The sequence below is a fragment of the Rhodococcus sp. 05-2256-B1 genome (genome assembly GCF_002258465.1).
Lineage (GTDB): Bacteria > Actinomycetota > Actinomycetes > Mycobacteriales > Mycobacteriaceae > Rhodococcoides > Rhodococcoides fascians.
Map to the genome: position 1 here is coordinate 55,913 of NZ_NOZA01000017.1, position 56,788 is coordinate 112,700.

At 60.8% G+C, this 56,788-nt stretch carries 55 protein-coding genes (2 of these 55 cut by a window edge); 31 read left to right on the forward strand and 24 right to left on the reverse strand.

The window, feature by feature from the left end; translation table 11 throughout:
- Window positions 1-22: the end of a hypothetical protein gene (locus tag CH285_RS08505; RefSeq protein ID WP_052057446.1), read on the forward strand. 386 nt of this gene lie to the left of the window's left edge; the window shows 22 of its 408 coding nt (coding positions 387-408); its start codon lies off the left edge, out of view; it ends in the stop codon at window positions 20-22.
- On the opposite strand, the gene CH285_RS08510 is transcribed toward CH285_RS08505, so the two are convergent.
- Window positions 23-817 carry a hypothetical protein gene (locus tag CH285_RS08510; protein ID WP_141214917.1) on the reverse strand — a complete coding sequence of 265 codons (795 nt, stop codon included), beginning with the start codon at window positions 815-817 and terminating at the stop codon, window positions 23-25.
- A 139-nt stretch (window positions 818-956) separates the two neighbouring features.
- Between CH285_RS08510 and CH285_RS08515 the strand changes: the two genes are divergently transcribed.
- The 4 genes from CH285_RS08515 to CH285_RS08525 are packed head-to-tail and all read left to right on the forward strand — an operon-like array spanning window position 957 to window position 4,735.
- Window positions 957-2,840 (forward strand): hypothetical protein, encoded by a 1,884-nt coding sequence (locus CH285_RS08515; protein WP_094643325.1) that lies wholly within the window; start codon window positions 957-959, stop codon window positions 2,838-2,840.
- Window positions 2,837-3,001: a hypothetical protein gene (locus CH285_RS27855; RefSeq protein WP_167326471.1), complete on the forward strand. Its 165-nt coding sequence runs from the start codon at window positions 2,837-2,839 to the stop codon at window positions 2,999-3,001. Before CH285_RS08515 ends, CH285_RS27855 begins: the two co-directional genes overlap by 4 nt.
- Window position 3,002: 1 nt before the next feature.
- On the forward strand, window positions 3,003-3,422 hold the full coding sequence (locus CH285_RS08520; protein WP_094643326.1) for a hypothetical protein: 420 nt from the start codon (window positions 3,003-3,005) through the stop codon (window positions 3,420-3,422).
- Entirely contained in the window at window positions 3,419-4,735 is a 1,317-nt protein-coding gene (locus tag CH285_RS08525; protein ID WP_094643327.1) for a hypothetical protein, read from the forward strand. The genes CH285_RS08520 and CH285_RS08525 overlap by 4 nt, the downstream gene beginning before the upstream one ends.
- On the opposite strand, the gene CH285_RS08530 is transcribed toward CH285_RS08525, so the two are convergent.
- Both CH285_RS08530 and CH285_RS08535 read right to left on the reverse strand, forming a co-directional pair.
- Window positions 4,696-5,004 (reverse strand): hypothetical protein, encoded by a 309-nt coding sequence (locus tag CH285_RS08530; protein WP_027495481.1) that lies wholly within the window; start codon window positions 5,002-5,004, stop codon window positions 4,696-4,698. The two genes, CH285_RS08525 and CH285_RS08530, sit on opposite strands and share 40 nt — an antisense overlap.
- A 45-nt stretch (window positions 5,005-5,049) precedes the next feature.
- Complete coding sequence (locus CH285_RS08535) at window positions 5,050-5,742, reverse strand: hypothetical protein (protein ID WP_141214918.1); 693 nt, start codon at window positions 5,740-5,742, stop codon at window positions 5,050-5,052.
- A 257-nt stretch (window positions 5,743-5,999) separates the two neighbouring features.
- Between CH285_RS08535 and CH285_RS08540 the strand changes: the two genes are divergently transcribed.
- The 3 genes from CH285_RS08540 (at window position 6,000) to CH285_RS08550 (ending at window position 8,421) form a co-directional block, all read left to right on the forward strand.
- Window positions 6,000-6,329: an ArsR/SmtB family transcription factor gene (locus CH285_RS08540; protein ID WP_230591702.1), complete on the forward strand. Its 330-nt coding sequence runs from the start codon at window positions 6,000-6,002 to the stop codon at window positions 6,327-6,329.
- On the forward strand, window positions 6,329-7,021 hold the full coding sequence (locus CH285_RS08545; RefSeq protein WP_032367404.1) for a cation diffusion facilitator family transporter: 693 nt from the start codon (window positions 6,329-6,331) through the stop codon (window positions 7,019-7,021). Before CH285_RS08540 ends, CH285_RS08545 begins: the two co-directional genes overlap by 1 nt.
- A 116-nt stretch (window positions 7,022-7,137) precedes the next feature.
- Window positions 7,138-8,421 carry an MFS transporter gene (locus tag CH285_RS08550; protein ID WP_255032506.1) on the forward strand — a complete coding sequence of 428 codons (1,284 nt, stop codon included), beginning with the start codon at window positions 7,138-7,140 and terminating at the stop codon, window positions 8,419-8,421.
- Here the strand turns inward: CH285_RS08550 and CH285_RS08555 are convergent.
- A complete protein-coding gene (locus tag CH285_RS08555) occupies window positions 8,396-9,418 on the reverse strand; it encodes an ABC transporter substrate-binding protein (protein WP_094643329.1) in 1,023 nt (340 codons plus the stop codon). The genes CH285_RS08550 and CH285_RS08555 overlap by 26 nt on opposite strands.
- A gap of 96 nt (window positions 9,419-9,514) precedes the next feature.
- Window positions 9,515-9,937: a hypothetical protein gene (locus CH285_RS08560; RefSeq protein WP_255032507.1), complete on the reverse strand. Its 423-nt coding sequence runs from the start codon at window positions 9,935-9,937 to the stop codon at window positions 9,515-9,517.
- Between the two features lie 133 nt (window positions 9,938-10,070).
- Here CH285_RS08560 and CH285_RS08565 point away from each other — a divergent pair, with 133 nt between their 5' ends.
- Together CH285_RS08565 and CH285_RS08570 are read left to right on the forward strand one after the other, a co-directional pair.
- Window positions 10,071-10,547, forward strand: a complete 477-nt coding sequence (locus tag CH285_RS08565) for a DinB family protein (protein WP_094643515.1) — start codon at window positions 10,071-10,073, stop codon at window positions 10,545-10,547.
- A 161-nt stretch (window positions 10,548-10,708) separates the two neighbouring features.
- Window positions 10,709-11,170, forward strand: a complete 462-nt coding sequence (locus tag CH285_RS08570; protein ID WP_094643330.1) for a hypothetical protein — start codon at window positions 10,709-10,711, stop codon at window positions 11,168-11,170.
- Window positions 11,171-11,237: 67 nt separating this feature from the next.
- Here CH285_RS08570 and CH285_RS08575 read toward each other — a convergent pair whose 3' ends face one another.
- Complete coding sequence (locus tag CH285_RS08575) at window positions 11,238-12,017, reverse strand: NAD(P)H-dependent oxidoreductase (RefSeq protein WP_094643331.1); 780 nt, start codon at window positions 12,015-12,017, stop codon at window positions 11,238-11,240.
- A 150-nt stretch (window positions 12,018-12,167) separates the two neighbouring features.
- Here CH285_RS08575 and CH285_RS08580 point away from each other — a divergent pair, with 150 nt between their 5' ends.
- Entirely contained in the window at window positions 12,168-13,022 is an 855-nt protein-coding gene (locus CH285_RS08580; RefSeq protein WP_094643332.1) for a helix-turn-helix transcriptional regulator, read from the forward strand.
- On the opposite strand, the gene CH285_RS08585 is transcribed toward CH285_RS08580, so the two are convergent.
- Window positions 12,994-14,148 (reverse strand): FAD-dependent oxidoreductase, encoded by a 1,155-nt coding sequence (locus CH285_RS08585; RefSeq protein WP_094643333.1) that lies wholly within the window; start codon window positions 14,146-14,148, stop codon window positions 12,994-12,996. The two genes, CH285_RS08580 and CH285_RS08585, sit on opposite strands and share 29 nt — an antisense overlap.
- A gap of 136 nt (window positions 14,149-14,284) precedes the next feature.
- Here CH285_RS08585 and CH285_RS08590 point away from each other — a divergent pair, with 136 nt between their 5' ends.
- Complete coding sequence (locus CH285_RS08590; protein WP_217900708.1) at window positions 14,285-15,301, forward strand: redoxin family protein; 1,017 nt, start codon at window positions 14,285-14,287, stop codon at window positions 15,299-15,301.
- Window positions 15,298-15,912, forward strand: coding sequence for a LysE family translocator (locus CH285_RS08595; protein WP_176458430.1), 615 nt, complete (start codon window positions 15,298-15,300; stop codon window positions 15,910-15,912). The genes CH285_RS08590 and CH285_RS08595 overlap by 4 nt, the downstream gene beginning before the upstream one ends.
- Here the strand turns inward: CH285_RS08595 and CH285_RS08600 are convergent.
- Window positions 15,896-16,570 (reverse strand): TetR/AcrR family transcriptional regulator, encoded by a 675-nt coding sequence (locus tag CH285_RS08600; RefSeq protein ID WP_094643335.1) that lies wholly within the window; start codon window positions 16,568-16,570, stop codon window positions 15,896-15,898. The two genes, CH285_RS08595 and CH285_RS08600, sit on opposite strands and share 17 nt — an antisense overlap.
- Window positions 16,571-16,647: 77 nt before the next feature.
- On the opposite strand from CH285_RS08600, the gene CH285_RS08605 reads away from it, so the two are divergent.
- Window positions 16,648-17,046 (forward strand): GNAT family N-acetyltransferase, encoded by a 399-nt coding sequence (locus tag CH285_RS08605; RefSeq protein WP_094643517.1) that lies wholly within the window; start codon window positions 16,648-16,650, stop codon window positions 17,044-17,046.
- Window positions 17,047-17,466: 420 nt separating this feature from the next.
- Window positions 17,467-18,918 carry an MFS transporter gene (locus CH285_RS08610; RefSeq protein ID WP_217900709.1) on the forward strand — a complete coding sequence of 484 codons (1,452 nt, stop codon included), beginning with the start codon at window positions 17,467-17,469 and terminating at the stop codon, window positions 18,916-18,918.
- 113 nt (window positions 18,919-19,031) lie between these two features.
- Here the strand turns inward: CH285_RS08610 and CH285_RS08615 are convergent, their stop codons facing one another.
- A complete protein-coding gene (locus CH285_RS08615) occupies window positions 19,032-19,349 on the reverse strand; it encodes a hypothetical protein (protein ID WP_141214919.1) in 318 nt (105 codons plus the stop codon).
- A 3-nt stretch (window positions 19,350-19,352) separates the two neighbouring features.
- On the opposite strand from CH285_RS08615, the gene CH285_RS27860 reads away from it, so the two are divergent.
- On the forward strand, window positions 19,353-19,529 hold the full coding sequence (locus tag CH285_RS27860; RefSeq protein ID WP_176458431.1) for a hypothetical protein: 177 nt from the start codon (window positions 19,353-19,355) through the stop codon (window positions 19,527-19,529).
- Window positions 19,530-19,534: 5 nt separating this feature from the next.
- On the opposite strand, the gene CH285_RS08620 is transcribed toward CH285_RS27860, so the two are convergent.
- Genes CH285_RS08620 through CH285_RS28290 form a run of 3 tightly spaced genes read right to left on the reverse strand, consistent with a single transcriptional unit; the run spans window position 19,535 to window position 21,701 of the window.
- Window positions 19,535-19,855, reverse strand: a complete 321-nt coding sequence (locus CH285_RS08620) for a hypothetical protein (RefSeq protein WP_255032508.1) — start codon at window positions 19,853-19,855, stop codon at window positions 19,535-19,537.
- 41 nt (window positions 19,856-19,896) lie between these two features.
- Entirely contained in the window at window positions 19,897-21,111 is a 1,215-nt protein-coding gene (locus CH285_RS08625) for a hypothetical protein (RefSeq protein WP_094643338.1), read from the reverse strand.
- 8 nt (window positions 21,112-21,119) lie between these two features.
- On the reverse strand, window positions 21,120-21,701 hold the full coding sequence (locus CH285_RS28290) for a hypothetical protein (protein ID WP_255032509.1): 582 nt from the start codon (window positions 21,699-21,701) through the stop codon (window positions 21,120-21,122).
- On the opposite strand from CH285_RS28290, the gene CH285_RS08635 reads away from it, so the two are divergent.
- The 12 genes from CH285_RS08635 to CH285_RS28660 all read left to right on the forward strand — a co-directional run bounded on the left by CH285_RS08635 (window position 21,700) and on the right by CH285_RS28660 (window position 36,016).
- Window positions 21,700-21,837, forward strand: coding sequence for a hypothetical protein (locus tag CH285_RS08635; RefSeq protein ID WP_176458426.1), 138 nt, complete (start codon window positions 21,700-21,702; stop codon window positions 21,835-21,837). The genes CH285_RS28290 and CH285_RS08635 overlap by 2 nt on opposite strands.
- 409 nt (window positions 21,838-22,246) lie before the next feature.
- Window positions 22,247-23,713: a sugar transferase gene (locus tag CH285_RS08640; RefSeq protein ID WP_255032510.1), complete on the forward strand. Its 1,467-nt coding sequence runs from the start codon at window positions 22,247-22,249 to the stop codon at window positions 23,711-23,713.
- A 201-nt stretch (window positions 23,714-23,914) separates the two neighbouring features.
- Window positions 23,915-25,234 (forward strand): UDP-glucose dehydrogenase family protein, encoded by a 1,320-nt coding sequence (locus CH285_RS08645; protein ID WP_094643340.1) that lies wholly within the window; start codon window positions 23,915-23,917, stop codon window positions 25,232-25,234.
- A 492-nt stretch (window positions 25,235-25,726) separates the two neighbouring features.
- On the forward strand, window positions 25,727-27,235 hold the full coding sequence (locus CH285_RS08650; RefSeq protein ID WP_094643341.1) for a sugar transferase: 1,509 nt from the start codon (window positions 25,727-25,729) through the stop codon (window positions 27,233-27,235).
- A gap of 53 nt (window positions 27,236-27,288) precedes the next feature.
- Window positions 27,289-28,311 carry a GDP-mannose 4,6-dehydratase gene (gene gmd / locus CH285_RS08655; protein WP_094643342.1) on the forward strand — a complete coding sequence of 341 codons (1,023 nt, stop codon included), beginning with the start codon at window positions 27,289-27,291 and terminating at the stop codon, window positions 28,309-28,311.
- Window positions 28,308-29,303 (forward strand): GDP-L-fucose synthase family protein, encoded by a 996-nt coding sequence (locus CH285_RS08660; RefSeq protein ID WP_094643343.1) that lies wholly within the window; start codon window positions 28,308-28,310, stop codon window positions 29,301-29,303. The genes gmd and CH285_RS08660 overlap by 4 nt, the downstream gene beginning before the upstream one ends.
- Window positions 29,304-29,397: 94 nt before the next feature.
- Complete coding sequence (locus tag CH285_RS08665; RefSeq protein ID WP_176458432.1) at window positions 29,398-30,540, forward strand: glycosyltransferase; 1,143 nt, start codon at window positions 29,398-29,400, stop codon at window positions 30,538-30,540.
- Window positions 30,533-31,507, forward strand: coding sequence for a glycosyltransferase family 2 protein (locus CH285_RS08670; RefSeq protein WP_255032521.1), 975 nt, complete (start codon window positions 30,533-30,535; stop codon window positions 31,505-31,507). The genes CH285_RS08665 and CH285_RS08670 overlap by 8 nt, the downstream gene beginning before the upstream one ends.
- A complete protein-coding gene (locus tag CH285_RS08675; protein ID WP_094643345.1) occupies window positions 31,504-32,856 on the forward strand; it encodes a lipopolysaccharide biosynthesis protein in 1,353 nt (450 codons plus the stop codon). Before CH285_RS08670 ends, CH285_RS08675 begins: the two co-directional genes overlap by 4 nt.
- Before the next feature lie 73 nt (window positions 32,857-32,929).
- Entirely contained in the window at window positions 32,930-33,364 is a 435-nt protein-coding gene (locus CH285_RS28655; protein ID WP_369597614.1) for a serine acetyltransferase, read from the forward strand.
- Between the two features lie 68 nt (window positions 33,365-33,432).
- Complete coding sequence (locus tag CH285_RS27470; protein ID WP_141214920.1) at window positions 33,433-34,830, forward strand: hypothetical protein; 1,398 nt, start codon at window positions 33,433-33,435, stop codon at window positions 34,828-34,830.
- A gap of 4 nt (window positions 34,831-34,834) precedes the next feature.
- On the forward strand, window positions 34,835-36,016 hold the full coding sequence (locus CH285_RS28660; protein ID WP_369597615.1) for a glycosyltransferase family 4 protein: 1,182 nt from the start codon (window positions 34,835-34,837) through the stop codon (window positions 36,014-36,016).
- On the opposite strand, the gene CH285_RS08695 is transcribed toward CH285_RS28660, so the two are convergent.
- The 9 genes from CH285_RS08695 to CH285_RS08735 all read right to left on the reverse strand — a co-directional run bounded on the left by CH285_RS08695 (window position 35,954) and on the right by CH285_RS08735 (window position 47,953).
- Window positions 35,954-37,267 carry a glycosyltransferase family 4 protein gene (locus CH285_RS08695; protein ID WP_094643349.1) on the reverse strand — a complete coding sequence of 438 codons (1,314 nt, stop codon included), beginning with the start codon at window positions 37,265-37,267 and terminating at the stop codon, window positions 35,954-35,956. The genes CH285_RS28660 and CH285_RS08695 overlap by 63 nt on opposite strands.
- 476 nt (window positions 37,268-37,743) lie before the next feature.
- Window positions 37,744-38,433, reverse strand: coding sequence for an SGNH/GDSL hydrolase family protein (locus CH285_RS08700; protein ID WP_094643350.1), 690 nt, complete (start codon window positions 38,431-38,433; stop codon window positions 37,744-37,746).
- 22 nt (window positions 38,434-38,455) lie between these two features.
- Window positions 38,456-39,550, reverse strand: coding sequence for a glycosyltransferase family 4 protein (locus CH285_RS08705; RefSeq protein ID WP_094643351.1), 1,095 nt, complete (start codon window positions 39,548-39,550; stop codon window positions 38,456-38,458).
- Window positions 39,547-40,779, reverse strand: coding sequence for a hypothetical protein (locus CH285_RS08710; RefSeq protein WP_094643352.1), 1,233 nt, complete (start codon window positions 40,777-40,779; stop codon window positions 39,547-39,549). Before CH285_RS08710 ends, CH285_RS08705 begins: the two co-directional genes overlap by 4 nt.
- Entirely contained in the window at window positions 40,776-41,972 is a 1,197-nt protein-coding gene (locus tag CH285_RS08715) for a glycosyltransferase family 4 protein (protein WP_176458433.1), read from the reverse strand. Before CH285_RS08715 ends, CH285_RS08710 begins: the two co-directional genes overlap by 4 nt.
- A gap of 65 nt (window positions 41,973-42,037) precedes the next feature.
- Window positions 42,038-43,369 (reverse strand): O-antigen ligase family protein, encoded by a 1,332-nt coding sequence (locus tag CH285_RS08720; protein ID WP_176458434.1) that lies wholly within the window; start codon window positions 43,367-43,369, stop codon window positions 42,038-42,040.
- A gap of 55 nt (window positions 43,370-43,424) precedes the next feature.
- Window positions 43,425-44,825 (reverse strand): polysaccharide biosynthesis tyrosine autokinase, encoded by a 1,401-nt coding sequence (locus tag CH285_RS08725; RefSeq protein ID WP_176458435.1) that lies wholly within the window; start codon window positions 44,823-44,825, stop codon window positions 43,425-43,427.
- 56 nt (window positions 44,826-44,881) lie between these two features.
- Complete coding sequence (locus tag CH285_RS08730) at window positions 44,882-45,745, reverse strand: TylF/MycF/NovP-related O-methyltransferase (RefSeq protein WP_094643356.1); 864 nt, start codon at window positions 45,743-45,745, stop codon at window positions 44,882-44,884.
- 66 nt (window positions 45,746-45,811) lie between these two features.
- On the reverse strand, window positions 45,812-47,953 hold the full coding sequence (locus tag CH285_RS08735) for an acyltransferase family protein (protein WP_176458436.1): 2,142 nt from the start codon (window positions 47,951-47,953) through the stop codon (window positions 45,812-45,814).
- Between the two features lie 324 nt (window positions 47,954-48,277).
- On the opposite strand from CH285_RS08735, the gene CH285_RS08740 reads away from it, so the two are divergent.
- The gene (locus CH285_RS08740; RefSeq protein WP_141214921.1) at window positions 48,278-48,982 is read left to right on the forward strand and encodes an acyltransferase; all 705 of its coding nucleotides are present in this window, start codon (window positions 48,278-48,280) and stop codon (window positions 48,980-48,982) included.
- Window positions 48,979-49,959: a glycosyltransferase family 2 protein gene (locus CH285_RS08745; protein WP_094643359.1), complete on the forward strand. Its 981-nt coding sequence runs from the start codon at window positions 48,979-48,981 to the stop codon at window positions 49,957-49,959. Before CH285_RS08740 ends, CH285_RS08745 begins: the two co-directional genes overlap by 4 nt.
- On the opposite strand, the gene CH285_RS08750 is transcribed toward CH285_RS08745, so the two are convergent.
- Window positions 49,887-51,023, reverse strand: a complete 1,137-nt coding sequence (locus tag CH285_RS08750; RefSeq protein ID WP_094643360.1) for a glycosyltransferase — start codon at window positions 51,021-51,023, stop codon at window positions 49,887-49,889. The genes CH285_RS08745 and CH285_RS08750 overlap by 73 nt on opposite strands.
- Before the next feature lie 781 nt (window positions 51,024-51,804).
- Here CH285_RS08750 and CH285_RS08755 point away from each other — a divergent pair.
- Complete coding sequence (locus CH285_RS08755) at window positions 51,805-53,430, forward strand: polysaccharide biosynthesis tyrosine autokinase (RefSeq protein WP_094643361.1); 1,626 nt, start codon at window positions 51,805-51,807, stop codon at window positions 53,428-53,430.
- A 189-nt stretch (window positions 53,431-53,619) separates the two neighbouring features.
- Here CH285_RS08755 and CH285_RS08760 read toward each other — a convergent pair whose 3' ends face one another.
- On the reverse strand, window positions 53,620-54,612 hold the full coding sequence (locus CH285_RS08760) for an acyltransferase family protein (protein WP_094643362.1): 993 nt from the start codon (window positions 54,610-54,612) through the stop codon (window positions 53,620-53,622).
- Between the two features lie 658 nt (window positions 54,613-55,270).
- Window positions 55,271-56,788, reverse strand: the 3' portion of a protein-coding gene (locus CH285_RS08765) for a DUF4012 domain-containing protein (protein ID WP_094643363.1). 258 nt of this gene lie beyond the right edge of the window; the window shows 1,518 of its 1,776 coding nt (coding positions 259-1,776); its start codon lies off the right edge, out of view; it ends in the stop codon at window positions 55,271-55,273.

A 56,788-nucleotide genomic window follows, 5' to 3' on the forward strand; every position in this document is an offset into this window, starting at 1 on the left:
CCGCGACCGCAGCCGGCAGTAGTTACACGCCGACTGATCCGAGGAGCGCGTCTCCCGGATCGACGACCGCCACGACGGCAGCGACGAAGAGCAGCGCCATCCCGATCGTCATCACCGCGCCGAGTGAACCGAGGGTGACGAACATTCGACGGCGAGCAGCGGCTGTCGTGTCCGTCGCCGCGTACCGACGGAACGCGATCACGGTTCCGGCACCGACAACGGCGATCACCACACCCGTCGCGACGATCACCGCCCAGTTGTAGTGCTCGACCTGCGTGAGCAGCTCGAGCATAGGCGGCCTCGTATCTCCGCTCTGCACACCGTTGTCGATCAGTGACTGCGCCGCCTTGCCGTCCGCGTTGTCGTCGGAGAGCATCGGAAGCAGCGCGACGACGGGAGCGACCGTCGACTGGATGTTGATGACGGCCACGAACACCGAAAACAGCGACAGCACGGTCGAAGTACTCGCAGCGATCACGTAACCCATGCCGGCAGCCAGGGATCGCCTCCACAGCGTCGCCGCCAGCAGGCCCAGAACGGCGGTCAGCAGTACCGAGATGACGATCTTGATGGCGTGCCACGCGAACCAGTAGTCCACCATCTCCGCCAGCCCGGGAGGAAAGGTGCGAACACCGCTGCCCCAGTACTCGACCAATCCACGGCCGAGCAGCTCGCTCATGGCGGACTGATCCTGGAACTGGGGATAACTTCCGCGCAGCAGAGCAGCCGGTCGGAGAATGAACGCGGCTACCAATAATGCCCCTGCACATGCCAACAGAACGATCGACCAGCGGCCGCGTGGGATGGACTTACTCATCGGATGGCTCCTTTCCGCACGAGAGTCAATCACCGAGAGCTCGGGCGCACATCCCTCTGTAGGACTAGATCGAGGAGCAGTGAGCCACCGATTGTCCCGAACTTCACCGAAACGGCGGCCTGTGGTCCATACTCTCGCTATGGTCAATGTAAGTGTGACGACGGGTTACGTCATTGCTCAGTCGGAAAGCGGAGGCGCGGCGCTGGACCAGGTCTTCGGTATGACGGCAGCCGCGGCCGTCGTGTCGTTGTTTCTGCTGTACCTGGCATTCATGCACCGCACTCGCCGCATCACGTGGTTGGCGAGGCTGGCGGACTACGCGGGATCGAAACTGAACTTGCCCGGCTGGGCTGCGTTGCCTCTGGTCCTGTTCGTTTCGACGATCCTGACGGCATTCTTCGGGTTCATCTGGGACGTCAGCCTGCACATCGGACGAGGGCGCGATGAGGGACCACTGGCCAACCCGGCCCACTACTTCATCCTGGTCGGCTTGTTCTTCCTGTTCATCGCGGGCGCGCTGGCGATCATTCTGCCGCTCGACGAGAAGCCCGGTCGCGCGGCCGTCAAGATCACCCGCACCTGGTACGCGCCCACGGGCGGTCTGCTGATCGCGGGCAGTGGACTGTATGCGCTCATCGGTTTTCCGTTGGACGACATCTGGCACCGCATCTTCGGCCAGGACGTCACGCTGTGGGGGCCGACGCACCTGATGCTGATCGGCGGTGCCGGTCTGTCTCTGATCGGCGTCCTGCTGCTCGAGCACGAAGGCAGACTGGCGCTCGCCGCAGCACGGCAGACCTCCCCCGACGAGGTGGACGAAACTGCGCAGGGCCCCAGGCGCTCGGTGTTGTCCTGGATTCTCAAGGCCAGCGCCTTCGGTGGCCTCCTCATCGGACTGTCGGTGTTCCAGATCGAATTCGACTTCGGAGTCGAGCAGTTCCGGTTGGTGTTCCAACCGATGCTCATCGTCGGTGCCGGCGCGTTCGCACTCGTCGCCGCACGACTTGTCGTGGGACGGGGCGCGACTCTGTTCGTCGTCGCATTTGCCGCGGTCATTCGCGAGCTGACGGCATTCGTCGTCGGTCCAGTTCTGGGTGAACCGCACAACGTCTTCGCGCTGTTCCTCGGGATCGCGGTGGTGGTCGAACTCGTCGGTCTCACTCCGCTCGTGGTGCACAGACTTCGATTCGGAATGCTCGCAGGATTCGCTGCCGCAACCGTGGGCCTGTGGCTCGAATTATTGTGGATCGACGCGGTATTCGTCTACCCGTGGCCGACGTCGATGTGGGTCGAGGCGCTTGCGATGGCAGTACCCGTCGGCGTCATGTGTGGGCTGACGGCGGGACTGTTCGCGCAACTGCTCAGCGGTGACGGGCTGCCGGCACCTGCCGTCCGGCGCACGATCGTCGTCGCGTTGGTACTCGTACTCGGCGGCGCGACAGCCAACGGTTTGATGATTGATGTACCGGAAAACGCAACGGCGACGGTCACTCTCGCCGATGCCGCGCCGCAGGACGGTGGCCGGATGGTGACGGCGACGGTCCGTCTCGATCCAGCCGATCTGGTGTCCGACGACCCCGAGTGGGTGGCGATCCTGGCATGGCAGGGAGCCGGCGATACTCTGCGTGGTCTGGTCGTCGATCGTCTCGAACGGACCGGGCCCGGGATGTATCAGTCGACCCGTCCGGTTCCGGCGCACGGAACGTGGAAGACGTTCCTGCGTATCCAGGACGGTCGAACGTTGACCGGAACGCCGATCTTCATGGCGGCCGATCCCGGCATCGGCGCATCCGAGGTCTCGGCCGACGCCCAGTTCACACGGCAGCTGCAGAGCGAGACCGCTCTGCTGCAGCGTGAGCGGAGCTTCGATCACCCGGCGTGGCTGTTCGGTGCCGCATCACTGGTTGTGCTCGTCTGCACTCTGGCATTGATCTGGGCTCTGTCGTGGGGCGCAGTGCGCATCAGTACCGAGACCCCGGGAGCATCGGTGTCCCGCAGGACGCTGGATTCGAGCTCCGTATGACGGCAGCATCAGACGTCGTCTATCTCGCCGATCACTCTGTGGTTCTGGCCATTCCGGCAGTCGCGCCTGCGTTGATCATCGTGGCCGCGGTGCTGTACGTCGTCAGGAAGGACCGCCGGGCGGAGCGCGCAGAGAAACTCGAACAAGAAGGAGAGCACTGACATGGGACCGTCGCCAGTGCGGGCAGCGATCATCGGATGTGCAGCGGTGGCGTTGGTGGCCGGCTGCGGATCGTCGTCCGGCGGTACCTCGCCCAGTACAGCAGAACCGGTGCCCAGCACCGACTCCGCCGCGTCGGTGTCCGCGCAGCCCGATACCCTGCAGATGAATCTGTCGATCGACGGCGGGACGGTCGAACCGACCAATCAACGCCTCGACGCGTCTGTGGGGCAGACGATTTCGATGTTGATCACCAGTGATATCACCGACGAACTACACGTGCATTCGGTTCCCGAGCACACCTTCGAGATCGAGCCGGGCAAAGATCAGCTGTTCACGTTCACCGTCGATGTGCCCGGACAGGTGGATATCGAACTGCACCACAGCGACCGCACTGTCGCCACGCTCGTCGTTCGTCCGTGATTCTCGCCCACGGCCTCGGCGGATCGACCGATCTGCCGATCCCGGTCACCTACGCCCTGATCGGAGGGGCGTGGGCGCTGGCGGCGTCGTTCGTGCTGCTGCTGTTCGCGTGGCGTCGCCCCAGACTCGACCCCACGCGTGTCGTCGTGGCGTTGCCGCGCACGACGGTGGTGGCCGATTCGGCGCTCGTCCGGGGACTCATCGGGACGTTGTCGGTGCTGCTGGCGGGCACTGCCGCCGCAGCATCGGTGTGGGGGCCACAGGATTCCAGCAACGCGTTGCTCGGCACCTTCTACGTTCTGGTGTGGGTGGGCATCGTTCCGGCGTCACTATTGTTCGGGCCGTTCTGGCGAATCGTGTCTCCGATGCGGGCACTACACCGGGTCGTGTGCGGACTGTTGCGTCGTTCGACGTCGGCGGCAATCGTCCCGTATCGACGCGAATGGGGCTGCGTACCAGCAGTTGTCGGTCTCTTCGCGTTCGTCTGGCTCGAACTGGCCTCACCCGACTCGGGCTCGGTACCGGCTGTTCGTCTGTGGTGCGCGGTGTACGTCGTGTCGATGGCGGTCGGTGCGGCGATCTTCGGCAACGAATGGTTCTCTCGTGCAGACCCTTTCGAGGTATACAGCGACACGGTATCTCGGTTGTCTCCACTCACCCGAGATGCCGCGTCCGGCGTGCTGGCGCTGCGGTCTCCGCTCGACGGTGCGGTGAGCCTGCCGGTGCAGCGGGGATCAGTGGCCGTGCTTGCCGTTCTGCTCGGGTCCACCGCCTTCGACAGCATCGGGCAGATACCGGCATGGCGTTCGTTGGTCGACGAATCCGCTCTCGGATCGGTGCCGACCAGAACTCTCGGGTTGATTGCCGTCATCTGCGTTGTCGGAGCGGCGTTCTGGTCTGCGGCCCGTGCCACCGGGGGAGTGTCGCGTGTTCGCCGTACCGCGCTTCCAGGGCTCCTGGCCCATTCCCTGATTCCGATCGTGGTGGGTTACATGACGGCTCACTACCTCACGTACTTCGTCGAAAAGGGCCAGCAGACAATCATTTCGCTATCGGATCCATTGGGCAACGGAGCGAATGTACTCGGGCTGCAGGATGCATCGGTCTCCTACGTCCTGTCCAACCACCCGTCGGTCGTCGCCGGCATCGCCGTCCTGGCGGTCGTGGTGGGGCACCTGGTGGGCATCACCCTCGCCCACGACGCGTCGCTGCGAACACTGCCGAAAGAGCACGCGGCTACCGGACAGCTCGCCATGATGGTCGTGATGGTGCTCTACACGTTCGGTGGATTGTTCCTGCTGTTCGGTGCGTGATCGGGCCGTCCGCGCCGGACCCTGACAATCGTCACTGCGGCCAGCACCAGCCCAGCGAGTGTGAGGAAGTCGGACTCGGTGAGACCTCTCTCTGCGTCGACCACGTACAAAGTTCTGCCTTCGATGGGGGCGTTGAAGAACAGCCACAGCACCGAGACGACGCCCAGTGATATCGCCGCGGGCCAGGACGGCCTGGCCAGAGACCATGCTGCTGAGGCGAATACGGCGTTCATCAGAACGAGGGCATGGAACGGATCGATAGATGGCACCGGTACATCATGACGGAGTGCGTGCCAGACGACGACACCCCGAGCTCAGCGTTCACCGCGACAGAAAACCCGCGCTTCGGGATCTGCCGAGGGGTCTGGCACGAAGTCGGCACAATCTTTCATGACGGGCAGACCCTGGTAGTCGGCCAGTTGCGGACATACATATGCCAGTGCCGAATAGACAAGAAGATCGAACTGGGCTGCCTGATCACCAGCAATCGACGGGGCCGCCCGATCGGTGGGATGCAGTTGCTCCCACATCTGGCGGACTCCGGAACCGGCGACCGAGTTGCACGCTGCGCGTCCATACTGTGCAACCTGGCCTCGGAGGGCGCGGAACTCGACCCCCGAGTGCAGCTGCCCGTCGTTGATGGGCAGACCGCACACTGCACGTGAGAAGGCTGCATCTCCGCCGCTCGGAACTTCGTCGTTCGGCCCTAGCTGCCACTCCGTGCGCTTGTCCTCGGCGAGTTCTGCAGGTGATGGGAACGATTGATCCGGGTAGGCGGCACGCTGGTCGTCGAACACCGTCTGCCAATAGGTGACGTAATCGTCCTCGGTGATGTTCGGCTGGTCGGAGTCGGTGCATACAGCGGTTTGGTCGACGGGGGCGTTGGTAGGAGCGGTCGTGTAATAACGCTCAGCGGTCGGTGGCGTTGTGCTGGGTGGGGCCTCAGCAGGGACACCGCAAGCGGATGCGGCTACTGCTGCCGCAATCGCGATTATCGACCGCCTCATGTCGGCAAACCCTAACAGCGGTGATCAGTTCGCTCTTGACACCCAGTAGTCCCGCACGCGCACCTGAGATTTCGCACGGTCATCGACCTGTCTGGAGGACATCATCGACGGTGTGACCGTTCCAGCGTTCCTATCGGTCGGCGGGGCCAGTTTCGGAAAGAATTCTCCGCGTTGTCGGCGGGTCCGGTTTCGACGATCGCGGATGATCGGGGCAGTTCACTCTTCCCTGAATACAGAATCGAATGTACCGTCGCGGCATGGACCTTCTGACCCACGTTTCGGTGCTGTCACGATTCGGCCACGCGCTGTCCGACGAAACCCGCACGCAAGTTCTGCTAGCGCTGAAAGATGCGCCGAGGTACCCGGCCGAACTTGCCGACGAATTGGGTGTGACGCGACAGAGGTTGTCGAATCACCTTGCATGCCTACGTGGCTGCGGCTTGGTCGTTGCCGTACCGGACGGACGCAGAACCCGATACGAGCTGGCCGACAACAGAATCGGTTTGGCGCTGGAAGACTTGCTGAAAGTTGTTCTTGCGGTCGACCCGACCTGCAGCTCGGCCTCGACCACCGAAGAGTGCTGCTGATGCCCGCCGAGCTGGGCATGTCGTCTCCACCGAATGTGCTCTCGGTCGAGCGGCGCGCCATTCTGTCCACGCGCATTCGTTGGTTCGTCGCGGTGACGATTGTCTACAACGTGATCGAAGCGGTCATCGCAATCGCAGAGGGTGCTCGGGTCTCGTCCACCGCGTTGGTCGGGTTCGGCCTGGATTCGATCATCGAGGTTTCCTCGGCAGCGGCTGTGGCATGGCAGTTCTCGGCCAAGGATCCCGAAACGAGAGAGAAGGTCGCTCTCCGGATCATCGCGTTCTCGTTCTTCGGGCTGGCAGCGTACGTCACTATCGACGCCGTGCGTGCGCTGTTCGGGTTCACAGCCGCCGAGCACACCGCAGTCGGAATTGCCCTCGCTGCATTCAGTCTGGTGATCATGCCCGCGCTCTCGTGGGCTCAGCGCCGGGCCGGGCGCGAGCTGGGTTCGGCCACCGCCGTCGCCGACTCCAAACAGACCTTGCTGTGCACCTACCTCTCCGCAGTTCTTTTGATCGGATTGATCCTTAACAGTCTCTCCGGTTTTTCGTGGGCCGACCCAGTAGCAGCCCTCGTCATTGCCGGCCTTGCCACGAAGGAGGGGATGAACGCGTGGAGGGGAGACACCTGCTGCGCGCCGATACCCGTCCGTACCGAATCGGGCGAGCACCGCTGCGATTGCTGCGAGTGACACCTGCCGACCGCGCCCCGAACAGTCTGCGCCTCTGGGCCCGCTGATCCCGGGATCAACTTTGTCTCCTAACTGAGGAGACCGCACCGGCCCTCGCGCCAGTAGTGTCGACGCTCGTGACGATCAACCCTGGAGTCGGTGGTGCGTCGGCGCGAGGTCGACTGCGTGACCTTCCGTCGGTGGTCAAGCTCGTGTTGGCATCGATGGTCTTGTTCAATGTCGGCTTCTATCTGGTGGTTCCGTTTCTCGCGGTGCATCTGTCCGAGGAACTCGGATTCGCGAGTTGGATCGTCGGGCTCGTCTTGGGTCTGCGCACGTTCAGTCAGCAGGGCATGTTCTTTCTCGGCGGCAGCATCGCCGATCGGTTCGGTCGTCGACCGGTCATTTTGTGGGGCATAGCAATACGCATCGTCGGGTTCGTTGTATTGGCGCTTGCGAGCAGCCTCCCCGCAGTAATCGTCGGGATTCTGCTGATCGGTTTCGCCGCAGCACTGTTCGCGCCCGCGGTGGAATCGGCCAACGCGGATATCGGGCGACAGCTCGAAGACTCGGGCGTCATCAAACGCACCGAACTGTTCGGCTACGAACAGATGAGCAGTCGGCTCGGCACCGTGCTCGGGCCGGCGTTGGGGACGGTGCTCCTGATCTTTCCGTTCTCGGCATCGGCTGCCGTGGCCGCAATCTTGTTCGCCGGCATGTGGATCGGGTTCTACTTCCTGTTCCCCAGGACAATCGAAACCGGCAGTGTCGTCGGCACTTCCATCACGCGGGTCTGGCGTGTGGTGTTGGGCAATCGACACTACGTCGTCCTGGCCACGCTGTGCAGCGCACAGTTCGTCGCGCTCGCTCAGCTGTATCTGATGCTGCCTGAGCAACTCTCACTACGCATAGGCTCGCAGGATCTGCTCGGCTGGTTCTACGTCGGGGCAGCGGTATTGGTGATCGTCGGGCAGCGGCCGATGGTGGCAGTCGCCGCGCGGATGGGATCGCGGGCCGCAACAACCATCGGCTTGGCCGTCATGGCGGCGTCGTTCGTGATTCCGGCGGTAGGACCAGGCACCATCACCGACTTGGTGTGGCCGTACGTGCAGATTGCAGCGTGGATTGCGCTACTGCATCTGGGGCAGATGTTGATGGTGCCTTCGATGCGAGACACCCTCGCTCGAATTGCCGGAGAGCGTTATCTGGGAGCACATTTCGGACTGCTCAACACCATCGGTGGATGTCTGTCGTTGATCGGCACGATCGGCGTCGGGTATCTCTACGATCGACTCGACGACGGCAGCGTTGCAGCGGCGACCCCATGGTTGGTGGTCGCCGGCTGCATCGCTGCGCCTGCCGTCGTGCTCGGTGTGTGGTCCTCGATGTCCGACGCTATCTGGCCGCGTCGACAGCCTTGATGTCGTCGATGAACGCAGACAGCACGAACGGGATGGTCAGCGGATTCGGCATCGACACTGCGTCGGAGACAATCGGATCCAGCGCGATCAATCCACCGTTGCGCACGACGCCCAGATTGGTGAACGTCTCCTGAGATTCCATGGACTCGCGGTGCAGTTCGTAATTGTCGAAGAAGAGGTAGTCGCAGTCGAGCAAGCTGTAGCTTTCCGCCGACAGTTCGGTGTTCAGCTTGCCTTCGAATTGGGACGCCAATGCGGCGGGTGCCTCGAAGCCGAGTGCGGTCAACAGCTGGGCCCGCGCCGAGTCGGGACTGAACGCCCGTAGCTTGCCGTCACTCCACCTGATGACCAATGCAGCCGTCTTGCCGACGAACTGCGGATTGTCGGTTCGAGCCTGCGCCACAAGGGTTTCGACACGATCTACCTCGGCCTGAGCGGCACGCGGCAAACCCACCGCACGCCCAATTCTGGTGGTCACCTCCTGCCAGGGAAGCACCCAATCGGTCTGACCCGCAGCGTGCAGCACCGTCGGCGCGATCGCACTGAGCTGCGCGTAGACGTCCTCGTCGATGGCGTTGTTGACGGCGATGATCAGATCGGGGGCAGCGGCGGCGATCGTCTCCACATCGAACTCGGTCGTCGCATTCGCCAGCGCGACCGGTTCGTCTCCCTTGACTGTCGGTTCGGCCCAGATGCCGATGCCGTCGTCGGTCGAGCCCTTCCATACCGGCACCACCACAGGCGTCAAACCCAACGAGAGCAGCACGTCGGAGTCGCCGATGCCCACCGCGGCGATACGGGTGGGAGCGGAGTCGATGGTCGTCGAACCGAGCTTGTGCTCGATCGTCACAGGGAACGCGCCGCTCTCGACGTTCGCCGTCGAGCTCGAACCATCCGAACGTTCCGCCGAGCCGTTGGCGCAGCCGGCAACAACGAGACCGGCGACCGACACGAACGTCATCGATAACGCAGTCCGCCGATTCACCACGGGATTCATCGAGTCTCCTTCGAGCGTAGTTTGGATGCCCTAATCTAGTCCACGCTCGCCCGATTGTGCTGTCCTACGTTCTGCGGTCGATACCTTCTCGAATGGTTACGGAACGAAGAACGTCGCGAACCCCGGCACGGTAGTTGCAGAAGTCGGTAGTCCGATGAGTGCCACTTGCCCTGGCCCGCTGTACACAATTGCCTCGTGCGGGGATCCGAAGAGGGCGTCGGACAATCGGGCGTTGCCACTGGCCCCGGTAGTCAAGTTCACCCAGCGCACGTCGGAAATGAGGTAGCAGCCGGTGTTCGCGTTCGGGACGTCGGTGACTCTGGCGATCCCGGGTTGCTCGCCGACCACCACGGCACAATTGCTCGGGGGTGAATCGACACTGCCCCTGGGGTTTCCGTAGGGCGCTGGGTTGAATTGAAACGGGATAATCACCTCCGCGGACGCCACTGCAGTTGACGCGAACGCCGCACCGACCATCACCGCACCGCACACTGCAAGCCGCTGAACGAGTCTTGCCATAACAACCTCCACTGGTTTCGGAATCCGGCGATGGCCCCATCCTCTCTTCTATTCGAGGCGAGATGGTGGCAAACGAGCTATCGAGACGCCATCGACACTGGGTACGGGAGGGGGTCAGGTGTACGGTCCGGTGATGCAGGACGACATCGAAAGACGCGTAGCCGACGCCACTCTCGTGATCATCGGCGAGAGTCTGTCGTCGATGACGGAAATCCTCAGGGGCCTGGGTGACGAGCTGGCCAACACCACACCGGATCTGCCGGGTGTCAACAGTCCGTACGCCATCGTCTTCCACTGTGTCGCCGTGATCGAGCACTGGGGAGGCTCGGTGATCGCCGGCCTGAAAATCCCGCGGGACCGCGCCACCGAATTCACGGCCACCGGCCGGGTAGATGACCTGATCACACGGGTCGACGACGTTCGTACGCGTCTGCCCGAGTGGGTCGATATGGCATTGCGCGAGGGGATTCGTGATCGGACCGTCATGGGTTCCACACGCCCGGAGCTCGCAACCGCCACCCCGGAATGGGTGTTGACACACCTGGTGCGCGAGCTGTCCCAACACCTCGGCCAGCTGGAGCTCACGCGCGACGTCCTTCGTCGGGCGTGACGACTGCCGACGTTTCTGTTGTCCGCGTTCTCGATGAACGAAGGTACGAATCATCACGTCCTCTGCCGCCGGAGCCTGGGGGAGTGCCACATGGGGGTCGCCCATTGCAACGGCGACCGTTGTCGTTGTGGCTATGCGAATCTTGGTGTGTAGTAGGTGCGATGAAGAGTCGGTGGTCGGCAGTGTCCAGCCTCGGTGCCGTGCTGGTGCTCCTGGCGTTGGTGCTCGCAGGGTGCACACACAGCGGCATCGCTGGCGAGTCGGTTGAAACGGTCGATCGGCAGGACCCGGCAGCGGTGGTCCGAGGTTGGGTCGATGCGGTCAATGCCGGCGAATCGTCGACGGGTGAATCCTTGGTCGCGGACGAGGGGTGGCAGGGGATGCAGGGCTGGTTCGACGCACCCCGTGCACACCTGGACAACCTCGAGATCGTCAGAGTTACCGAGGAAGACCCGACCCCGGGTACAGCCGCCGAAGGCTATCGATTCGAGGCCTGGGTGTCGGTGCGCTTCGATCTCACCGGCGGTGACGGGTCCATGCACGAAGGGGCAACAACCTGGGGATACATCCTCGCACGGCAGGAATCGTCGGATCCGTGGTCGATCGTGAGCAACGGCATGTAGCCCCCATTGCACCCGCAGCCACCTTACCATTCATCGCCAGCGCAGAAACGCGCTCGGCGACAAGTGATCACGACCGCACGTGCAATGCGAAACTCGACTGCCCGTGTTCTTCGAGGCCTTCTTTGAGACGAAGGGACGGCATCTCGTAATCGCCGAAGTTCTGTTTCCTGAACGCTATTGGTTCGGTTGTCTCGAGTTCGAGTAGTCGCCGTTCCCAGTTCTTCGCCGCAACCGCGTACTCCTCGGCCGTCAATCGATCGGATCCGTGGACGACGAACGGAGGCAGAACGTCGATTCCCGGGTAGTAGAGGATGCCGTGGTGGATGGGAAACAACAGGTCGTCGATGGGGCCGTTGATGCCACGATCGGAGTAGTGGGCTTCAGGGCCGCCCACGGTGACCGACAGCAGTGCTCTTTTGCCGGCGAGGGTTCCTTCGCCGTAGCGCTCGCCGTACTTGGTGTCGCTGTGTTCGCCGACGCCATAAGCGAAGTGGTAGGTGAACACTCGATCGACCCAACCCTTCAGAATCGCGGGCATCGAGTACCACCACAGGGGGAATTGGAAGATGATGGTGTCGGCCCACAACAGCTTTTCCTGCTCGGTGCGGACATCGGACGTGAGAGTGCCGGAGTCGAAGGCCCGTCCGGAATCGGCAGCCACCCGCAGTGGCGAGGACGCGGCAGGTCCGTAGTCCGACGCGTCGAGGGCAGCTTTCCACTTCGATCCGTACAGATCGGTCACCTGCACTTCGTGGCCTGCGCCCGCCAACGTGGTGACGGCCAGATCCTTGAGAGAGTGGTTGAGCGACTGCGGTTCTGGGTGGGCGTAGACGATGAGTGTCTTCACGGGTGCTCCCTGTTGTCGAGTTGTGTTCGAGTGACGCCTTCACCCTGTCTCGTTCTGTCCGTCTCGTTCAGGGGCGCGATGTCCTGTGGTCGGTGTTCCTGGTATCGGCGGTACCACTCTCGATCGACGAATCCGAGGGATACTTCAGGTGTGGATGATTTGGCGAACTTCTTGAGAATTCGGCGGGCCCGGGTCGATCCGGCCTCCGTCGGAATTCCCGTCGACCGATATCGCCGCGTCGACGGGCTGCGGCGCGAGGAGGTCGCTCACCTGTCGGGCGTCAGCATCGATTACTACGTTCGTCTCGAACAGGGCCGCGCCACACAGCCATCCGACCAGATTCTCGACGCTCTGGCGCGGGTGTTCGCTTTGGACGACACCGAACGGGCGCACCTGGATCGGCTCGCCCGCCGACGTCGCCGGCCCGCGAAGACCCCGAAGGGGCGCGTGCGACCGGAACTTCTACGCGTCCTCGATCTGGTGCAGGGGGCACCTGCGTTCATCATGGACCACCGCATGAATGTGCTTGCGGCCAACCGACTTGCACGTGTGCTGTACGGCCAACCCGTCCCGGGGTTGAACACTGCGCGGCACATCTTTCTCGAGGAAACCGAGCGGGGACTGTACGAAGACTGGAACACCTGCACCATGGATGTCGTCGGTCATCTTCGGCTTGCTGCGGGACAATATCCGGACGATCCCCAGTTGGCGTCGCTGATCGGGGAATTGTCCATGGGGAGTGACCGATTCCGTCGACTGTGGGCCCGCGCTGATGTGTGCGCTCGAACCCACGGGCGCAAGGCCTACCGTCACCCGCTGGTGGGTTTGTTGGAGCTTCATCAGGAGAACTTCGCTCTGCCGGGTGAGCCCGGAATGGAGATGATCGTCCTGAGCGCCGCGGCCGGCAGTGCCAGCGAGGACGGCCTGCGGCTTCTTGCAGCCCTTGCGCTCGACACGGCGTCGGACAGTGAATCTGCTACTGCGAGAGACGATCACCCGAGCTGACAGGGGTGACGCCGGTGATCAGGTCGATCATCCCGAACGGGGAGCGTTCCCCGAGACATAGGTCGAGCGTTTCGTGTGACTGGATGGCCACTGCCTCACTTCGGATGAACATGGCCTTCTCGTAGACGGACAGGGCTGCATCGATGTTGTCGGGGTGTTCGGCGATGGCGCGAGCGAGTTCTGCGCCGTCGAACATCGCCAGATTCGCGCCGTCTCCGGATGGGGGCATCAGGTGTGCGGCATCGCCCACGAGGGTTACTCCCGGCGTGTGATCCCAGCGGTGGTCGTTGGGGAGCGTGAAGATCTTTCGGGGAACCAGCGCGGTCTCGCCGTCGGTGATCAACGCCGTCAATTCCGTTGCCCATCCATCGAATTCGGCTGCGACCGTCGCTTTGGCCGAGGCGGCGTCGGTGAAGTCGATCGCGTCGATCCAGTCGGCGCTGCGAGTGAGCTGAACGTATGTGTGCAGGATATCGCCTGCCTCGCGGTGCACGGCGATTCCCTTACCCGGGGTGAGGGCGAACATCGCACCGCCGCCGACTGCGCGAGCCGTCGCGGGGTGACGTGCGTCGACGTCGTGGAGATAGGTCTCGACGAAGACGGTGCCCACGTAATCGGGTTGGGCAGCCGAGAGTAGGGATCGGACTCGTGACCACGCGCCGTCGGCCCCGACGAGCAGATTGCTGACCGCGATGGTTCCGTTCGCGAACTCGAGTGCGTGTTGCCCATTGCCCAGTGGCCGGATGGAGGTGAGCTTGTGCCCCCACTGAACGGTGTCGGCCGGCAGTGAGTCGAGCAGAATGCGTCGCAGGTCGCCGCGCAGTACCTCCGGTCGACCTCCGGTGCCGTCGTCGGCTTCGTCGAGTAGAGCCTGACCGTTAGGACGCAGGACGCGAGTTGCTTCGCCTCCCTCGTGAATGATGGCGCGGAACTGTTCTGTGAGCCCGGCCGCGGCGAGGGCGACCTGTCCGTCGTCCTCGTGGATGTCGAGCTGCCCGCCTTGGGTGCGCACGTCAGGCGTGGCGTCGGCCTCGTACACCGTCGCGGCGATTCCGTGAACGTGTAGTACCCGTGCCAGCACCAGGCCGCCGAGTCCTGCACCGATGATCGAGATGGATTTCTTCATCAATGTCTCCGCTTATTGTTGGAACGTTGTTCCAAGTAAGAATGGAACACTGTTCCAATGCTGTCAAGTAGGCGGACGCCCTCGGTCGCCTTTCGCGTTTGACCTGTCCCCTGGGGGCCGGGTTTACGGTACGGAGATGGACGACCTGCTGAGTGTTGGAGATGTCACCCGCGAGACAGGTGCCTCGTCGAAGGCGTTGCGCGGATACGAGGCATTGAATCTCGTTGTCCCCGAACGGGCCGCCAACGGTTACCGCGTGTACGACCGCCACCAGGTTCGAGTCGTCGCGCAGATCCACCGCCTGAATGCACTCGGAATTCCGCTCGCGGACATGCACCCGTTCATCGACTGCCTGAACGCTGGAAGTCTGCACGCGGACACCTGCCCCGCCTCGCTGTCGGGGTATCGCCGGGCGATCCAGCGGGTCGAACAGGCCATCGACGACCTCGACCGACAACGCGTCGCGCTGGTCGCCAACCTCGCCGAGGCAAGCGCACGGATGGCCGACGAGTGGGCCACCGCCGATGCGCACAATCCCAATCTCGCCCCGCTGCCGGCCGACGTCGACGTCCCACACGACGACGGAGCGACCGATCATCTACACGGGGTTGCAATGCCGACGACCCGGTTGCCGTCCACCGACGGTGGCCACGTCGACCTCTCCGCCCTCGGAACGGGCCGTGTCCTGGTCTATGTATTTCCGATGACCGGTGCGCCAGGGCACGACATGCCCGACGGTTGGGACGCCATCCCCGGTGCCCGCGGATGCAGCCCGCACAACTGCGACATGCGTAACCACTATGCAGAGCTGGTGCAGGCCGGGATCAGCGCGGTCTATGGACTCTCGAGCCAACCCGTCGAGTATCAATCGGAACTGGTTGGCGCACTGCGACTTCCCTATCCGCTGCTCACCGACAGCGAACTGGTTCTGCACGACGTGATCGGACTACCGACGTTCAGCACAGAGGATCTCACGGTTTATCGACGACTTGCTCTCGTCATCACCGGGGGAAATGTCGAGCACGTGTTCTACCCTGTGTTCCCACCGGACCGACACGCGCAGACCGTCCTCGACTGGCTCGATCAACACCCCCAGCACGTGACGGCACCGACGCGGATCGCATCGCGCACTGTCGACGGCGACGGGCAGTGATCGGCATTGCCGATCTCGCGCTGTTCGCCGGAGTGTTCGCGGCCTCAGCTGCCACCCCGGGCCCCGAAGTTGTTGCGGTGACGGCTCGATCCCTCGATTCCGGGTTCCGGGGCGTTTCTGGACTGGCCGCCGGCATCATTGTCGGAAAGCTGACTCTCCTCGGCATGGCCATGGCAGGCCTCGCCGCGGCGACGGCGGCCTACGAGCCGATCCTTCGCGCCCTCACCTGGGCCGGCGCTGTGTATCTCTGTTACCTCGCCGCGAAGAAGTGGAGGACAGCCGGAGCGCCGGCGCTATCAGTGCCCACACGCGACACGCCCCGCCGAGCTCACAGTGTCGGCCTCGGCATCGTGCTCACCATGTCCAATCCCGTAGCCGTCGGCTTCTACGTTGCGTTACTTCCCAGCGTCCTCGACCTCACACAAGTGCACCTCGACGACTATCTGTTGCTCGGACTCACCCTCACCACGGTCATGGCAGTGATCATCGGGCTCTACGGTCTCGCTGGATTGCGCCTTCGGCGCTTCTTCGACCGCGGTGGTCAACGCATAGTGGACCGAACCACCGCCGGAGTCTTTCTCCTGTGCGCTGTCTTCATCGTCTTGCGCTAGTTCGGTCGATCCCGGCCAGGATGATGTCGACCCCGGCCTGAAACTGTTCTCTGTCATCATGTTCGGCGAATTGCGACGCGATTCGGGTCAGGAACGGATAGTCGCCGGTATCCGTCACCGCCGAGCGTGTGGAGTCGAGAAATGTCGCGCGGTCCGTCACCGTGGCGGCCAGTTGCCTGCCGGCATCGCGCTGACTCGCAGCCCCGAGGGCGTGGTACATGAGCACGGACGCGGCGTCGAACTGCGCATTCTCCGGAACTCCGCGTACGTCCAGTTCGGTTCCGATGCGGTCGAACAGATGCATGACGGCCGGCTGCCACGGCGCACCGGCAAGTTGCGTCGCCACCCATGGCCGCGTGGTGATCATGTCGAACACCCTCATCATCACGCCGGGAACGCCCTGCTCTGTTGCCTCGTTCTCGGGCGAGGATTCCAACACCGACGCCATGACGGCTTTGGCCGCTGCCGCGAGTAGATCTTCCCTGTTGCCGACGTGGTGATAGAGCGCCCCGGCACCTGTGGACAGGTGTGCGGCGAGGGTGCGAAACGTCAAAGCGTCGGTACCGCCCTCGTCGAGCATCTCGATCGCTGCCTGCACGATGCGGCCCTTGGAGAGGGCATCGGAACGTCGCGCGGGTGTCGGCTTCTTCTCTGGCATGGGCTGATCCTGTCACAACTGGAACGCCGTTCCATGCCTGAATGCGGGCTATCGTCAGCATTTCTATGCTGTTCGGCATGGCTATCGATTTCCGAGTCCGCTTCGACGTGGATGATGTCCAGCTATCGCAGCTCCATCACGATGCGTTCGGGGGGAACTACGAGTTGGTGCCGTTGGGATCTCGGTTGCAGCGCCACAGCAAATCGTGGGTCGGTGCCTTTCATGGCACTGTGCTGTGCGGATTCGTGAACGCAGCATGGGACGGTGGCAAGCACGCGTTCCTGCTCGACACCGCAGTTGCTACGGAATGGCGACACCAGGCGATCGGCACCAGGCTCGTCTCCTATTTGGTTTCCGATCTGCGTACAACCGATATCGAGTGGCTGCACGTCGATTACGAAGAACATCTAGCCGAATTCTATTCTGTTGCATGTGGATTCGAATCAACCTCCGCTGGAGTGCTGCGGCTGAAGTGACTGAGTCGACCGTGAATTCGAGCCGAAGGGTAAGGCTGTTATCCGATTTCACCGCGGGTTCACCGGTAGTTCCCGGTCCCGGCAGCGCTGTTGGGTGACGCGGGCATCGAAGTCCAAGCTGAAGGTTCGGCAATCGAAGGCGAACGCGGGCGGTAAGTCCGTGGTCAGCCGAGCCGAGGCGAGCGGTCCGTGAAGATGGCATGTTCGGTTGCTGCTGACCCGATCGCCTGCTAATTTGACTGCACCGGAAGTAAAAGCGCTGGCTGTCAGCCGCGTTCGCACGCCGCTCCATCGAGCCGCCACTTCTCCCTTGACCGGAGAGGTGCCATGAGCCCGAAAAAAGAGCGAGCTACACACAATACTGACGAGGCGCACGTCCCCTCGCCGCGGCACTGTCCGCACACCTTGAAAGCCGCGGCGGTGGCTCTAGCCGGACTTTCGGCCGTGTTCCTGTTCGAGATGCTCGACAACTCCATCCTCAACGTTGCTCTTCCCGCCATCGGGCGTGAACTCGACGCGTCGACCACCGCGCTCCAGTGGGTCACCGGTGCCTACGCGGTTGTATTCGGCGGACTGATGCTGCTGTTCAGCGCCATCGCAGACCAATTCGGCCGACGCCGTGTGATGCTGCTCGGACTGACGCTGCTGGCCGTCGCCAGCGCTGCCACCGTCCTCGTCACAACACCCGAGCAACTCGTCGCAGTCCGTGCCGTCATGGGTGTCGCTGCGGCGATGACCACCCCCGGTTCCATGGCGCTGGCCTTCCGACTCTTCGATGAGGAGTCGCTACGCGTGAGGGCGCTCACCCTCATCTCGACGGTTGGCCTGGTGGGACTGGCGGTCGGGCCGACCGTCGGCGGATTCGTTCTGGCCTTCGCGCCCTGGCAGGTTTTACTCTTGATGAACGTACCCATCGCGATCCTTGCATTCATCGGAATCCGCATGGGCGTAGCCGAAGACCTCCCCGAGGAGTTGCACCGCGACCCTCTCGACGTTGTGGGGGCACTCCTCGGCACGGCCACCATCGTCCTGGCGCTCGTAGCGCCGACCCTGTTCGTCGAACAGAGCGCAGGTTCGTGGATGCCATGGGCGTCAACTGCCGGTGCCGCGGCAGCGACAGTCCTCTTCGTCGTCCGCGCACGCACCGCTACGTTCCCGCTCCTGGACCTCGAGCTCGTGGCCCTCCCCCTCGTGTCCAGCGGCCTCGCCTACAAAGCCGCTTCCGGTCTGGCAATCGCAGGCCTCGGCTATATGGTCACCCTTCAGTTGCAGTTCGCATGGGGCTGGTCGCCGGCTCTCGCATCGATAGGGATGCTCCCTCAGGTCGTCGTGTTGCTCTTCAGCGGCCGACTCGTCGCACCGTTCCTGCGCAGGGTGGGGATGAACCACGCAGCCTGGATCAGCGCGGCGGCGGTCGTTCTGGGCCTCGCCGTCTTCGCCGGGGGTAGCCGTTTCGGCTATATCTGGATCGCGCTCGCCCTCGTTCTCGTCGCCGTCGGGATGCGCATCGTCGGCGTCGTCGCAGGTACCAATGTCATGACCGGCCTTCCGGAGAACCGCACGACAATCGGTGCCGCCATGGTCGATACGTCGAGCCAGGTCGCCACCGGCATCGGGATCGCTGTCACCGGCACCATCCTTGCGGCGCTCTTCACGGGCAACATCTCGTCTACAACGTGGAGTGCCGACGAAGCGGCCTCGTTCCAAACCGGAGTCACCGTAGCGGGGTTCGCCATCACCGCGGTAGCCGCAGCGCTCGTGTTGCTCGGCATGATCCGGGCGCGGTCAGATCGCGGCGCCGCCGTCGAAGCTCGAGTGCGACACTCGCTGCACCGATCCCGCCGGCCGATCGAGGGATCGATCGAGTTGTAATGGCTGCGGATGGTCCCCGCTCCCTTTGGGTCGGTAAGGCAGCCGTTAATTTCCAATATCGCTGTCTAACAACGGGTTCAGGTTGATACACGCGCCTGCGGCCGCGACGCCCATCAGAAGTTGTGACAATCCGACGCGACGCATGCCGACAGAGTCGTCGCACAGAACGCTCCACTCGACGGTTCAGCAGCGGGGATTCCGCGACACAGGCCCCAGAGTGGAGCGGGAATTGCAGCGCAACGACCCCGCACCACGTCGAATGCCAGCTTGTGGGTGAAGTCCGCCCGCAGCAGTCCGAAGTTCTGCTCGGAGTCGGCGGGATCGGTTCCGGTGGCACCCGCGGCATACATCTGCCGCAGGAACGTCACCGGTGCCACGGTCCACGGCCCGAAATCCATGATGGTGGCCAACCCGGCGCTGAGCACAGTCACCCCGTGATCGACGCAGTGCACGCCGATACCCCGCGGCGTCGGGCATCGGTGGTCTACGTCCCCGGGTCGAGGAATCTATACAACAGCGAGACCGAGATCCACTACTACGGCCAGGGGCAACAGGAACTGGTACAGCGGATGTGGGAGCCCTACCGGAGGGTGTCCCCGAGCGCCGAGTAGGAGGACTACTGCCACGGAATCCTGTAAGGCAGTTCGTCGTCGGGTGTGGACGGACCAGATGCGGGGAACCAGATGAGCATGGGGTCGAGCTTTAACTCGGCGACTTCCGGTGGCACTGGGACGGACAGGGTTTCGATTTCGTTCCAACGGCATTCGCCCGCACCCACCCGCTCCGCATAGGCCTTCAGTTCCGCGGACGCCCCTGGCAGTGAAGCGATGTCGTACATCATCGAACTGTCGACCATGCGTGGCTGGTCGAACGAGGGCAGCGGGGTGCGCTGGACGCGGGCGCGGGTCTCGGCCATAGTGTCGAAGATGTCGGTCATCTTCCGAAGTGCTTGGCGCAGAACGGGATCGTCGGACTCCATCATGCATCTGCCCAGGGTTGCTTGTCGGTGCCCAACGAGTAAGGGTCCTGCGGTACGTGGTACATCGGGCCCGCATCGGCGGTGGTGAAGATATCCTTGGCGAGATCTGCTCGGTTGAGCCACTTGGTAACCGGTGCGAGCTTCTGCTCGAACTGCTCGTTCATGTAGCCGCTGGGGCTGGCGACGATTTCGAGAAACTCATTCAGCGCCGCGATGCCCGTCCGGATCGACTCGTAGAGCGTCATCGCCAGGTCGTATCCGGTGCGGAGAATGTCGTAGACGCGATAGAGCTGATAAGTGATTCCAGCAATCCCGGCTTTCTTGACCAAAAATTCTGCGACTTTCTCGCCGGTTGTCAGATCCAGTTCTTTCTCGACCATCTCACGGACTGTTCTGACCAACGCGTGGGCAGACTCCCTGATCTCCTCGGAGGCTCGTTCTGCGACGGCTTCGACTACGCGCCCGCACGCACCCTCCCACTTCATGGCCTCGACCTGCTTGGCGGCGTAGTCCTTGTAGGCCACGGCTGCCAATCCGTTCCACTTCGGATCCACCCGCGAGGTCCCACCAGCCAGTGCTTCGCCGCCGTGTTCCATCGCCTCACCGGCGATGCGGTAGGCACCCCCGAGTCGCCTGAGGTCATTCCAGTTTCCGCCGACCGGGCGGACCAATTCTTGCAATGGGCTGTGTCCGATCAGGTGCTCGATGGCGTTGTCGATATCACCGAGCCACCCGGCTGCATCGGCGATGACGGCCGCCAAGTCGTCGGGGAAGGTCGCGGGGGCCGGGTAGTCGATTCCTTCGGGCCGGCCGTAGTCGACGACGTCGGAGTAGTGGTCGACGCTGCCGGACGCGGCGCGATTCGCGTCGCCGGGGTCGTATCCGGGTATACCGACCGGAAGGCCGTGGGTGTGTCGATTGAGCGCTTCGTAGTTCCTTTGGTCCTGATCCGAGTACAGCCATGCCGCGGTGTTGAGATTGTTGCCGAGTTCTCCGCAATTGACCGCCAGGTGAACGTGCCTGCCGAGCCAGATGTCTTTCATGCCCTCCAGGGGTGCAACGAGCGTCCCGAGGAGTGCTCCCGCCTCGGCCGCATCGGGAACGGCATTCTCGTTGAAGTACTTGTACGACTTCATCGTCTGACTGCTGATCTCGGACACCAGACGTTCGAGGCCGGAAATCTCCTCGGGGAAGGCCCTGAATTTCTCGTCCATGCGAAGACTCAATCCCCTGGCGTTCGACTAAGGCTGGCAATGATGTCGTCGATCGTGCCGCGCGAGATCGACCGGTCTGTCTGTTGTTCGGCCAAAACCATGAACACGGCGATGGTCGCATTCGAAAAGCCCTGCATTGCAACAATGTCGATGGATGCCGCTGGTGGATCGCAGTCGTACTCTTGCAGGAGGTTCGATGCAGTGACGGTGTACCGGACCGCCGGTGCGTCATTGATTTGCAGGTTTATGGGCGCCGAGTATCGAATAACGGCGTCGTCGTCGGGGGTCCGCCGAAAAATGATGTCAGTTCGACGACTCACCTCCAACGCCGCAGTCTGCACGTCCACTCCGCTACGGCCGGTGATTCCGGTGCTTGCCTTCGAGACTCCGTCCCGAAACTCGGGACAGTAGTCGTATTCGAACTCCGCGAAGTCGCCGAAGCGCAGTGATTCCTCGTCGTTCTCCCACCCCATAACCCCGCCCCGCTGAAATTGCCAGTCTCCCGGCACTATGTAGCGGATGCCGTATTTGGTGTCGATGGGGATCGGGTCGCCGTCGGGAACGTCGTTCTCCGGGGGAGCAAATTCCATGGACGGAAATCCTGGCGGAGGCTTCGAGGCAGTCGTGGTTCCCGTCGGCGGCAACGTTGTGGCTGCCGCCGACGTCGACGTTGTGACGCCCTGGTACGAGTTCGGTGCTTGTGGGCCGAGCTTGGGCAGCAGGTAGCCGACCGCCAAGAACAGTCCCAGTAACGCCGCGACGCGCAGTAGACGCATTTTCAGACTCACAACGCTCCCCCCGAAGTCGCCACACGCTAGCACCTCGGTATCGGTCCGACGTTCGACCGACAACCCTTGACTTCGATCTAACGATTCGGAGCTAATGAGTGGGCGGGAACCTCCCGAGGGGGAGTTCCGAGAGCCGTTTGCAACGTAGCGGACACGTCGAGGCAATCCCGCAAAAACATGTAACGACCTGCGTCTACCTGCCGATCTTCATCAGGACAAAGCAAGTAGGACCAGCTAGTCTGCTCCGTGGGGTGACACGCAGTCGTGTCGATCGCGCAGGGCGCGATACAGCGGATGCATAGGGGAATCAGTTGGCGATCAGCGGCTCGGGCGCGCTGGGATCGGTCGTGTCTCGACGCGACGCTCGGCGGTTGCGCAAGGTTACCTCCCGTCGCGAGTGGGAGTCGCACTACATCGATGGACTGCGCATCACCGACACGCTTGTGGTGCTCCTCGCCGTGACGGTTGCGCAGATCATTCGTTTCGGTGAGATCGACTTTCGCAACCCGTGGTCGATTGCCGGCTACATCGGCGTATCGGGTGCCCTCGCTGTCCTGTGGCCGACGTTCCTCGCCATCTTCCGTACCCGTTCCCCTCGGGTCATCGGCAATGGCTCGGAAGAGTATCGACGCATCATCTCGGCCACGTTCCGTCTCTTCGGCACCGTGGCAATTCTGTCCTTGCTGTTCCGCTTGGAGCTTGCGCGTCTGTATCTCGCCATCGCATTTCCCGTCGGCTTGATCGGGTTGCTGCTGAGTCGATGGGGATGGCGCAAGGTGGTCGCTCGCAAGCGTGCGCGTGGTGAGTATCAGACGGCGGTGCTCATCGTCGGAAGCAAGAGTTCGGCGTTGTCGATTGCGCGGTCGTTCGAGCGTTCGCCCGGAGCAGGTTACAGCGTGGTCGGCATCTGCTTGCCCAACTACGAGCCCAGCAGCGCTGCGTCCTTCACCATCGACGGCATCGACATTCCGGTTCTGGGGGACGAGCACAGTGTCGTCGAGGCCATCGAGGTCTCCGGCGCAGACACCGTCGCGGTGACGGCAACCGAGCACATCGGCCATCACGGCCTGCGAAAGATGGTGTGGGACCTCGAGAAGAAGAAAGTCGATCTTGTCGTCTCTCCCGGCGTCATGGATGTCGCCGGCCCGCGACTGGTGATGCGGCCGGTCTCGGACTTCCCACTCATCCACGTCGAGAAGCCGCAGTACAACGGGGCCAAAAAATTCGGGAAGACGGCCTTCGACCTCGTCTTCGCCGCGTCGGTATTGCTGGTGATCTCGCCGGTTCTGCTCACCCTCGCGGTGATCATCAAGTTCACCAGCAAGGGCTCGATTTTCTACAAGTCCGAGCGAATGGGAATGGACGGCAAGCCGTTCCAGATGATCAAGTTCCGCAGCATGGTGCAGGACGCAGATAAGCGGGTGCAGGATCTCGCTGCCCTCAACGAGGGTGCGGGCGTGCTGTTCAAGATGCGCGACGACCCCCGCGTCACATCCGTCGGCAAGGTGATGCGCAAATACAGCCTCGACGAGCTTCCGCAGTTCGTCAACGTCCTCACGCGCGACATGAGTGTGGTGGGTCCGCGCCCGCCACTGCGCAGTGAAGTCGAAACCTACGACGGCGAAGTGCGACGACGATTGCTCGTCAAGCCGGGCATCACCGGACTGTGGCAGGTGAGTGGTCGATCTGATCTGTCGTGGGAAGAGAGCGTGCGTCTGGATCTTTCGTACGTCGAGAACTGGTCCATGACAGGCGATTTGCTCATCATCGCGAAGACCGCTGTTGCGGTCGCCAAGAGCGAAGGCGCGTACTGAGGGCAGTTCGACACCGATCCGCTGGTGTTGTTCTTCTCTGCGTAACCAACTGTTCAGCGCGGCCGCTCGAGTACCGCGGCGGCCCGAAATGTGTTTACTATTCGCAGGTGCGGGCGTGACCTGATCGGTGGCCCTCACGATCTCGGGACTGTGTCTCGACCGAACATCGCTCAGCAGCGCAATCGACGGGGAACGAGCAGAATGCGAATCACAGTCTTCGGTACCGGCTACCTCGGTGCCACGCACGCCGCCTGCATGGCCGAACTCGGTCACGAGGTTCGGGGTGTCGACGTGGACCCGGCCAAGCTTGCGAAGCTCGAAGCCGGCGAGGTTCCGTTCTGGGAGCCCGGTCTCGAAGAGGTGCTGCAGCGCAACATCGCGGCCGGTCGCTTGCGCTTCACCGCGTCGTACCAGGAAGCCGCGGACTTCGCGGAGGTCCACTTTCTCGGTGTCGGCACGCCCCAGAAGAAGGGTGAGTTCGCGGCCGACATGAAGTTCGTCGACTCGGTGATCGAGACGCTCGCGCCGTTGCTCACCAAGCCCGCCGTGATCTTCGGTAAGTCGACCGTCCCTGTGGGTACCGCCGAGCGACTCGGCCGCATGGCCCGCGAACTGGCCCCGGCCGGCGATGGCGTCGAGGTCGCGTGGAACCCCGAGTTCCTTCGCGAGGGCTACGCCGTCAAAGACACGCTGCACCCGGATCGGCTGGTGCTGGGTGTCGATCGAGATCGGCCGGGTCGCGCGGAGGAACTGGCCCGCGAGGTCTACGCCCAGCTGCTCGACGAGCAGATTCCGTTCCTGGTGACCGACTTGGCGACGGCCGAGCTGGTCAAAGCCTCGGCCAATGCGTTCCTGGCCACCAAGATTTCGTTCATCAACGCCATCGCAGAGGTGTGCGAGGCGGCCGGGGCCGACGTCACCGTCCTCGCCGACGCGATCGGCCACGACGAGCGCATCGGTCGAAAGTTCCTGAACGCGGGTATCGGCTTCGGCGGCGGCTGCCTGCCCAAGGACATCCGGGCGTTCATGGCCCGGGCCGGGGAGCTCGGTGCCGATCAGGCTCTGACGTTCCTCCGCGAGGTCGACAACATCAACATGCGACGACGCACCCGCATGGTCGAGTTGGCGCGGGAAGCGTGCGGCTCGTTACTCGGTGCCCGGGTGGCTGTGCTCGGTGCGGCCTTCAAGCCCGACTCCGACGACGTTCGTGATTCACCGGCCCTGAACGTGGCCGGTCAGATCCAGCTCCAGGGTGCAACGGTCAACGTGTACGACCCGAAGGCCATGGAGAACTCCCGGGCGCTGTTCCCCACGCTGACCTACAACAACACCGCTCTCGAGGCCTGCGAGGGTGCAGACGTGGTGCTGGTGCTGACGGAGTGGAAAGAGTTCAAGGCTCTCGTTCCCAGCGACCTGGACGGCGTGGTGCGCAGCAAGAAGCTGATCGATGGCCGTAACTGCTTGGACCCGGAGCAGTGGCGGGCGGCTGGGTGGAACTACCGAGGCCTGGGTCGTCCCTGAACGCGACCAGGCATATTGATAGCACGATTCATTCGATGGAATGAATTCTCGGTCCGTTGCGCTTGCGGGTATCTGTAATTCGCATTAACGCACACTGCAATACAAGGCGAACATATTGCTTCGTTCTCGTCGGCAAGTGTTGATGTTTGTTAAAAGCAGTCATGGCCGCGATTTGCGGGTAAATCACCCGATAAACAGCGCTGAACACTGTGAGTGATCACCAAAGTGCGTCGATCGTGCTCGTGTGTAACGTTTTTGGACCTCGCGGCGGTTACACCTTGGAAGTCCCAGTCACCCGTTTCGCCTAGTCAGCGCATGTGTGGTAAACCGAACGGACGCTGTTATTTATCTGTGATCTGCGCCGCTCGCGTGGTGCTTCTCAAAGCAGCGTGGGACTATTCCAATTCGATACCAGTCGCATTCCGGATTGGTTCGCATGTCAGACCAGCGGCCACCGGAGGTGGTCGCAGAAGCGCAGAAGGAGGGGAGCAGGTGGCATCTGTCGGGGCGGCACCACGCTCACTCTGGGGATCTTCGCGGTCCGGGGAGTTGAAGACTCGCAAGCTCACGTCTCGGCATGTGTGGGAACGTCAGTACATCTCCCGTCTTCGGGTGACCGACGTACTGGCTGTGGTCCTGTCCGTTGCCCTTGCTCAGATCGTTCGCTTTGGAGGGGTCGAAACCACCGGACTGACGAACTCGGTGATCTACACCGGTGTCTCCGTCGCTGTCGCGAGCGTCTGGATCGCGTTTCTCGCGATCTTCCGAACCCGGTCGACGCGGGTGATCGGCAACGGTGCTGAGGAGTACCGCCGCATCGTCTCGGCCACCTTCCGGCTCTTCGGTGTTATCGCGATCATCTCTTTGCTGTTCCGTATCGACTTTGCGCGTCTCTATCTCGCCATCGCCCTACCAGTTGGGTTGGTGGCGTTACTTGTCAGCCGCTGGCTGTGGCGCAAAGTGGTCACTCGACTCCGCAGCGAGGACAAGTACAAGACATCGGTGCTGATCGTCGGAAGCCGCTCGGCCGCGGTCTCGATGGCAGAGTCGTTCGAGCGCTCGCCGTCCTCGGGCTATGCGGTGGTGGGAATGTGCATGCCCGGCTACGAGGTGCCGAGTGATGGAATCGTCCACGTCGAGGGTGCCGACATCCCGGTACTCGGTAGCGAGAGAGACGTCCTCGCTGCAATCGACGAATGTGGTGCCGACACGGTTGCAGTCACCGCCACCGAACATCTAGGCCACAAGGGCATTCGCAAGATGATCTGGGATCTGGAGAAGAAGGATGTCGACCTCGTGGTCGCGCCCGGCGTCGTCGACGTGGCCGGCCCCCGGTTGGTGATGCGGCCTGTTGCAGGGTTCCCGCTGATTCACGTCGAGAAGCCCCAGTACAACGGTGCCACGCGGTTCAGCAAGACTGCCTTCGATCTCACGTTCGCGGCGCTCGTTCTCTTGATGATCTCGCCGGTATTGCTGGCAGTGGCGATCGCAGTGAAGGCGACGAGTCGCGGACCGGTGTTCTACAAGTCGGAGCGGATGGGTATCGACGGCAAACCGTTCTCGATGATCAAGTTCCGCAGCATGACCGTCGATGCGGACCAGCAGGTTGCGCATCTTCTCGACCGCAATGAGGGTGCCGGCGGAGTGTTGTTCAAGATGCGTGACGATCCGCGGGTAACACCTGTCGGCAGGATCTTGCGTCGCTTCAGCCTCGATGAGCTTCCGCAGTTCATCAACGTACTTAAGCGTGAGATGAGTGTTGTAGGCCCGAGGCCTCCGCTGCGGCGTGAGGTCGAGACCTACAACGGTGAGGTTCGACGGCGACTGTTGGTCAAGCCGGGAGTTACCGGTCTGTGGCAGGTCAGTGGCAGATCAGACCTGTCGTGGGAAGAGACTGTCCGGCTTGACCTTTCGTATGTCGAGAACTGGTCGATGGTGGGGGATCTCCTGATCATTGCGAAAACTATGAAGGCTGTGGCTGGTAGCGATGGGGCTTACTAGGGCTGTGGCGCAATGCAACTGGACCGAATGCTGGGCTCGAGGGGAATGAATATATGAAGCGCGCGCTAATTACGGGGATTACCGGCCAGGATGGGTCGTACCTCGCCGAGCTGCTGCTCAGCAAGGGCTACGAGGTACATGGCCTGATTCGTAGGTCGTCCACCTTTAACACCTCGCGTATTGATCACCTCTACCAGGATCCGCACGAGAAGGACGCCAAGCTGTTTCTGCACTACGGCGACTTGAGTGACGGTGCACGTCTGGTCACATTGCTCACCGAGATCCAACCGGATGAGGTTTACAACCTGGGCGCTCAGTCCCATGTGCGCGTCAGCTTCGATGAACCCGAGCACACCGGCAACACCACCGGTGTTGGTTCCATACGGTTGCTCGAGGCCGTTCGTCTCGCCGGCTTGCAGTGCCGCTTCTATCAGGCGTCGAGTTCCGAAATGTTCGGTGCAACCCCGCCTCCCCAGAATGAGGACACCCCGTTCTATCCCCGCTCGCCGTACGGCGCAGCGAAGGTCTACGCCTACTGGGTTACCAAGAACTACCGCGAGGCGTACGGAATTTTCGCTGTCAACGGGATCCTCTTTAACCACGAATCGCCACGCCGAGGCGAAACATTCGTCACGCGCAAGATCACCCGTGCAGTCGCACGCATCAAGGCCGGCATCGAAGAGAACGTGTACATGGGAAACCTGGACGCTATCCGCGACTGGGGTTATGCGCCGGAGTACGTCGAGGGCATGTGGCGGATGCTGCAGGTCGATGAGCCGGACGACTTCGTGTTGGCCACCGGCGGCAACTTCTCGGTCAAAGACTTCCTCGTCGTAGCCTTCGAGCGAGCCGGCTTGGACTGGGAGAAGCACGTCAAATTCGACGAGCGTTATCTGCGTCCCACCGAGGTGGACGCTCTCATCGGTGATGCCAGCAAGGCCGAAGCAAAGCTCGGGTGGAAGGCGACTGTCCATACACCTGAGCTCGCGAAGATCATGGTCGACGCTGATATCGCGGCTCTAGAGCATGAGGGTCGCCCGTGGATCGACCATCCTGCACTGCCGGATTGGGCATGAGCGCCGCTGAGACGGATGCGTCGAGGGCATCCGACTACACGCCCGGTCCGCTCGACCGTAATGCGTCGTTCTACGTTGCCGGGCACCGCGGGCTCGTCGGATCGGCGATCTGGCGTCAGCTGGAGGGGCGCGGATTCACGAACTTGGTCGGACGGTCGTCGACGGAGTTGGATCTCAAGGACCGAGACGCGGTCTTCAAGTTCTTCGAGGAGTCTAAGCCGAAGGCAGTCGTGTTGGCGGCTGCCAAGGTAGGCGGGATTCTGGCCAACAGCACGTACCCGGTCGATTTCCTCTCGGACAATCTGCGGATCCAGGTGAACGTGCTGGACGCAGCATTGGCGCAGAACGTGCAGCGTGTGTTGTTCCTCGGGTCGTCCTGTATATACCCGAAGCTAGCACCGCAGCCGATCAAGGAGGAGTACCTCCTGACCGGACATCTCGAGCCGACGAACGATGCGTATGCGATCGCGAAGATCGCCGGCATCCTACAGATCCAATCGGTACGCAAGCAGTATGGACTCCCGTGGATTTCGGCGATGCCGACCAACCTGTACGGCCCGGGTGACAACTTCTCCCCTGAGGGATCGCACGTCCTGCCCGCGCTCATTCGTCGTTACGACGAGGCCCGCCGAGACGGTGTCGACACGGTGACCAACTGGGGTAGCGGATCGCCGAGGCGCGAGTTCTTGCATGTAGACGACATGGCTGCTGCGTGCATCCATCTGCTCGAGCACTACGACGGGCCTGAACAGGTCAATGTCGGTACTGGAGAAGACGCGACCATAAAAGAGATCGCCGGTATCGTGGCAGCCGCAGTCGGGTTCGAGGGAAATACCCGGTGGGACACTTCTAAGCCAGATGGGACACCGCAGAAGTTGCTCAATGTAGACAAACTGCAAAGAGCCGGATGGAGGCCGCAAATTGATCTGGAGACAGGAATCGCTGCCACTGTAGCGTGGTACAGGGATCATGTCGGTTCGGTTCGAGCTTAGTGTCAAGCCGAGCCAATCTGCGGCTATCGCCCAATGACGCATGGCAGTCTGTTTTTCGATTAAACGAGGCCGAACGATGAAGATTCTTATCTGCATGGCTAGCATCGACCCTAGTAGGGGAGGACCGACGACCGCAGTGCACGCGTTAGCTGCCGCACTTGTCTCCACAGGGCATCAAGTCACAATTACCGCCCATGATGACCGCCGGTCCAGCGCTGTGGGCGACACAAGCGACATGCCGTACGAGGTCCGCCGCTTTCGGCTAAGCCTCAGAACTTGGCAGTATTCGCGTGAGTATTCAAGATGGATCAAGCGTAACGTTTCCGAATATGACGCCATCATAGTAAATTCACTATTTTTGGCGCATACTTTCTCAGTGTGTCGGAACGCTCGGAAGAAAGGCATTCCGTACGCTCTACGGCCCCATGGAAGCCTAAACGAGGCTGATATGGCAAATAAAAAGTTCGCAAAAAAGTTGTACATTAGACTTATCGAAAAAATAAACCTATCGCGAGCGAAGTACATTTTCTGCACGTCCGATGCGGAGGCTTTACAATTAGCCCGTCTCGGCTACTCGAACGCAATCACTATCCCTTTGGGGGTTAACCCGACATTCACAGCTTTAGAACGTCAAAATCGCTTAATCGCCCGTAGATCGGTTCTATACATTGGGCGAATATCGAAAAAGAAGAACATACAGATCATAATATCTGCCATCGCTCGACTTAAGGCCGAGGGGGAGAATTTCACCGCGACTATTGCCGGACCCGACGATGAGGGTTTGATGCCCGACCTGTCGAATATGGCTGAAGAGATGGGCGTTAGCGGCAGCATTGAATTTCGCGGATTTATCGGACAGCAGGAGCAACTAGCACTGCAGTCAACCGCAGGATGTTTCGCACTTCCAAGTGACGACGAAAACTTTGGAATTGCAGTCGCGGAGGCTATGGCCACCGGACTACCAGCGCTGATCACTACGGGAGTGAGCCATTCAAGCCACTTTGACGATTACCCAGCAGGCGTTCTGGTTGAGCGTTCAGCCGAAAGTTTGAGCCAAGCAATGCTACACGTCGCAAACCTTGATGGCGGCGATTATCAGAAAATGTGTGGCGAGGCAAAGCGGCTTGTTCGTGATCACTACGACTGGCAAAGAACCGCAGAATTAGTAGTACAGGGATTCACCAGACTCGATTATGCAGAACCTCCAGCCGGCGAAGGCGGGCCAGATGATGTCTAGTTTAACGGTAATAATACTAACAATGGATGAAGAGATTCACATAAAGAGTGCGATCGAATCCGTCCATAGGGTAATGCCCAAACCCACTGTCTACGTCATTGACTCCGGATCAAGTGATTCAACTGTAAAAATTGCACAAGAATGCGGTGCAACTGTACTACATCATGCATTTGTAAATCAGGCGAAACAGTTCCAATGGGCAATGGACACCGTCCCGCAGAATACTCCGTGGATGATGAGGTTAGATGCTGATGAAGTAATCTCCCCAACTCTCGCGGACGAGATCAGTCGATCAATGGCTGAGCTTCCGGAGTCTGTCGCAGGGATGTACCTCCAACGGCGTCACGTATTTCAAGGACGGGCTATCACGCACGGCGGACGCTTCCCCCTTAGACTATTGCGAGTTTGGAGAACCGGACATGCAATGATCGAAGATCGATGGATGGATGAGCACATAGTGCTCAAATCTGGGAGTTCGGTGGTTATCTCCGGAACATTCGATGACAATAACCTAAAAGGGATTGGCTTTTTCACGCAAAAGCACAATGGCTACGCTACTCGCGAGGCCATGGATGTCTTGATCTCCAAATATAGCCTTGGCGACTTACCACCCCAACTCGAATCGATACGCAAAAACATGACTCAAGATAGGGTTAAACGTCTTGTCAAGACCAGGATTTACAATAGGATCCCATATCCTGTGGCATCAAGCTTGTATTTTCTCTACAGGTACATTTTACAACTTGGCTTCCTAGACGGTGTCTCCGGTTTGGAATATCATTTCTTGCAGGGATTTTGGTATCGATTTTTGGTCGGAGCGAAGTTAAGGGAACTTGAATCCGGTATTCAACCACACTGGGACGTAGACCAAATCCGGCAATACATCTCCAGTACCACCGGGTATGCGATTGACGCCCGCGGTACCGCAGGTGGGCAGCCCGCGGCCGTCGGGACTGTCCGCCAATGAAGACTGCTGCAGAGGCGAATCGACAGGCCGTGTTGCTCTTTGCCACGCAGATGGTCGTAGCAGTGGCAAATTTGCCAGTTACAATTAGCCTTGCGCGTGCGCTCGGGCCGGATGGACTGGGAACCTATCAGCTCTACAACAGGATCGCGCTGGTAATCATTGCTCTGGCTTGCCTGGGCTATCCCCACGCAATCGCTTGGGCAAGTGGTACCGCGAAAACTGATGCCGAGTTGTCGGGTGTTCTACGCGTTCTGTACCGCAGCACTACGCTAAGCGCACTGTTTGTGGCGATAATGTACGTCGGTCTGAGTTTCATTCCACACGAACTTACAGGAACCACTGTTTGGTACGTGTTCGGCGCCTTTGCCGCCTTGAACATATTCGCAGCCAATCTCTCAAATTTCTTTCGAGGTTTTCTCGATATCAAGGGCATGGCTTTTTCTAGAATTGGGCAAGCAGCGAGTTGGCTATTGATGTCGGCAACTTTGGCATTGACATCTCACCTCACAGTTACAACGGCGGCAGCGGCACTACTGGCTTCCCAGTTGTTCGGTATCGTATTTTCCTTTTGGAGGCTATTTCAATCAAAGATACTGAGAACTGCCCCGAAGCGGGCTGACCGGTCAGGCATATCAAAATTCTCAAGGCGGGTGTTTCCTGGTCTCCTTATACGCGAGTGGGGAGCGCATCTTGATCAGCTTGTTATCGGCTTCTTTCTATCGACCTATGCTTTGGGAATTTACACAGTAGCCGCATCACTGACACTGGCCCTAGCTCTATTAACTGGGCCAATTGTTAACACGGCGCAGCCGATAATTCAGGCAACCCCAGAGAGAGACCTGGTCGACGTCGCAAAGAAATTTTATGCGGTGACGTTCCTGGTGATAGGAATTCCGTGCGTGGTTCTCGCCGCGCTGGCATCCGTTCTGGTACCTCTGATCTATGGTGCCAGCTTTTCTAACTCGGCTGACCTTGTAAGGATTCTCTGCATCGCGTCTTTTGCCTCTGCTCTGGCAGCTTGCAGCCAGGGCGTGCTGGTAGGAATCGGCCGACCAGGATCCGGGAGCGTGGGAACGGGAATAGGATTCGCTGTCACGTGCGGTTTGTGGTCGCTCCTAATACCCAGTTTCGGCCTTGTCGGTGTCGCGTGGTCTTCTGCACTCGGGATGACTGTAAGTGTCGGCGTATCCTTCCTGTTCGTGTCCCGGCGCCTGGGTGCAAAACCGGCGACGCTGGTATGGAGCATAGTAAAACAAATACAGACGACTGCAGCACTGTTGCTCGTGTCGCCAAGGAGAGCGCTACAAGCCCTCGGGTTCGGAAGGAGTACCAATGACGAAAAGCTCTGACGGTGTCGTCGAATTTTTGCTGTGCGACTGGGCTACCAATAGCGGTAGACGTCGTATTCAACTGGCACTACTTATGTTCAGGATAGCGCAGTTTTGCAAGACTAGATTTGGTAAGTTGGCAGCGCCAATCAGCTTTATTTACCGTCAATATGCTCTCTCGTACATCGGTCTCGATCTACCCGTCAGCACCGAGGTGGGCAGATGTTTGAGAATTCACCATGGTATTGGTCTGGTGATAAACGGGAGCTGCAAGATTGGTACGGGGGTGGAACTGCGACAGAACACGACAATTGGCTCTCGCATAGGACCATCCGACGCCCCGACGCTTAGGGACAATGTTTCGGTGGGCGCAAATTGCGTGGTAATGGGGAGAATTGATGTTGGTGAGAATGTGACTGTTGGCGCGGGGTGTGTGCTGTTGTCTTCTGTAGACCCTGGCTCTACTGTTGTCGGTAACCCATCACGAGTCATTCGAGCCAACGAACTTGGCAGTGAGTGTTATAAATGAGAGCGATTAAAAACTCGCACACGGCGAGTTTAACGCACGCCAATCGGGTGGCTCGTCCATTGAATAGGATGCCGACCGGTGCGATTTTGAGCATAGCCATGCTCTTGATTTTTACGTTGGCGGCTTGGCTGTCGGAGAATTACGATGCTGCTGCAGCTGCCGGAGTCTTCTTGCCGATACTTTTCCACTACGCTATGTGGACCCCTAGAACTGCGCATTGGGCGGCTCCGACACCATCTCTTGTGGTTGCAGGTGCTTATGGGGTATTTTTTGGATCGGGCCTAATTAAATACTGGTTGGACGATCGATATCTGCTCTTTCAAGTTCTGCCGATACCTGCCGAAGATATAGCGGTGGTAATCGGTTCAACTTCGGTCATCACCACATGTTTTGTAATCGGATCTTACTTCGGTAGTTCAGCCAAGGCATCGGGGCCCCGGAAAAGAGCCGACAGTGCCGTCATCAACAAGCCTTTCGTGTTTACGGCTTTTTTTGTTGGGATCTTGGCTTTCTCCGGTGCAGTGCTGGTGATTGCAGGTTTGGGAGGTGTCAACTCTGCCGCGTCTGCGCTTGGAAAACATGACCGAACTGTCGGTATATCAATTGCGGGGAGTTTTGGTTCTTCTGCTTGGTCGGTGTTCGCTGTCCCTGCAGTAATTTCGCTCTCGGTCGTTTATGTCAAATTTCGTGGAAAAATTTTTGGATATTTTGCCCTTGTCCAAATCATTCTTCTATCGACAATAGCTCTCTATATTTTTGGAAGCCGCCTGACTTTGGTTTTGGCGTTTACCGGATTTGCGACAGTGAAGTACGTTTTGACTGGAACAGTAATGAAGGCTCGGATAGTCCTGGCTGCTTTCCTGGTCTTGATGACTGCCACTTCGTTCGTTATTTCCACCAGGGATGATGGCCAGAGTCTCGGTGACATTGAGGTACTCGATGCTTTGTCATATGCCGTTTTGGATGCGTCGATGGCGGCCTATGTTCACACAGACGAGTTGCAAGAGGAATTCTCGTCTGGGGAAAGGGCTTTAACGGTGCTCTCTACTGCTTTTCCAAAAAGCAGTGCTTCTGCTTTGGAAGTCTCGGAGGCGCGGGTCGATGTGATTGTTGTCCGGAAGATCGGCAACGCTGCACAAGCGAGTTCGAGTGGGATTCCGCCGTCTTTGCCTACTTTTCTAATGATCGTGTCAGGTCCGATTATTGGGGCAATTTTTGGCTTAGGGCTTGGGTTCCTGGTAGGCGTCGTATCTAGCATCTTTTTCCAACGACGATCTCTTTTGTCTGCATTGATGTCAGGGCTTTTCGTAGCTTTTGTGCTGAACTCTTATAAGGGCGGCGACATATTGCTCGATTTAGGTTCGGAGGCTCGGCGTTGGGCGTACTTAGCGCTCATCTACGGTCTGTTCTGGTTTCTGTTTTCCCGTCGAGGTTCTGGACAGTTAGGTGTGCGCAATGCGGTCTGATCCGATGGTCGTGTACGTTGTCCATCAGTACCCAGTCGGTAGCCAGACTTTCGTCGAAACAGAGTGGCGTGCCGTTCAAAGAGCTGGGCTTCACGTCGACGTATTTGCTCTCCACGGTGTTCGAAGTCCATTCCGGCACGTGCACTCCGAAAAGCTTAGACACTCGCGCGTCTCCACCGCGACTAGTTTGTTTCTAGTTTTGTTCAGGCTAGCTCAAAATTTTCGTAGAGTTTTATCTATCTATCCTGGCCTGTTTAAGGACGTGCGAGGCCTACCGCGCTTCTTCTTTTCTCTGTACTCCGCAATTCGTCTAGCAATTTCGATCGCTCAATACCCAAGTGTGCATCTCCACGCCCACTTCCTAGGCCGGACGTTCGAGGTTGCTTTAATGGCACGATATTTGACAAGGGGGGAGGTTCGAGTCACGGGAACAGGGCATGCGGGTGATGTCGCGAACCCGATGTCGCGCGCTCGGTTAGAACGATGCGCTCAACTGAGCGACGCAATCGTCTGCGCAAGCGAATTTGTAGCGGGGCATCTGTATGCGCTAACGGGTGTCCAGGCACGTCAAATTGTTCACTGTGGGGTGGAGCTTTCGCGGATGCCTGTGCGTCAAGCCAGTAGCCCGGATACAATACTTAGCGTCGGCCGCATGGTTTCGAAGAAGGGCTTCGATGACTGTGTCCGTGCTGCACACCTGCTGGACGAGAGAGGTTTTCAGTTTAGCTGGTCATTCGTCGGCGACGGGCCTGAAAAGCAAGCCCTTTCTCGCGATTCGGTTCCCCTGGAGGATGGAGCGATGGTTGAATTTATCGGCGCTCTTGATAATGCAGCTGTTCTCAGATTGATGGCTAAAGCTGGTGTGTTTGTTTTGGCACCGCGGTTAGGAAACGATGGAGACATTGATGGGATACCAGTTGTCTTGATGGAGGCAATGGCTACTGGTTGTATTGTTATTTCTTCTCGTATTGCGGGCATACCTGAGCTGATAAAAAACGGCGAAAACGGATTTCTAGTGGAGCCTGGTTCGCCAATCGAAATATCGAGGGCTATAGAGAGTGTTATGCGTAATCGCGTTGGAATGGATTCTTTGAGAGAAAATGCCGTCCGAACAATCGAGTCTTCATTTTCTGCGTCGCGCGCGGGTGGCCAAATGCGCGACCTGATTGACGATCTTTGGAAATAGGCCATGTGGTCTCATCGGTGTCACCGCTAGCTCGTCGATCCACTTGGCGAAGGTGTCGAGGGTTGGCTTGGCAGATAGCCGTTCCCGTGCAAACTTGGCTCCGGCAATTCCGTAGGCCTGACTGAGGACGGGGTCCTCGTGAAGTTTGCATATCGCAGAGAGTAAAGACTCTGGCTCACCGGAAGGTACCACGACCCCTGCACCCGATATCCGGATTTCGGCGGCGGTAATTCCCAAGGGGTCAGTTGCTGCAATCACAGGCTTGGACGCGTTGAAATAAGTCGTAAGCTTGCTGGGCACCGCCATTTCTGAGATTCCCGGTGCTTCGTTTACTAGTAGGTAGTCTGCCGCTGCCAGAGCTGTCGCAAAGTCGTGGTCGTCGAGAGGGTCTATGAATTTTACCGTCGGGATGGCTTGGGACATGGCCTCTAGCTTCTCGCGCTGGTTGCCGTCTCCAAGTAAAATGAACTGTATGTCTTGTTTTCGCTCCGCGGCCATCGCCGCTGCTGAGATGACGTTTTCTAGGCCCTGTTTTGCCCCCATGTTTCCAGCATGAAGGACAATGGTTGAGGTTTGATCCCAACCGAGATGCACGCGAGCGGATTTAATGGATTGCCCGGTAGTGGGCATCGTGTGCGCCCAGTTCCGAACTGTGCTAATTCGCTCCCTGGAAATGGAAAGTGAGCCAACTAAACTATCCGCAAACCGATCGTGTATGACTACAAGTTTGTCGGCCTTTTGCATGGTGTTTGATTCAAGTGCAGCGACCGCTCTTGCCGGAAGTTTCGACATCGACTTCGTTTCTACGACCCCCATGCTGTACAAGTCCTGGACCCAGATTCCGAATGGTCGTGATCTGGAAAGATGCTTATTCTTGATTGCCGCGAACCATGTCGGTATTAGAGCTGGCGAAATACAGATTATTACGTCCGGGCTACCCCACTTGCACAGAACCGCCCTGATGCCAAATCCGATTTCTAATCTCGTTCGTTTTATAAGCGTAGGGTTCTTGGGAACATAGTGATCTACCCTTGTCAGGCGTACGCCGTCGTGTAGGCCGCTTGGGAACATGGAAGTGTAGTTTCGATCTTTGGACCACTGTGGATAGTGGGGGTAACCGGTGATTACTTCAACCTGGTATCCGCGATCGCGAAGTCCAGTCGCCAAGCCGTAGGTGTAGACCGCGATGCCGGTCGGTTCGGGATGATAGTTCAAGCCAAGTATCAGTACTTTTTTCTTGTTTGCGCTCACGGGCTGATTATAGTCCGTTGGGAGGCAGAAGCGTCAGCTGCGTAGTGGGTACCGTCTCCTACTTTCTTCCGTTCCTGTTGGACTTCACACGCGGTGTTGTGCTTCGACGGCGGCGTTCTGACAACTTTCGGACGTGTTGGTTTTGTTCTCGAGGCTGAGGTTGCCGCGATTACTGGCTGCGGGGAGTTGTCCGTTGCGAAGTCCGCATCGCAGTCGGCGTCGTGCTCGGCATCTCAGCGGTCGTTTCGGTCATCCCATCCCGATTTACATACGCATTCCACTGCAGTTCGAGCAGCTGGAGTCTTGGTACAGCGCCAACACGGAACTTATTGCGGTCTTGGCGCTTCTGGCCTGATAACAGCTGTCGTTGCCAGCTGGTCAGCCATTTTTGGGCTGATGAATCGCCATCGAGTCGGATGATTAATCCTGATTTCGCACGTTCCGCGGCCGTCCCAAACAACTGAGCCGAGCAAGTCTCACACCAACGCACTGACGACCGCGCTGGCGATTATTTGGTGACCCTCGTTGTTCGGATGTAGGCCGTCGGGGTCGATCATGTCGGGATGATCGGCCAGCGGCTCACCGATATCGAGATATCTGGCCTCTGCGCTTGCTGTTGCGGCCTTCACCCCGTCGATCAGGGTCGGGAAGTCCGCCGGAGGTTCGGTTGCATCCCAGATCGGGCTGGTAACTAACACCTCCGTGTTCGGTGCCGCAGCCTTGATGGCCGCGAACAGTGACGATGCAACGGCGCCGGTGACGCTCGCGGTACCGGCCTCGTAATCGTTGCGGCCACCGGACACAACGACGATGTCCGGCTGGGCCGCAGCAACCACATCCAGCTTGATCGCGTAATCGGTCTTCTGCCCGAGATAGGTCGTGGTGTACCCGGAGCCGCCCTCGGCAAGGTTGAGCTCCGACCATCCCATCGCCGCCGACACGAGCGTCGTCCAGCGCTGTCCATTCGAGGACGCACCGATGCCCTTGCTGTACGAGTCGCCCAGGAATGCGACCACGGGCACGGAATCCGGAATGGACACAGGTGGGGGTGTTGCTGCCTGGGGAGCCTCGGACCTTGACCCGATCTGCCATCCCACGATTCCGCTGAACGCCACGACCAACACCGAGACAGCGATCGAGATGAGCACCGTTCTGCGCCCCGTCATGATGCCCCCACTTGCCACCGCGTCACGAGATCGACCGCCGGCAGGACACGCCTTTCGGATGGGTCATCGCGACCCGCATCGTGTGGACCATGTGCTCCCACGACGGAAATTCGAAACCGGACGGCAGTGGGCGCGGACCGCTGGACAGGCTCATTGTCATGGCCTGCGCTACCGCGTCCATGTCGGTGGGATCGCAGTACCGCACCGACTCACCGAGCAATTCTCGAAAGATGGGGCGGTCGCTCACCAGCACCGGTGCCCCGAGGCGTAGCGCCTCGAGTGGAGGCAGACCGTAGCCCTCGTTCAGTGAGAGGTATACGAACAGTGCGGCATTTCTATACAGCCATGCCAGCTGCTCGGTCTCGACGAAACCGGTGTAGCGAATGGAGCCGTCGTCGATAGCAGCGAGTACCTCTTGCTCGAGCTGATCGGCCTTCCCGTTGGCCGGCCCCACGACCACGAACGGGCGGTTAGGTGAGATCGCTCCCGAACGCACTGCTGCGGAGAGTGTTGTTGCCAGATTCTTCCGCGCGTTCAACCGACCGACGGACAACACGAAGGAGCCGGGACGGAGGTCGAGTGCGGGAGGTGGTTGCGGATCGGCGTCGAGCAAGGATTGCGAGATGCCGAAGCCGGTCACTGCGGTGGGCGTCAGCCGAGGGTTGTGCTCAACGATGCGGGCCGCTTCGGTTCGACTACTGACGAACAGCACACTCGCCGCGCGTGCGGCAATCATGATGGGCGAGAGGTAGATCCGCTCAATGCGGGTGAACCACTCCGGGTTGGATTGGAACAGCGCATCGTGCACGAAGACGGCCGATTTACCCAGCAGCGGAGAATAATTCGATCCCCACGCCATGTCATACGGGCCGAGGCGTACCCGAAGCGACAGCTCCACCATGTTCTTCAGCGGCTGCGTCGGCAGGTATGTGCGGATCCATCGCACCCCTCGCCGATCCAAGTCTGCCGCCTCAGCCGGGGTCGGACTGCGCCGCAGCGCGACGGTCAGCACATCGCCAGGAAACTCACGTCGCCACGCCGCGATCTTCTCGTGTGTGATGACTATGCCGGCGGGCGGACCGTCGAACCAGTAGTACCCGTCGAACAGGACCCTCATGTCGTCTCCGTTCTGTCGCGTCGGGGCAGTACGACGAGCATCGCCACCGACACCGCGATGCGTAGCGTGCTCAGGACTAGCAACGTCCACACCAAACCTGCTGCACCGCCGATGAATACGCCGATCGTTTGGCTACCTACGTCGACGAGCACCGAGGCCAGTCGGGCTCGATGTGTGAATACAGGGCCGACGAAGAATCGGGTGGCCATCAGTGCCACCTCGAAGGTCTGCGCAGACAGGATCGCCATTCCTACCGGAACCACGTACGGCAGCGCGGCGGCGGGACCGATGTCGGAGAACACACTCGAAAGCGCCGTGTAACCCACCACCCCACACGCGCCGAGGCCGAGGGCCACCGCGATATTCCAGCGCACCGAGACCCCGAGTACTGCACGGGTGCCCTGCGCGCTGAGTGTGGCGAACTGTTTGAAGATCAACGGCTGGATGCTCTGGATGATCACGAACGCCGGCGCGAACACCAACGAATAGGCGAACCGGATCCCGGCAGTGGCAGTGTCGTCCTGAATCAGATATAGCAGCAGCGTGGCGATCTGGCTTCCGAATCCCAGGTAGACGGCCTCTGCGGTGATCCGCCACGCGATGGAGAAGTGCGAATCGGACTTACTGGTGGAGGTGGCTGTGCCGCAGAAGACGAGCCCAGCCGCGAGCACGATTAGCAACGTACAGAACCAGATCGGCAGCAGCGCAGTGTTGTCGACACCGAGTGCGGTCATACCCGCGGCCAGGAGCGCGCCGACGGCATAGAGCCCCGCCAACAGTGCCGCACGGGAATAGCTGCCACGGATGATGAGGACCTGACGCGGCAGATCGGAGATCACCATCGTCGCTGCCAGAGCTCCCACCGCGGCGGCATAACCCCAATCGCCGCCGTGGCGTATCCACGCGAACGAAGCAACACCGACGACGGTTGCGAAGACAAGGGTTCCGCGCCAACTCGACCACCGGTCGATGGAATCCTCGGGGCGGATACCTATTCGTGCTGCGTCGACGATGGGGGCGTAGATCCCCCACGCTCGTGAGGTCCCGACGGCGATGAAACCCAGTGCGGCACCGACCGACAGCGAAGCGAATTCGCCTACCGTCAGCGACACACCGGCCGTGACGTTGAAGACGAAGAAGCCGAGGGACCACAAGCCTTGGTCGAGAGTGCGGACCAGAATGCCGGCTCGGGTGACGGTCGAGTTCTCCACCGAGGTGCTCGCGGTCATTGTGGCCGACCCACCTGGCCGGCCATCGCTGCCCCGAATGTCAGGCCCTCGGCGTAGAGCTGCGCGGCGAGGTCGACGAACCGCTGCTTGGTCCACTGCGTCGTGCTGATGCGCGGCATGGTGGATGCCCGGACGACGGCCGCCGCCAACATGTCCCGGGTGGTCGTCGGGTCGGCAGCGAGCACGACCCCGGACGTTCCCGAATCCTCGAGCACCGAGCTGGCACCGGTTCGCTCGAAGCACACTACCGGTAGTCCGCACGAGGCCGCCTCGCCCACTACGCCGCTTGCACCTTCCCGACCCGAGGGATGCATCAACACATCCGATTTGACCATCATGTCCAATACCGCTGCGCGGTCCAGGGATCCGTGGAAGGTCACTCGATCGTGCACGCCCAGAATCTGTGCCCTTCTGCGCAGGTACGCGCCGTGGCTCGTACTGTCGAAGCCCACGATGTGCAGGTGGGCGTTCTGCAGCATGGTCGACGCCAACGCCTCGATCGCCAGTTCTTGCCGCTTGCGCGTGATGAGGTGCCCGACCACGAGGATCTCGATTCCGTCGTGGTCGGCCCGGGAAGGCCGTGCGGTGGGAAGATCAACGACGACATTGGGAAATCGCCGGAACTGGGTATCAATCCGTCCGACAGTTGCTTCCATCGCTCCGTTCTGCGCGAGTACCAGATCGCATTGCCGCGCGATGCGCGTCGCCGGAATCGATGCCACACGGTCCCGAACCGTCTGCAGAATCCTCTGTCGACGTGATGCGGGCGAGGTGGGCGAAATGCCGAAGACCGCGGCGACGCCGCCCGCCCCGACCGGCCCCCAGACCTTGTAGGTGTTCGGTGACATTCTGGTGATCGGTGTCGAGAGAATCTCCGATGCGAACGTCACGTGATGCGCGTAGACCACCGAGTGTCTCCGCTCGATCTCTCGAATGTGTCTGACAGCCAGTCGAACCCATAGTTCGTGCTCGAGCCGGGTGAACCGAGGATAGTGCCATCGAAAGAACGGCGGTGCCAGCGGAATCTCGACGGTGACGATCTCGAGGTGCTGCTCGAGCTCGGCCGGAACCCGCCCGGCGCAGGCTTGGGCAGAACGGCGCATCGTCAACAGAACCACCGTTGCATCCACGGTTCGAGCGTGCTCGAGGGTGGCGATCAAGAACTGCCAGCCGATCCCCGGTTCGCTGGGCATGTCCGGGTGAACCGTGAACGAGGACAACACGATTGCACGCGGTCGACCATCGGACGCCGTGAAGGTCATCGCGTCCCCGCGAGGCGGTGCCGTCTGCGCCGTCGGGGCGATCCGTGGGACGCCGGCGTCCGGGCATGCGTCTCTGCGTTCCGAATCGGTGTGGTCGCCGTCAGTGCGAGGAAGACCCAGGGGAATGCAAACCAAATCACGCTGGTCACGGATGTGCAGATCGCCAATCCCAGAAACAGGGGAAGGGCGTGCGCTTTGTCTCGGGCGGCCAGGAACAGTGCGACGGCGAAGACGGCGAAGAAGGCCGAGCCCACGAAGCCCACGTCGTACAGAAGTGACAGCCACATCGAGCTGAGATACGCGGGGCCGGTATTGGTCGGGTCGACGGGGTTGAACTGCGAGAACGTGTTCAGTCCGGTTCCGAACGACGACGCGCCCCAGCCGCGTGCGGCAATCTGATCGATCGCGTTGTTCCACAGTTGGACGCGGTAGGCACCGGTCCCGCTCTGTGTGTCGATCACGTGGACCACGCGCCACAGAAACGTGTCCTCGTCACCCACGCGGTAATACACGTCCTGCAGGTAGAAGGCGACGAGGGTGAACGCGGCCACCGCCGAGACTACGGCTGTGGGATAACGCTTGACGCAACGGAACAAGACGCAGACGGCGAGGAGCGCAAGGGCAATCCAGGCCGATCTGGTGGACGTCAGTATCAGTGCGATGGTGATCGGGATTGTCATCACCAGAACGTGTTTCGTCACGGCCGGTGTACCGGCGAAGTAGTAGACGATGCCCAGCCATCCGAAGCACAAGCAGCCCATGATGTTGTACTCGAAGGCCAGGCCGTCGATGCGGGTACTCGGATCGAGTACGAAGGCAGCGATGCTCACGACGCAGATGAACCCGAGAATGGTTGTGCCGGAACGGACGATGAACCTCAGGTCGAGGGCCGACGTGACCAGTGGAACCACCGCGACGAGCGCGACTAGCAGCTGGATGGCCATGCGCAGGCTCGCTCCGGGGTCGAGAGCGAAGACCATGCTCGACGCGAGTCCGACTGCGATGAGCCCGACCCCGCCGAGGACGAGACCCGGACCGAGTGAGTTGCCGACGCTCGCGGACGGGTTCCGCCGTACATGGGCGTGCAGGGCGAGCAGGAACAACGGTGTTGCGAAGTACTCGGGACGAATGCTCAGCCCTGCGACCGTCACCTGAACACCGTTGGAGCACAACGCGAAGAAGAAGACGCACCATGCCCATTCCATGCTTCTCAAGGATCCGACAGCGAGGACAGCAGCAATCGCCGCAGCAAGCGCGATCGAGGCCATCGTGGGAACGGCCAGCGCCAGGTACACGACGACGGAGGCAGCGCAGACGAGTCCTGTCATTTCTGCAGAGGATGGGCCTGCTTTGCGGCCTACTCGCCCGGTGAGGAACATCGGGTCAGTGCCGGTTGGTGCGCACGGGTGCCGATTGCGTCGGCGGTGTCGGCACTCGACCGGGCTCGAAGTCGTAACCGTACTGATCTCGTCCGCGTCCCGTTGCCGGGACCATCGACATGACCACACCGAGCAACGAGGCACCCACGTTCTCGAGGTTGGCCGCAGCTCGGGTCAATTCCTCGCGGCGGGTGTATCCGTACCGCGTGACCAGGATGGTGCCGTCGCATTGCGTGGCGAGAGTGGCGGCGTCGGTGACCGGCAACAGGGGAGGCGAATCCACCACCACGTAGTCGAAGGCCCGCCCCAGATCGCGCAGAAGTGATTGGGCGGTGGAGCTTCCCAGCAATTCGCTCGGATTGGGCGGGGCCGGGCCCGAACCCAGCGCCCACAGATCGGTGTGGCCGGTTGTCTGCACCACCTCGTCGAGACCGGCGTCGTGTGCGAGCACGGAACTGACACCTACCGAGCCGACGATGCCGAGGTAGTCGGCAATGTGTGGCCGTCGCAGGTCGGCATCGACAAGGACGACCCGGTTGCCGGATTCCGCGAGCGAGAGTGCAAGGTTGACGGCAGTGGTCGATTTACCCTCGCCCGCAATGCAACTGGTGACCAGCAGTATGCGGGGCGGATTGTCGACCGAAAGGAATTTGAGGTTCATCCGCAGTTGACGGAACGCCTCGGCGATGGGCGCGGTGGACGAACCGAAGTCGATGGGAGGGGTGTCACGGATCTTCTTGTCCAACGGGATTGACCCGATGAGCACGCTGTCGGTCAGCGCCTGGAGTTCGTCGGGTTCCTTGACGGTGTTGTCCATCCTGTCGCGAACCAGTGCGCCCGCGATGCCGACCAGAAGTCCGAGGACGAATCCGAGTGCAACGTTGCGGACCTTTTTGGGCGAGACCGGCGTGGTCGATGCCTCCGCGGTCTCGGCCACGGTCACCGCAGCGCTGGCCGTGCCCCCGTCGACAGGCTTCTCCAGTTCGCCCACCAGCGTGGGGAACAGCTCGCCGATGGCGTTGGCGATGTCGCGGGCCTGAGCCGGGGACGAATCGACAACGGACGCGTCGAGTAGAACCGAATTGGGTTTGGCCGTGGCGGTGATGCGGTCGGTCAGTTCGTCCGGACTCATGGGCAGCCCGAGCTGGTCGACGACACGACGAGCCAACTCCCGGCCGGTGAGCAACTCGGTGTACGAGACGACTCGCTGCTGCGACGCCAAGTTGTTTTGGTACACGTCGCTGGACGACACCGCCGTCGTCGTGACGAAGAATTGCGTGGTCGATTGATACATCGGTGTGGACACGAGCGAGATCACGACAGCAATGAGGGTGCCGACGATGGTCGTGGCCGCGATGACGAGCCACCTCGCGCGCAACGCGGCAGCGTACCGGCGAACTGTCATTCGCATCTCTCCCTCGAACTGCAGACCCTCGAACTTCGGTGTTGTGTGCCGAGCGATCAGGGAACGGTGCGTCGCCAGAATGCGCCGGAACCGTCGATGTCGATGATCTCGTCCTGAATCGAGTAAGCCCGGCGGTAGTCCCGGACAGCTTGTCCGGCCTGAGAGGAATGACTTCCATAGTCGTCCACGATGCAGAACCCGCCCGGTGAGAGCTTGGGGTACAACGACTCCAGAGCTTGAATCGTCGACTCGTACATGTCGCCGTCGAGTCGCATCAGCGCCAGCGCATCGATCGGTGCGGTCGGAAGCGTGTCCTTGAACCACCCCACGAGAAATTGCACTCGCTCGTCCAGAAGGCCGTATCGCTCGAAGTTGTGCTGCACCGTGCGGGGGCCCACCGCGAGGCCGCCGAGTTGATGGTTGCGATCGCCCGCGTCGGCGGGATACCGGGTGGCGTCCGGGGGCGGGAGTCCCTCGAACGAATCCGCAACCCATACGGTCCGACTCCGGTCACCCCAGGCGACCAAGTTCGCCTTCATGAAAATCGATGCGCCGCCGCGCCATACGCCGGTCTCGATCAGATCGCCGGGGACCCCGTCCGAGACGATCGTTGCGACGCACTCCTCGATGTTGGTCATCCGGCGCAGACCGATCATGGACTCCGCCCGGGACGGCCAGTCGAGGCCGGATTCTCGCTCGCGCTCGTCGTACGGTTTCTTGATCGCAATCTCGACACCGAATCGGCCGGCCACATGGGCGAAGGAGCTCGCCAATCGTTTGGGTAGCGATGGGTTTCCCTGCCACCGAACGCCGCCCAGCACCGAATCGTTGTCTTCCGCCAGAGCGCCCGTCAAAGCGCGTTTGACCGTGTTCAGATAAAGACCTCTCACCAAGTCGATATCGGTGACTTCCGTCGTCATTGGCAAACCATAGCAACGCATTACGTGACTCGTCGGGTGCAAGAACGATATTCGTGGCGGGACAATTCAGGTCGGTAGCAACGCTTCTTGCATTCTGGGAATCAGGTATTCGCCGTATTGTCGGGTGATGTGACCGGTATCCCAGCTGATTACTATGCCGGATACGACCAATGGGCACGTGTTGCGATAGCAGAACCAGGAACGAGTGTCGATCAACGTGGCTCCCGTTTGTTGTGCGGCTGCCTCGTCGGCGCTGCGTTTGGTCAGCCAGTTCTCGGAAATGCTGCTGACGCAATTGGATGGAACGGCCAGCCTGCCCGCGCATTCCGTGGCGGCCTTGCCGAGTGGGTTCGGGGTGAGGATCACGACGGCGGCATCGCTGGGCGCGATCCGCTCGATGATCGCGGTGCGCGCGGCTGTCCACGCCTGCGCCGAGCCCTTGTTGTCCACCATGGCCTGGATTCCGTATTCCATATCCACCATCACCACCATGCTGGGCCGGGCGGTATTGATCTGATCGACCATCTCGTCGCGGCTGGAGTTGCATCGATCGGTGGACTGCTCGTCCACGCCGATGGTCACGTCGGAGGCGACGAACGGGCAGTTGTTGAGTCCCATGCCGTGCACCCGAAAGCCGTTGGGAATCAACGCTCCGACGATGGCGGGCAGCCAGGAAGCCGAGAAGGAGTCGCCGACGACGATCGCAGAACGAGGCGCGTCGGGAGGTCCGTAATTGCACACATCGAGGCTCAGTTCCGGGGGATCCAAGCACCCGGCCTCCGGGCTCATCTCGACCGGCTTACCGCTCTCGACGTCGTCGAGCGGGGGAGTTGTGACCGGAAAGGACGTGGCACCGAGCGACTCCACGATGGCGGCCTCGAGCGGGTCGCGGTCCTCTTCGACGGATGCTGCGGCGAGAACCGGGGCGGGCCCGCTCGCGGGTAGCACGACGGACGGCTGATTGAACAGGGCGACCAGGAGAAAGACCATGACTGCCCCCAGCGCGGCTACGAACACGCGTTGACCGTCGTGACTGTCGCTCGCAACGGAGCGGTGCCCGGGGCGTCTCGATCGGGGAGCCAGGAAGTCCGAGTCGAGGACGGCTTTCTCCACCAGGTGGTAGGACGCCACGGATAGCAGAGCGGTGCACACGATGACGGTGACGTAGTACGTGATGCCCACATTCATGACGGTGAGGAGAAGCACGACGAGCGGCCAGTGCCACAGATACAACGAGTACGAGATGGCACCGATGTACACCACGGGTCGTAGCCGAAGCGGTTTCGTCACCGCCAGGCCGGTGGATCCGATACCCGCTGCGATCACCAGACACGTGGCCACGACGGGGACGACGCCGTAGGGCGCAGGGATGGTGTACGTGACCTCGAAGGTGAACTCGGAATAGAAGATTCCGACGAGGCCGGTGACCGCCATGGCGGACCGGAGCCACACGGGCATCCGGTGGAAGATCGGCGCAATGGATGCGAGCAACGCCCCGGCTGCCAGTTGCCACACCCGGCTGAAGGTGGAGAAGTAGGCCGCGGTGGGGCTGGCAACGCTCTCGTCCATGGCCCAGAGGAACGACACCGCAATCGCGACCACAGCGAATCCGCCGACGAACGGCCGCAGCGGCAGGTTCTTTCGCCATCTCGTAGCGATGAAGAGCAGGCCGACCATGAGTAGAGGCCACACCACGTAGAACTGTTCCTCGACGGCGAGAGACCAGTAGTGCTGCAACGGAGAGTGCGGCAACGCCGTCTGAAAGTAGTCCGTCCCGATCGAGATCAAATGCCAATTCATCATGAACGCTGCCGACCACCACGTATCGACCACGATCGCCTCGAACCTGCTGGTGACAACCAGTACGTACGACGCGGTCAGAGTTGCGCCCAAGACCAGTAGTGCAAGGGGCAGGATCCGGCGGGCACGTCTGCGATAGAAGTTCGCTATGGACACCCGGCCGTAGCGCATTCCCTCTCGCAGTAGCAGGCTCGTGATGAGGAACCCGGAAATGACGAAGAACATGTCCACGCCGACGTATCCTCCTTCGGGCCAACGAACGACGTGATGCAAAATCGCGAACGTCACAGCGATCATCCGCAAACCCTGAATGTCGAGCAGGAATCCGAAGTCGTTGGACTTGCCGGGAATACTGGGTGGCGTTGAAACAGCCGGCAGTCGGCCGGCTTTCCTTTCGTGCAGTGACATCTGCAGTCCTCGAGGCATGTGCGTGACTTCCGGAAAACCCCGGTCGGTGAAGCGAATACTAGCCGGATTCGGAGCTTTGGTAAGCGAACACGGAAACCGTCAACGATCCGAACGGCGGTTAGAAGGCTGTATGCCTTCAGGGTGGTCCAGCGAATGGCCCGCTAACCTTCATGTTGGTTGTTTCTTGCCGTCGACTGATGATGCCCATCTGGTTCATGTTGTGCGACAGAGTAGTTCGTCAAGCTCATAGCGTCCGAACGGGGTGCCGATCCTGGCGTGGACGGTTACCGTGAGCGCACCGAATTGCGTTCTAAGGAGTGCAAGATGCTGCACGCGTTGATCGACACCATCTACTGGAAGCTGCGTCGGAGGCGGATGCCCGACGACATTCCTTCTACGGCCTTGTTGACCTTCGTGGTCGATCGAGTCGGTCAGGCGCTCCGGGGGCAACTGCTGGGTCTGCCCTATTTGAGGGGACCGGCACTGCACTTTCGGGGCCGCGGCGTGAAGGTGCGCAACGCAGCCAAACTGCGCGTGGGCACCGCCGTGGTATTCGCCGACGGCGTGGCCATCGACGCGCACTCGGCACACGGAATCACGTTCGGCGACAGGACCACTGTGGGTCGTGGGTCGTCGATCAACGGATCGGGGGTCATCTCGGAACCCGGTGTCGGTGTCGTGATAGGCGAGGGTGTCGCGGTGGGGATGTACAACGTGATCTGGGGTCAGGGCGGGATCACCATCGGGGACAACGCCATGATCGGGCCCCATGTGTCGATCTTCAGTGAGGATCACGGTTTCGCCGACATGTCGGTACCCATGAACAGGCAGGGTTACCTCCGGAGCCCGACCGTCATCGGAGCGGACACGTGGATCGGGGCGGGCTGCGTGATCACCCGCGGGGTCACTATCGGTGAAGGCGCTATCGTCGGCTCCGGTTCGGTGGTCACCAAAGACGTTGCGCCCTACACGATCGTAGGAGGCGTGCCGGCCCGTTTGATCAAGGCCCGCGAACACACCGCCACATGACTCGACCCGAGGTCTCGGTTCTGATCGTCACCTACAACAGTGCGCACGTCATATCTGCATGCCTCGACGCGCTCGAAGCGGGGCACGGACGGGACGGCGAGCTGGAAATCATCGTGTACGACAACGCCTCGACGGATCAGACGGTGCCACTGATCGAGCGGAATTGGCCGGCCGTGCGCGTGATCGCGGGCGAGCGCAACCTCGGATTCGCCAAGGGTGTCAACAGAGCTGCGGAAGCAGCCACCGGCCGGAACATCATGCTGCTCAATCCCGATGCCGTCATCGCCGCCGCGGACGTACTGGTTCTGGCCAGGACGGTGCCGTCGACCCACGGCGGGATCGTCGCGCCCGTCATCCATACCGGCGGCGTGCGCGTGATGGCAGCCGGCCGAATGCCCACGATCTGGGCGATGGCCAGTCACTATTTCGGGATCTCCCGGCTCTCGCGGGGCCGGACGCGGTTGCAGGGGCACTATTTGCTGCCCTCGGACGTCGGGGAGGGCGTGGTCTCCACCGACTGGGTAACCGGTGCCTGTCTGATGGTCGATTCCGAAACGTGGTGGCGAGTCGGCGGATTGACCGAGCGGTGGTTCATGTACGCCGAGGACATCGAATTCTGCTGGCGCGTAGGCCGCGCAGGGGGCGTGGTGTTGATCCAGCCGCTCGCACATGCGCAACATCTGGTGGGCAGCAGCAACGGTGCGCCGGAGGCAGGCACCAACTCCGCCTGGGTGCTCAATCTTTACGAGTTCTACCGCGCAGACCTTGCCGAGTCGCGCCTGCAGCGAATCGTGTGGGCGCTCGTGGTGGGATGTGGTCTACGGTTCCGGGCCGTCGTCTTCCTGTTGCAGTCTCTGTTGCATCGATCGGCCGAATTGCATGGCGCAGCCGGAGATTTCACTCGTCACTCCAACGCGGTGTTCCGGGCACTGACGGCGTCCGCCGACGACAGGTGGTCGCGCAGCGCACGGTCGTAATCGGCACAGACTCGTTCCCAGGTGTAGTGGTCGTGAGCACGGCGGATCGATTCTGTGCTCAGCTCCTGTTGTAGTTCGCTGTCGTCCAGCACGGTTTCGAGTCCGGCGCTGATGCACCGCGGATCCGGGTCGACGAACACCGCTCCGTCGCCGAGAACCTCACGGTTGTAGACGGTGTCGCGTGCGACCACCGGCGCACCGCAGGCCATGGCTTGAACCAACGCAGGGTTGGTTCCTCCCACGCTGTGCCCGTGGAAGTACGCACCGGCGTTCTCCCATAATGAGAACAGCATGTCGTCGTCACTGATGTGCCCGTACCACCGCACGTTGTTCTGTCGGGCGGCTATATCGGCCACCCGTTCCTCCAGGGCACCGCCGTACCCTGACGAACCGACGATCACCACTTGCCAACGCTCGCAGAGTGTTTCGATGGCGTCCAAGAACGGTCCGATGGTGTTCTCGGGAACAAAGCGAGCCACCATCAGAATGTACTTCCGGCGCGCGAGACCGTCGGGCGGATCGTCTCCGGTTCGAGGATCGCCGCCGTACGGAATGAATACACCAACCCGGCCGGAGAGTTCCTCCCATCGAATACCCAGCGCCCTGGAGTCGTAGATGAGAGTGGTCGCGTATCGCGCTGTCGCACGGCCGCCGATGGCGAAGATCGCCTTGGCTATGCGTCCCCACTTCTCCCGTTCCCACTCGATTCCGTCGACATTGACCAACGTGGGGATTTTGCGAAGCCGAAGCAACGGCAACCAGAAGCCGTTTGCCACGTTCATCACCAGTGCCGCATCGGGTTTCGTCGCCACCGCATGGATCGACGACGTGGCCCCGTACGTGATGGTGCTGGCCGACTTGCTGTCGATGCCAGGGGTCACCACGGAACGCACACGGGGATCCATGTCGATCGGGTTGGTGCTCAGCGCCTTTTCACGGCCGTACACAACCACGTTCCAGCCGTGATCGGCCAGGTAGGGGGCCAGATGTCGGACCAAGGTTTCGAAACCGCCGTAGAAACTCGGGTATCCCCGTGTGCCGATGATGGCGACCGTACGAGTCATAGTGCTCCCACTGAGCGTCGACATACCAGTGCGCTCGTCGAATCGCTGACATTCGACATAGCAATTTGAAAGGGATGTTATACACGCGGCAACGCTTTTGTCCGTCCAACTGGTGAAGACGAAACATTGCGTGCACAAACCGATTTCGCGAACTCGGTGTCGGTTTTGAAAGATACTTCTTAACAGAATCAATTCTGTCTAGTTGGCAGTTTTGCGAGCCCGGAAGTTTCTTTGTGGTTCTTTCGAGGGACCCGCGGTTTGTTCCAGCGTGCCGGGGTTCCTCGAAGGTGAAGGACGGCCGCCCTAGCTGTTCGCGCAGTAGCGCCGTGGTCTACGGGGCCTGGCGTCATCGCTCTGGCGGTTGCGGAGGCGGCCGCCGTGGCGAGGGCAGATCTAGAGGCTTCAGCGAGCAATAAGGTGCGGCTGGCCGGGGACCGGGCTGTCTCGCAGCTCGAACAAGAGTGATGCACGGACTTGAGTGTCGAGAATCACCCTGACTTGGGCCGGGCTGGCAAAGCTCTTTATCGTTCCTGCTCTAGCCGGGGCGGACGCTGTCAGCGCTCCAACTCCGTTTGTGTTTCTGGAGTCGAAATTGGGAACCTAGATTGTCGTGACACATCACAACAGGGAATTCGCCGGGTAAATCTCGTGAATCAAACGAATGAGTGACAGGGTCCAGGGGCGATACTGATCCGGTGCACGGCGATCGAATACTTATGTAACGATTGAGCCACACAGTAGCCCGTTGCGGGGTTGTACGAACGGACGAGGAGCTCGAAGCATGGAGATACAGGATTATCTGAAAATCCTGAAGGCGAGATGGATCATCATCGCCGTAACCGTGGTCGTAGCGATCCTTGGTGCCCTAGGTGCGTCCCTGCTCACGACGCCGCTCTACGAGTCGAGTGCGAGAATGTTTGTCTCAACGTCCGGAGGAACATCGGTCAACGAGGCATACCAGGGCAACTTGTTCTCGCAGCAACGCGTTGCCTCGTACTCAGAACTGGTGACCAGTGAGGCGCTGGCAACCCGGGTTCTGGCTGTACTGCCGCTGAATCTGACTCCATCGCAGTTGGCAGCGAAGGTGAAGGCATCGTCTACGCCTGACACCGTGTTATTCGACATCACCGTCACTGATGCGTCCCCTTCGACAGCACGCGATATCGCGAACGCGATGGCGTCCGAATTGACCACGCAGGTCGAAGAGTTGGAGACACCCGCAAACGGCGGGAGTCCATCCGCCGGGGTCAAGACTTTCCAGCAGGCGGATGCTTCGTCCGCTCCGGTAAGCCCAAAGACCAAGCGCAACCTCGCCCTAGGTGCTGCGGTGGGTTTGTTGCTCGGCATTGCGCTGGCGGTGTTGCGGGACCGGTTGGACAACACGATCAAGAACCGGCGTGAGATCGAGTCGATCTCCGGCAAGGCGCTCGTTGGAACAATTCCTTTCGACAAAGAACGCAAGTTGCACCCGGCAATCGACTTCCAAGATCTGACCCAGTCGGCCAGTGCCGAGGCGTTTCGCGAGCTTCGCACCAACTTGCAGTTCCTCGAGGTCGACCATCCACCACGAGTCATCGTCGTCACCAGTGCGATTCCCAGTGAAGGTAAGACGACCACCGCGGTGAATCTCGCTGTGGCGCTGGCAGAAGCAGGCCACCACGTGGCTCTCGTGGAAGGCGATCTGCGTCGTCCGCGGGTCTCGAAATACATGGGTCTGATCGGCTCGGTCGGACTGAGTACCGTCCTCGCCGGCCAAGCAACGGTCGAGGAGGTGCTGCAGCCGACCAAGTTTGAGGGTCTGCAGGCTATGGCCTCGGGCCCCATCCCGCCGAACCCGTCCGAGCTGTTGGGTTCGGAGGCCTCGCGTGCTCTGTTGGTCGAGCTCCGTTCGCGGTTCGACTACGTGATCGTCGACGGTGCGCCGTTGCTCCCCGTGACCGACTCGGCCGTCCTCACCACCCATGCTGACGGTGCCCTGCTCGTCACGCGTTACGGACACACGAAGTCCAACGAACTCGCGCGAGCCATCAGTAACCTCGAGACCATCGGTGCACATGTTCTCGGTGTGGTGCTGGCGTTGACCCCGTCGAAGAAGGGGGATCTGTACAGCTACTCGTACAACTACACCGCAGACACCAACCTGCCGCGTCAGGTAGTGCCCCCGGTACCCGCACCGGCACCGGCACCGGCACCCCAAGGTCCGGTACAGCACCCGACGCCGGCCGCTGCACCCACTCCGCCGCAGGCTGCCGCGGCATACCCCGGATCGGCTCAGCCTGCGCCTTCGGCACCTACTGAGACTGCACGCACGGCCGCCAGCGCGGCTCCGTACGCACGGGCACGCCGGCCTGAGGTGCACACCGACCCGTCGACGAACGGCACGGACCACCCCCGTTTCGGCAAGTAGCCCCCGAGGCGGCCGGGGCTTGTCACGATCGCCCTGAGCTAGGTTTGGCCGAGCTAACTGCGCTTAATGCTTGTGCGCTGGCACTCGGAGTCGCCTGCGCGACCGGGTCCCCGTGAACTCCGGCTTTTGTATCCTGCACGCCGCAGCCGATGCCGCCGCTCTTTTTGGGTGGAGGATCGTCGTCTACGTCTATCGAGCTGCAAAGCCGAGCTGACTCCGCTCTCGCCGTGCGACGCCCAGCGCCCACGGCGAGAGCGGAGTGAACAGTAGTATCAGCCCGGTAAGCCAGGGCACTGTCACCGACAACGCGAACGCAGTCCACGATCCTGTCGGCGGCGTCGACAGCACCCATAGGATGACCGGGTGTGTCAGCACTACCATCAGCCCGCAAACCGCAACCGTCGTGATTGCAGATTGAGCACGATCGGACAGCAACGGAATTGTTGCTTCCGCGACCAGAACCATCCCAACGCTAACCGCCACTGCGATGAGGACACTGGCGACAGGGGTGCCGAACTGCGCGTTCTTCAGCGACAGCGAGGCGGTCATTCCGAAGCCTGACAGTAGGAGACCTACGGCAATCATTGCGACACCGACGATCGCGCCCGCTCGAATACGGTTCCTGACAGCGCGGAATGCGACACCAGCGAGAACGAAGACAACGCAGGCTAGGCCGGTTCCGGCGGCGAGTGGAATGCCCTTAAAGAATGCGGGCGCGAGATACGCGGCGGCGAGGATCACCGTGGCTGCGCTCCATTGCCCCCACATCGGTAGCCGTTGCATGCATCGTAAACCAACAGCGCCGAAGAAGAGTGCGGTTGCAAACCAAAACGCGGTGAACGGTCGAACTGCGTAGGAGCCGCCTAGAACAATTTGGAATACGTCCGAGGCGAGACGGCTGGTTCCCGACTCTGAAACGGAGCGGGCTAAGAAAAGCAGTCCGATTGTGGTGAGCCAGAAAAGGTATGGGCGCAGGAGCGTAAGCGACCGCTTCCGAACCTCCTCGCTCACTGAGCGCCGTGCTGTCCAGAAGTAACCGGTCAGCACAAAGAAGACCGGAACCTGCCAAGAGTAAATGAGTCGCTGAAACATTTCTGTTTCCCAGACGTGGCCGACGATGACGGCGACGATTCCGATGATCCTTACAGCGTCGATTGCGGCCGAGCGGTTGTTTGTCCTCATGTTCGAGCATCATGCCGCAGTAGTTGCGATCTTCGCCTACTTGCCGGGGCCAGCTTCAGCTGGGTCTGCGGATCCTCACAACCTCATTCCATCGTTTTGTCTGGCGACAACAGAAGAGTGCAGGTAGCGAATGGCGCTACCGAGTTGTCGTTCTCGCCAATCCACAAGCCTGGATCGTCAACGACTGTCAATCAGAGCCTGCTGATGCCTGGTGAGCGCAAGCCGTGATCAAAGATCCGGCTGGGGAGGAGTTCTCCCGACGAGAACTTATCTTTGTGCTCGCGAACAAGGACGGCGAAGCGCACTTTGATGACTTTGAGCAGCGCGTCGAGCCCTTTGCGAAGCTGAAAACGACGGGACCCAAGACTGGTTCGGTGGGTCTACCCACGCCGAGCTCCTGCCTCTGTCACCATATTTGACGCAGTCTGGAATATCTGTGATGTAGTGTTCCTCGCCGGTTCGGGGAGGACCAACTCGTGAGTTACTACTTGAGCAAAGTTCCAGATCCGGGTTCATAACGCGAGTTGTAAGGCCGTTTTGTGCGCGCATCGCAGGGTTTGTTGCCGACGGCGGGTTCATTTGATCGAATGAACCTTTGATTCGATGTCGGCGCACAGCAGCTCGAGCGACCAGATTGTAGGAACGAACTACGCCACGATCAGCACTGCGGAACGTCGATGCTCACGGTTGGCTGATCGACCAGGGGCTGCACGGGCACCGTCGCCTCACCCGGAGCCGAGGGCTCCTCGAGCTCCCAGGTGACCGTCTGCGACTTACCCGGCGGGATGGTCAGATACGCGGCCTGGACGGGGCGACCCAATTCGGTGCCGGCCTGGATGGAGAATCCGGAAACACCGTTCACCTTCATGGACGTGATTTTTGCGCCCTGAGTGCCGTACAGATACACGATCGACTCGTTGGTGCCGTAGGGGACGTTGGGCTGAAATGTGCTCGCCACGTAAGACGTCAGGCCGTTCGGATCCACATTGTTGGTCAGTGTCGCCGTCACTGTCGACTTACGGGTCCCGGCGGTGCATGATTCGGCCGAATATTTGATATCGCGGGCCAGGTAGTAATCGAGCTTGTTACCACCGGCATTGTTGACCACCACGTTGGCATAGGGAGCCGGGCTGTCCGGCAACACGTGACCCACCTTGGTGCCGGCCAGAATTGCCTGCTCGGCCGGATCTGCGCTCCACACCGAGATGCGACCCTCACTGCCGGCGCGGCCCACCGCGTCGAGCAAAGATCTGGTGGGGGCAGCGCCCGTCGTCATCTTCTGCACCACCGCAGACGCGATCTGTTGTAGATATGCCTTCCGCGCCAGTTGATCGTCGCCGAATCTCGAATACGCGGTGCTGAGGGTGATTTCGACGACGTTGTCTGTCGTGATCTGCTCACCGTCGGCCAGCGTGACCGGGCCGGTAGCTCCGAGGATGTAGCTCAGCGCAATCGGATCGGTGGCGATGACACCGTTGAGCACCTCACCGGTCTGCTCGGTCCACATGGACGACCAGATCTGGCCTGCATACGGAAAGTGTGGGCTCGCATTGGAATTGCGGTAGTCAATTGTAGGTCGTCGAGGTGCCCACAGCGCGTTGTATTCGGGTCCGAGATTTATGGGCTGCTTCGCGAACTGCAGGTCGTTGTTGTTGCCAAGAGTGTCGACGCGGGCAGCGCCGTTCTCGGCCCGAATGATTCCAAAGCCACCGAGCAGGCCGCCGGTGCCGCGGGCCTCCGCGTTGGTCTGGAACGCGAGAAAGTAACTCCGCGGGCCGTTGTCGCCGAGCATGGACGGCAACAGCTGACTGGCGATGCGGGTATTGGTGAGCAGGCCTGCGAGGTCGTGTGTTTGATCGATCAACGACGTACGTGCATCGCTCACGACACTGAGGAATGCAGGCTCGTCCACCTGCTGGGCTTGCAGGCTCAATTCCTCGGCTGCGGCGGCAGTCTGCTCCAGCACAGGTTGTGCGTCCCGTAGAGCGGCGGTATCGACCTTGCCGCCACCTTCGACGAGGCTGCTCGGATTCAGGCTTTCGCCCGCCGTCGATGCGGGAGTGAGGACGTCCACGGCCAAGCCGCGCACCACATCGGTGATCTGAGCTACCGATTTCAGCGGACTACCAAGGTAAGGAACGGCTTTCGCTATCGAAAACGGGATGGACGTCGTTGC

Excerpts from the sequence above, each read along its gene's own strand:
- CH285_RS08510 (WP_141214917.1), bottom strand. The coding sequence starts at position 817 with ATGAGTAAGTCCATCCCACGCGGCCGCTGGTCGATCGTTCTGTTGGCA.
- CH285_RS08515 (WP_094643325.1), top strand. The coding sequence starts at position 957 with ATGGTCAATGTAAGTGTGACGACGGGTTACGTCATTGCTCAGTCGGAA.
- CH285_RS27855 (WP_167326471.1), top strand. The coding sequence starts at position 2,837 with ATGACGGCAGCATCAGACGTCGTCTATCTCGCCGATCACTCTGTGGTT.
- CH285_RS08520 (WP_094643326.1), top strand. The coding sequence starts at position 3,003 with ATGGGACCGTCGCCAGTGCGGGCAGCGATCATCGGATGTGCAGCGGTG.
- CH285_RS08535 (WP_141214918.1), bottom strand. The coding sequence starts at position 5,742 with ATGAGGCGGTCGATAATCGCGATTGCGGCAGCAGTAGCCGCATCCGCT.
- CH285_RS08540 (WP_230591702.1), top strand. The coding sequence starts at position 6,000 with ATGGACCTTCTGACCCACGTTTCGGTGCTGTCACGATTCGGCCACGCG.
- CH285_RS08545 (WP_032367404.1), top strand. The coding sequence starts at position 6,329 with ATGCCCGCCGAGCTGGGCATGTCGTCTCCACCGAATGTGCTCTCGGTC.
- CH285_RS08555 (WP_094643329.1), bottom strand. The coding sequence starts at position 9,418 with ATGAATCCCGTGGTGAATCGGCGGACTGCGTTATCGATGACGTTCGTG.
- CH285_RS08560 (WP_255032507.1), bottom strand. The coding sequence starts at position 9,937 with ATGGCAAGACTCGTTCAGCGGCTTGCAGTGTGCGGTGCGGTGATGGTC.
- CH285_RS08565 (WP_094643515.1), top strand. The coding sequence starts at position 10,071 with ATGCAGGACGACATCGAAAGACGCGTAGCCGACGCCACTCTCGTGATC.
- CH285_RS08570 (WP_094643330.1), top strand. The coding sequence starts at position 10,709 with ATGAAGAGTCGGTGGTCGGCAGTGTCCAGCCTCGGTGCCGTGCTGGTG.
- CH285_RS08585 (WP_094643333.1), bottom strand. The coding sequence starts at position 14,148 with ATGAAGAAATCCATCTCGATCATCGGTGCAGGACTCGGCGGCCTGGTG.
- CH285_RS08590 (WP_217900708.1), top strand. The coding sequence starts at position 14,285 with ATGGACGACCTGCTGAGTGTTGGAGATGTCACCCGCGAGACAGGTGCC.
- CH285_RS08600 (WP_094643335.1), bottom strand. The coding sequence starts at position 16,570 with ATGCCAGAGAAGAAGCCGACACCCGCGCGACGTTCCGATGCCCTCTCC.
- CH285_RS08605 (WP_094643517.1), top strand. The coding sequence starts at position 16,648 with ATGGCTATCGATTTCCGAGTCCGCTTCGACGTGGATGATGTCCAGCTA.
- CH285_RS08620 (WP_255032508.1), bottom strand. The coding sequence starts at position 19,855 with ATGACCGACATCTTCGACACTATGGCCGAGACCCGCGCCCGCGTCCAG.
- CH285_RS08625 (WP_094643338.1), bottom strand. The coding sequence starts at position 21,111 with ATGGACGAGAAATTCAGGGCCTTCCCCGAGGAGATTTCCGGCCTCGAA.
- CH285_RS08635 (WP_176458426.1), top strand. The coding sequence starts at position 21,700 with ATGGACGGAAATCCTGGCGGAGGCTTCGAGGCAGTCGTGGTTCCCGTC.
- CH285_RS28290 (WP_255032509.1), bottom strand. The coding sequence starts at position 21,701 with ATGGAATTTGCTCCCCCGGAGAACGACGTTCCCGACGGCGACCCGATC.
- CH285_RS08645 (WP_094643340.1), top strand. The coding sequence starts at position 23,915 with ATGCGAATCACAGTCTTCGGTACCGGCTACCTCGGTGCCACGCACGCC.
- gmd (WP_094643342.1), top strand. The coding sequence starts at position 27,289 with ATGAAGCGCGCGCTAATTACGGGGATTACCGGCCAGGATGGGTCGTAC.
- CH285_RS08660 (WP_094643343.1), top strand. The coding sequence starts at position 28,308 with ATGAGCGCCGCTGAGACGGATGCGTCGAGGGCATCCGACTACACGCCC.
- CH285_RS08665 (WP_176458432.1), top strand. The coding sequence starts at position 29,398 with ATGGCTAGCATCGACCCTAGTAGGGGAGGACCGACGACCGCAGTGCAC.
- CH285_RS08670 (WP_255032521.1), top strand. The coding sequence starts at position 30,533 with ATGTCTAGTTTAACGGTAATAATACTAACAATGGATGAAGAGATTCAC.
- CH285_RS08675 (WP_094643345.1), top strand. The coding sequence starts at position 31,504 with ATGAAGACTGCTGCAGAGGCGAATCGACAGGCCGTGTTGCTCTTTGCC.
- CH285_RS28655 (WP_369597614.1), top strand. The coding sequence starts at position 32,930 with ATGTTCAGGATAGCGCAGTTTTGCAAGACTAGATTTGGTAAGTTGGCA.
- CH285_RS27470 (WP_141214920.1), top strand. The coding sequence starts at position 33,433 with ATGCCGACCGGTGCGATTTTGAGCATAGCCATGCTCTTGATTTTTACG.
- CH285_RS28660 (WP_369597615.1), top strand. The coding sequence starts at position 34,835 with ATGGTCGTGTACGTTGTCCATCAGTACCCAGTCGGTAGCCAGACTTTC.
- CH285_RS08700 (WP_094643350.1), bottom strand. The coding sequence starts at position 38,433 with ATGACGGGGCGCAGAACGGTGCTCATCTCGATCGCTGTCTCGGTGTTG.
- CH285_RS08705 (WP_094643351.1), bottom strand. The coding sequence starts at position 39,550 with ATGAGGGTCCTGTTCGACGGGTACTACTGGTTCGACGGTCCGCCCGCC.
- CH285_RS08710 (WP_094643352.1), bottom strand. The coding sequence starts at position 40,779 with ATGACCGCGAGCACCTCGGTGGAGAACTCGACCGTCACCCGAGCCGGC.
- CH285_RS08715 (WP_176458433.1), bottom strand. The coding sequence starts at position 41,972 with ATGCCCAGCGAACCGGGGATCGGCTGGCAGTTCTTGATCGCCACCCTC.
- CH285_RS08720 (WP_176458434.1), bottom strand. The coding sequence starts at position 43,369 with ATGACAGGACTCGTCTGCGCTGCCTCCGTCGTCGTGTACCTGGCGCTG.
- CH285_RS08725 (WP_176458435.1), bottom strand. The coding sequence starts at position 44,825 with ATGACAGTTCGCCGGTACGCTGCCGCGTTGCGCGCGAGGTGGCTCGTC.
- CH285_RS08730 (WP_094643356.1), bottom strand. The coding sequence starts at position 45,745 with ATGACGACGGAAGTCACCGATATCGACTTGGTGAGAGGTCTTTATCTG.
- CH285_RS08735 (WP_176458436.1), bottom strand. The coding sequence starts at position 47,953 with ATGTCACTGCACGAAAGGAAAGCCGGCCGACTGCCGGCTGTTTCAACG.
- CH285_RS08740 (WP_141214921.1), top strand. The coding sequence starts at position 48,278 with ATGCTGCACGCGTTGATCGACACCATCTACTGGAAGCTGCGTCGGAGG.
- CH285_RS08745 (WP_094643359.1), top strand. The coding sequence starts at position 48,979 with ATGACTCGACCCGAGGTCTCGGTTCTGATCGTCACCTACAACAGTGCG.
- CH285_RS08750 (WP_094643360.1), bottom strand. The coding sequence starts at position 51,023 with ATGACTCGTACGGTCGCCATCATCGGCACACGGGGATACCCGAGTTTC.
- CH285_RS08755 (WP_094643361.1), top strand. The coding sequence starts at position 51,805 with ATGGAGATACAGGATTATCTGAAAATCCTGAAGGCGAGATGGATCATC.
- CH285_RS08760 (WP_094643362.1), bottom strand. The coding sequence starts at position 54,612 with ATGAGGACAAACAACCGCTCGGCCGCAATCGACGCTGTAAGGATCATC.